Raw genomic sequence first — 57671 nt, 5'->3', positions numbered from 1 at the left:
TTGGTTAAAAATACGGGAGACTTGCCTGTTCCTTTATCTATTAGGAACGCACCTACTAAACTTATGAAAGAAATTGGTTATGGTGAGGCGTATAAATACTCTCATGATTACGAAAATAATTTTGCTAATCAGGAATTTCTTCCTGAAGAAATAAAAAACACAAAATTATACGAACCTGGTAATAATGCCCGTGAAAATGCACAGCGTCAGTTTTTAAAAGCACGTTGGAAAGAAAAGTACGGGTATTAAAACTTAATATTTAAGTTCTTTTTTTCTAATCTATTTCCTTTTTGCTCAGCAATTACCCACCCTGTATCGACTTTATATATTACAGCATCTCTTCCTTTTACTATAAAAATATGTTCTTGCCCAGAAGCGTATAGGGTATATACAACCTTAGGTGTTGTATCTACTAATTGAAATCCTGTGTTTGTAGGTTGCGCGTATAATACATCTTTATTAAATGTTTTAATGTTGTCTTTTTTAATCTCTTTTTCTACTTCTTTTTCAATTGGCTTCTTTACCTCTGTTTTTACTTGCTCAACTACTTTTACTTTCTCCTCAACTGCTTTTAAAGATTTAATTTCTTCTTTTAATCTTTTAATTTCTTCTTCTTTTTTAGTCTCTGCTTCTGCCATTGCTAAAGTCTTTTCATTTGGCTCATATTTATAGTTTAAATCTTTAAACGAATTAAAAGCAGCGCGGATAGCATTATTGTATGCTACTGCATATTTTTTCTCTCTTGAAGTACCTTCTAATGATGTATAAACAACTTCTCCATTACAATTTTTAAGTTCTACTTTTAGTTTTGTTTTAAACATTCCAGAATTACTTAACACATCTGCCTTTAATGCTAAGCAACTATTTTTTACAATTTCCTCAGGCAATTTGTCTTCTTCCATTACAGCTATAAAGCCATTTTTTTGAAATAAGTATTGAGTTAAAGAATTTAGCCTATATTGATCTGCTTCTTTTAAAAACTCAAATTTATTAGGTACAATAACATACTTATATTCATTTAAACTAACTTGAGCAGGTAATAATGAGATTATAAAAAAAGCCAGCAAGGCAAAAATTGTTTTATTTGTTTTCATTTTTTGTAAAAATATAATTGAATCCTACTTGTAAAGATAAGCTTTGTGCTTGTGCTAAGTTCTGAAATTTTAATAAATTATCTGCCATGGCATAAAAATTTACGTTTCCTAAATGTGCTGACAGTCCTAAACCAATATTAGAACTTGAGTAAGAATCTGCTGTGTATGTTGCTTTTAATCGTAATTGCCTAAAGATTTTTTTATAGTAAAAGGCTGTTAATGCTATTTGCGGCTGCTTTGGTCTATTAATCATAAATAGTTGAACTCCTAAAGCATTAGCATAGCCATCTTTGTTAGATTTACAATCGCATATTTCTTTGTTATTTCCTCCAAATGCATATTTTACAGCTGCATTTAACTTTAATGGTCTCCATGTTGTGTAGGCTTGATTATCTTTTTTTAATTCAAATAAATTATCATATTGGTTAGCTATTTCGTCCCAATATTCTTGCGCAGTTTGTTCACCGTTACTTCCCGAAAAAAGCGGGTTAATTCCCTCAAATTCGTAACGCCCTCTTAGACTATAATTTTCTACATCCTTTTTATGCCTAATAAAACCTATATCTTGTATACTTGCATCTAATGTTAGATTATTTTTAAATTTATAGGTAAACCCTATATCTAAACCTAAGCCTAAATTACCACCAAATAGGATTCTCTTTTTTATTGTTGAAATATCATTATTAACTTCAGAATTATTATCATTTATTAAACTAGATAAGCCTGAAGTTCTAGCTTCTAATCCTAAACTAAAAATATGCCTGTAAAAATTTTCTGTTCCTGGTACTGTTACAAATGTTCCTGTATTTCTAGTCGAGTTTATATTAATAATACTGGAATATATTTTGCCTCTAGCTCCTATTGTAAACTTTTTATTTATTTTTTTATTGTACCCTAAATGAAAAACAGAAATCAATTCTCCACTTGCATTTAAATCTCCCAAATTAAATTTTCTGTTAATATTATTATAGTTTCCTTCGTAAGCCAAAACAGCATAGTCCTTAGGAAAATATACAAAAACATCTAACTCTTCGTATAAACCAAAAGATAGGTATTTATTTTTTTCATAACCATTACCAAAAGCAAAGCCTCCAGATAATATTTCTAATTGTTGGTTTATAGCAAAAACATCTTTATTATCCATACTATATACTATATCTTTTAATTTAGAATTAAAGTCTCTACCGTCTTTTACAAAAAGATCATACGGAGATACTCCAGAGAAACCAACATTAGCATGAATATGGGATAATAAAGGTATGCCTACATACCAATCATTATCAACTTCTGCTCCTGGATTAATCAACAAATTCTGCGGAATTTCGTTAAACCCATATAATACCTGCTTGTTTTGTGCTCCACAAACAAAAGTTACAATCATAAATAACAGGCAAGTCTGCTTCATTCTCCTGTATTTATGTTAAAAAAGAAGGTGCCTTTAGACCTAAAGCCTAATGTACCGCTTGAGTTATTGTTTAGTGTAGATCCATCAGAACTAGCAAGCATTGTTAGCGTTAAAAATAACTTATTTGTTGTTTTTATCGCTTCTAAGTTGCCGCCTTCAAAAACTTCTGTACTTTCTGTTATTACGGCTTCATTATTTATAGATGGTGTAACTGTAAATGTTATGGTATGTTGCAATTCATCTAATTCATTTAAAAAATCTACTTTTGCTTCAAAAGTTCTTTTAATACTATTTGTTGCTTCAAATAGAAGAATTGCTTTTTGTAAATTATCTTTTACAAATTCATCGTTAAAAATTTCTATTACAACACTATCTGTAATAGTTAAAACCTCGGCTCCAGAATTGTCTACAAATGTAGTGGCTGGCTCTTCAAAAAATAATAGACTAGATTCTAGGGTTGGGGTAAGTATAATGTTTTCTGCTTGATCAAAATCGACATTTTCAACACATGAGAATGATAGAAAACAAAAAACCACATATATAAACACGTTTTTTAACATTTTTAATCGCTTTTTAATATTAAAACGACTTAAAAAATATATTATTACTAAAAAAAGCGTTTTATTTCTATTATATTATTTACTTGTTTTATTCCTGAATCAATTATTGAATTATGATAATTAAAACAAATAGCATCTAAGCCTATATTTAATGCTCCTAATATATCTGCTTCATAATTATCTCCTATCATAATACTATTTTCTTTAGTTGCTCCTGCTAGGTTTAATGCAAAATGAAATATTTTAGGGTTAGGTTTTTTTACTCCTACCATCTCAGAGTTTGTTACGGTATTAAAGTAATGATCTATTTTAGATTTTATTAGTTTATGTTTTTGTACTTCTTCAAAACCATTTGTTATAATGTGCAATCTGTAGTTTGGTTTTAGGTACTCTAACAACTCTATTGTGCCATCAAAAATATGATTATGAGTTGTTAAATATGTTATATAATCTTCTGATAGTTTATCTATCATTACTGCTTCAATATTAACATTTATAGCATTAAATGTTTCTTGTAATCGTTTAAATCTTAAATTTTCTTTGTTTATTTTTTCTTCTCTATAAAGCTTCCAATATTTTAAATTAATAGGCTCATAATATTTTAAAAAGGTTTCTAACTGTACATCTATACCGTTTTTTTTAAAAATTAGTTCGAAAGTTAAGCCAGAATTTTTATCGAAATCCCAAAGGGTATGGTCCAGATCGAAAAAGATATCTGTTATTGTATTATTCATGTGTAGAGTCTATAATTATATTAAATAGGTCTTTATAGCCTTTCCATTTTTCGTTATTACTAAATGTATAATTATGAAAAACAGAAACAAATGTTCCGTTTACTTTTTTCACCTCAGCAATAAGGTTATTAAGCGCCTGTTTTTTATCTAAAAGTGATTGTGTTTTTAATAAAGCATTATCTAATACATGATATGTATTAATTTTTAAAGGTGTTTGTATTTCATAATCTAAATCATAAAAGAAAAACGGCGTACACGTACCTGCTCTAAAGCCTAAATAATCTATATACCCCATAGTATAATCTTCTGGCACTTCTAATTCTACAAGGTTTCTGTATGCTTCAGGAAGATTAAGCTTAGAAAACGATTGTCTAGATGCGTGTATAGCTCTATTAGTTACTGCTTCTAACCTTAATTTTTCTTTTTTAAGGGTTTCTTTATTTTCTAAAGCAAAATAACTGGCTTTCAATCCAATATTACAGTAATCTGCCACTTGTTTTATTAAGGAGACAAATTTTCGTTTTTGAACATTTATATTTTTATCATAGGTTGAAAAGTCTCCTATTAAAAAAAATACAACAAATTTAAATTTGGTTTGTTTTTGTTTATTTATAATGTATTTAAATGTATCGAAAGGATCATTTTTAAACCCAAATAATACAGCATATCTAGTATAGAGTTCTTTAAACCGGAAACCAAAAACATCTTTTAAGGTTCCTCCTATTGTACGCATTACTCCTTTTAATTTATAGTTATAGGCCGTTGGAACATCTATAACAGGAGATATTTTATAATCTCTTTTAGGGTAATCAAAATCCGGGTATTGTAATTTTAAAAGTGCTTTAAATTTATAGGCCCATATATCTACTACTGGTTGGTGTAAAAATTTAGATTTAAACCCTAGGCTATCTTTAGCCATAAAACGTCCGTATTCATCTTTTACATGTGGCAAGTACTCTTCATATCTGCTTAACAGGTAAAAGGAAGCTGCAAAGATGTCGAAAGGCAAAGCACTTTTTTCTCCATTGGCAAAAAAACATTTTGTGTCTTCCCAAGTCGAAACATTTATATCCAAATCATTTAAACCCTGTTCAAATAACAACTCATGAGAACGAATAAAAATCTCATTGCTTAAAGGTTGTCTGGTATAGGACATTTTTAAACTATTATGCGCTATAAAATCTTCTATAGTTGTAGTAAACCTTACAGGAATTCCTAGAATTCTAGTACATATTTGTTTAAATGTATATTTTAATCTAGGCGTTATTTTATGTGAATAAACTAAAAGCATAATTTAGGAAAACTTATACTGTTCCTATCTTTCAAAAATAAGAAATTAGACAATGACTCCTTGTACGTTTATGGATATCTTATAAAAGATTTGAGTCTGCAAAACTAAAATAAGATTTCTCTGTTATAATAAGGTGATCTAGAACTTTTATATCTAAACTTTCTGAAGCGAGTTTTAGCTTTTTTGTTAAAGCGATATCTGCTTTACTAGGACTTAATGTTCCTGAAGGATGATTGTGTGCTAATACAATTCCTATTGCTCCCACTTCTAGTGCCATTTTAAGGGCCAAGCGTACATCTACTAACGTTCCTGTAATGCCTCCTTTACTTAATTGATTCTTCTGAATGACTTTATTAGAGTTATTAACATAAATTATCCAGAATTCTTCATGAGGTAACTCTCCTATTATTGGCTGCATTAACTCAAAAACCGATCTGCTGGACGTTATTTTTTTGCGGTCTAAAGCCTCGCTACCTCTTCTTCTTCGTCCTAACTCTAGGGCTGCTACTATAGAGACAGCTTTTGCTTCTCCTATTCCATTAAAATTCATGAGTTGCTTGGTTGTTAACTTCCCTAGCTCGCTTAAATTATTATTTACACTTGCTAGTATACGCTTACACAAATCTACAGCGCTTTCATGTTTATTACCCGAACCAATTAAAATGGCAACTAACTCGGCATCACTTAACACTTCTTTCCCCTTGTTTAATAGTTTTTCACGCGGTTGGTCTCCTTCCGACCAATTTTTTATTGAAAATGAGGCTAGTTTTTTATGCATTTTATAAATCTACATCTTTTTTTATTATTTATAAATTCACTAAGTAAAAAAATGTTGTAAATTTCAAGGGTAATCTTATAATCTATCAATTATGCAATCAATATTCAATCCAGAGGCTCATAAAGAGTTATTAAGTAGAATAGAAACATTAAACGAAACATCTTCTGCATTATGGGGTAAAATGGATGTTGCCCAAATGGTACATCATTGCCAAGCCCCTTTAAATATTATGATGCAAAAAATAGATTATGGTTTAAAACCTAACTGGCTTATTAAAACCTTTTTTAAGAAATCTTTATATAACGATAAACCTTGGCGTAAAAACTTACCTACTGCACCTGGATTAAAAGTTGTAGACCATAAAGTTTTTAATACCGAAAAAGAGGCACTTGTTACATTAATAAATGAGCTGCATGAGTCTAAAGCTAAAACTAATTGGCAGCCTCACCCCGTTTTTGGTGAATTTACAGCTCAGCAATGGGGGCAAATGCAATACAAACATTTAGATCATCACTTAAAACAATTTGGAGTTTAATTAGCTAAGGATGAGTTACCCGCCTAAACATCATCTAGAGGGCAACATTAATCATATGATTAGTGTTATTAAATCGTACCCTTTAGCAACAATTATTTCTGTAAAAAACAACACGCCTTTAATTACTCATTTACCGCTAATTTATAATGAAAATAAGATACTTGTTGGACACATAGATTATAATAATCCTCAAGCTGAGTTATTGTCCAATAATAACGAGGTTACTGTTATATTTTCTGGACCACAGTGTTACATTTCGCCAAGTATTTATAGTACTAAACAGTTGCCTACATGGAATTATATTAAGGTTCATTTAAAAGGTAAGGTTTCTGCTATTACAGATGTAGATTCTATAAAGCAATCTTTGGTTAAAATGACTGATTTTTTTGAACAACCTAATCCTAAATATAGTTTAGATATTAATAATTCTAGAATGGATAATTTAATACATTACATTAAGGGGTTTAAAATAGAGATTACTGATTGGGAAGGGAAGTTTAAATTATCTCAAGATAAAAAGCCTAGCGATATAAATAGTGCAAGAGCAGAATTAATTCGGGCCAATCAAGACCATATTGCTTCTTTTTTAGATACTGTTTTTAGTCCTCGTTAAAAAGTACATTGGTTATTTTATCTATAAAATCTTCAGGTTTATAAGGCTTAGAAATTATAGCATTAATGCCCACTTGTTTTGCTAATACTTTACTATGGTCTGTAACATCTGCTGTGATAGCAATAATTGGGATATTTTTATGAGGATTTTGGGTAGCTCTTATTTTTTTTGTGGCTTCATACCCATTACATATTGGCATATGAATATCCATTAAAATTAAATCAAATGGTTCTTTATTAAAAGCCTTAAAAGCCTCTATTCCATTTTCTGCTTTTACAATTGTTGCACCCCATTTTTTTAAAAACTGCTCTCCTATTTTTAAATTAATTTTATTATCATCTACTAACAAAACCTTAATACCTTCTAGCAATGTTGCATTAAAACTAAAAGAATTCTGCGTTTTTTCTTTTGCTTTTTGTTTGCTTAGTATAAGCTCTAATAAAACAATAAATGTAGTCCCTTCTCCCACTTCACTTTCTACACTTAAAGTTCCTCCTAACAATGCTACTAAATCTTTAGCTATAGATAAGCCTAACCCTGTTCCTCCAAAGCGTCTTGTTATAGAAGTCTCTGCTTGTTGGAAAGGATTAAAAATGCTTTCTATTTTATCTTTTGGGATACCAATACCTGTATCTGAAATTTCAAATCTAATTCTGCAACTATCTGCTTTTAGCTGTTCTTGTTTAACATGCAACGAAATATGCCCATTTTTGGTAAACTTAACAGCATTATTAAGCAGATTTATTAAAATTTGATAAAGCTTTGTTTCGTCACCATATAGGTTTTGAGGGATGTTTTTATCTACTACAAATTTTAAATCGTTATTTTTAGATTGGGTATCGAAAGTAAATGCATTATGCAAATTATTAAGTAATGCGCCTAGATTAAAATGAAGGTTTTCTACTTGAATTTTATTTGCTTTTATTTTCTCTACATCTAGTACGTTAGTTAATAACGTTAATAGTTTATCGCTTGCATAATCGGTTGTTTTTAAATATTCTAATTGTTTTTCATTTAAATTTTCAGATTTCAATAAATTTAAAGTTCCAATTATTGCATTTAAAGGTGTTCGTATTTCATGGCTTATTACAGATAAAAATTTATCTTTTATTTCATTCGCTTTTTCTGCTTCTTCTTGCGCTTTTTTAATATCTGTAATATTACTAGAGTAAACATTTACATAATTACGCCCTACTACTGGATTAAATCTTAAATTATAGGTTCTGTCTAATATGGTTATTTCTTGTGTTTTTTCAATATTATTTTTTATTACTTTATCTAAAATTTTTAATACTTTTTTACTTCCTATTTTACCATTAACTGTTTCCCATTGTTTTAATACCTTTTCTGAAGCCTTATTATTATTTAAAACATTTCCAAACTCATCTATTCGTATCGTTGGGTGTGAACTTTCATTAAAAAAACGAGCTAAGACTTCATTTTTTTGACTTGCTCTCATTTCTGCAATTTTTATTGCACAGATAGAGGATATACTTTTAAAAATATCTAAATGTTCTTGTGTAAAAAAGTTTTTCTTAGAGTGTTCAGAATCTATAACACCTATTAAATTTCCTTCAAAAATAAGAGGCACAGCAATTTCAGAATTACGAGACATATCGTCTATAATATAACGAGGGTCTTTTGTACAATCTCTAACTATTTCTGCTATGCCAGAACGTGCAACTGCCCCAACAATTCCTTCCCCTAACTTTAAATAAATTGGATTAGCTATAATACCTTCATCTATAATTTTGGGGCCATATGCTGCTTTTTGTATAAGTCTATCGCTGCTTTTATCATAGATATAAATAACACAGTCTTCTAACATTAATGAATCTACGCAGTTTGTAACTATATCCCACAGTATGTCATCTATACTATTTTTTTTATAAGTATGGTTAAATGTATGTTCTACGAGGTGTTTAACTATCGTTAAATGCGTTTCTAAATAATTCATTTTTAGGGACAAAAGTTTTTAAATATATGATTTTTTAAACTTTTTTTAATATAAAAAAACGCTTGCCCTTATAAAAAACTGTATTTCAAATGATTATACATTTCATTAACTAAATCATCATTCTTGACTGTAAGTATCTAGACGTTTTTGTGCTGCGGGTATATTGGAACTTACAAAAGAAATCGTTTCGTAAATTAAGCCTACACCATCTGAATAGTACACTTTATCTAAAGCGGGCAATAAGGTTTCATCTGGGTTACTTTTAGCATAACGTTCGGAGTTTATACATGAAAAAGTTCCTGCCTCGACAGTAAAGTCATTAATTCCTGCTTGTAAGGTTTCATAAGTTGTTCCCCATGTATACTCATTAATTATACGTTCAGAAAAATCATTATTTGCAAACTTAATTTTACCTGTTTCCCATACTAGATATCCTAAAGAATCCCTCAGCAATTCAGTAGATGTTCCATTAGGGTTTAATATTAAATTGTTATTATCGTTTCCAGATGTCTTTGTTGTAAACTTAAAATAGGTTTTATTATTAACAATTTCTACTCCTGTTATTTTAACAGAATCTATAACTCCAGAATAGTCATATTCCTGAGTATTAACATTGTATACATAATTTTTATATACCCAAGAACTTCCTACGGTTAAGGCATAAAAGCCAGCTTCTGCTTGGGAGTTCCCTGTGCTCCCCACAGAATTATCGTCGTCATTAGTACATGAAAAAAATAGCGCAAATACACTAAGAGATAAAATAATACGTTTCATAAAAAAGTTTGTTAAATTGGTTAAAAACGTAATTGTGCTCTATATTTTAAAGATTGTTTGGTTAGTTAACTAAGCAAACGTTAGTTTTTTTACTTTATTATATTAACTAGTCTCCTAATTTTATAAAAGAGTTAAACCGTTATTTTCTGTTTTTTGCCTGCATAATAAAAGCTTAGAGCCAGATACACACACATTTTGCCTATAAAACATACAATGCTAGGCTTTATACCTCATTAAAAACGTATAATTTATAAAAACGCTTGCAAATAAATAGCGTATCAATTATTATTGTATTTAATAACTATCCCTAAATGAGAGCTATACCTTCAAAAACCCTTTTTTATAGTATTGAAAAAGCCATAAAATCTTACCGAAAACTCGCACAAGAAAAACTTTCGGAAGTAATAGATGAAATAACTATAGATCAGGTTAACATATTAGCTTTTATTGAAGAAAATCCTACATTACCGCTTAAAGATATTGCTGCTTTAACTTTTACAGATGATAATGAAGTTTCATTATTACAGTCTATTAATGTAATGGTAGAAAAAGGTTATTTAAAACAACATACGGATGCTGATAGTACAAAAACTACAATTATTGTAACAGATAATGGTAAATCTGTTTTAGAAAGCTTAAGCCCTATTATAATAAAAAACAGGCGTAAAGCGTTAGATGGTATTACTCTAGAAGAGTTAATACAGGTTGAAACTATTTTAAAAAAAATAGCGACTAATTGTAATTAGAGTTATGCTATTGTTATTTTATTAAACGCTTTACAGCCTCGAAATCTAAACCGCCATAATTACCTGAACTCATTAATAATAATGAGGTATTCTCAAAGTTCTGAGAGAATAAAAACGCTTTAAATTCTTCTGGATTGGTATAAATAATTAAATCCTCGCGTTTAAATGCAGTTGCAATTTGCTCTTGTGTTACTTTTTCTAATTTTTTAATTTCTACAGCATGGGGAGAATAAAAAACAACAGCAACATCGGCAGCATCCAAAGCGCCTTTGTATTCTTTTAAAAATTCAGCATTTAAACTACTGTATGTATGTAGCTCTAGGCAAGCCACTAAAGTTCTATTACTATATTGTTCCTTGACCGCGTTTGTTGTTGCTTTTACTTTACTTGGCGAATGTGCAAAGTCTTTATAGGCAACACTTGTAGCATTTTCTGCAATTTTTTCTAAACGCTTACTAGCGCCTTTAAAAGTAGCTATAGCTTCATAAAAATCGTCTTCATCAATTCCCATGTGCTGGCATATCCACTTTGCGCCTGCCAGATTATTAAGGTTATGTTTACCAAACACTTCTATTGGTAAAGCGCCTTCTGGAGTTTCTAATAATGTTTCGCCGCCCTCTACAGTATATTCTGGAGTTTGGTATGCTATTTTACGAATAGGGTTTTCACTAGCTTCCACCACACGTTTTACTTCTGCATCTTCTTCATTATAATTAATACTTCCGCCATTAACAATACTATCTACAAAAATGCTAAACTGCTCTACATAATTCTCGTAGGTAGGAAACACGTTTATATGATCCCAAGCAATTCCGCTTAATAACGCAATATTAGGTTTGTATAAATGAAACTTAGGGCGCCTATCTATTGGTGAGCTTAAGTACTCATCTCCTTCTAAAACAATAAAGTCATTATCTTCTGTAAGTTTTACCATAACATCAAAACCTTCTAATTGTGCACCAACCATATAGTCTACATCTCGATCATGATAATGCATAACATGCAAAATCATGGACGTTATAGTTGTTTTACCATGACTTCCTCCTATAACAACTCTGGTTTTATGCTTAGATTGCTCGTATAAAAACTCTGGATAACTATATATTTTAAGGCCTAATTTCTGTGCTTTTAATAACTCTGGGTTATCTTCTTTTGCATGCATACCCAAAACAACAGCATCTAACGTTGTTGTTATTTTTTCTGGAAACCAACCAAATGTGTCTGGCAATAGTCCTTTAGCTTCTAATCTGGATTTTGAAGGCTCAAAAATAGTATCATCACTTCCTGTTACTTGATATCCTTTATTGTGTAATGCTAAAGCCAAATTGTGCATTGCGCTTCCGCCAATAGCTATAAAATGTACGTTCATGGTTTTGTTTTGAAGATGTTTCAAAGATACTTTTTTAGAGCGAACTCCTCTATATTTTTTTTAGAAAATAATAGTGCTTTTATAGACTTTTTATAGCTTCTTTTTCTTCACGAAATGGCTTTAAATCTTTCTCAGCAATGGCTTTATCAATCCATTTTAAGGCTTCTGTTTTGTCCTTTTTATGTTTATAAATTTGTGCTAGTCTGTAGTATGCCCAAGATTTAGGCACACCATCTTTTGCGCTGTAATGTTTTAAATAAATCTTTAAGCAATGTTCGCCTTTATTTAAATGCAAATTATATTCTGCACAAACTTTACCAATTTGGTAATGCATCGCATTTCGTTGATGCTTTTTATGTGCAGCTTCAATAGTTTTTATAGCCTTTTCAGGTTCTTTTTCGGCTTCATATAACTTTGTTAACTTATCGTAGCACGTTATAGAACCTCCAACATTAATGGCCATTTTATAATATTTTTCGGCTAATTCAGGCTCATCATCATACTCATAAATATAGCCTTTGGCTAAGTAGCCATCTACTTTAGAAAGTGCTTCTAACTCGTTAGCGTATTTAAACGATTTCTTTTTACTACCGCCAATAATACCCGGTAACTGCATGTATAATTCTACTAAAGCCCAACGTGTATCTATATGTTTAGGGTCTAATTCTGCCGCTTTAATAAAAGACGACTTAACATCGCCAATAATACCTAAAGCTCTAATTTTACTTATAGATAATGCTTTCATGCCTAAAGCACCGCCATATTTATAATGGTAATTTGCTGTATTAGGTTTAGCTTTTACTAACTTTTTATATTCGTTTGCAGCTGCTTCCCATTTTTTTTGGTGTCCGTAAGCATCACCTAATAACTCTATAGCCTCTAAGTTTTTTGGATTATTGTATACAAAAGGCGCTAAAAGTGTTTCTGCTTTTATAAAGTTTTTTTGAGAAATATAGGACTCTGCCTCATCAATTGTTTGACTAAAACACAGTAATGGAAATAAGAATATACAAAGCAGTAAACGCATAGAGTAAAATAGTTAAAACAAAAATAATATTCTCTTGGTATTGTTTTTGATTTATTTAAAAAAGTTTTTGCTAACTTTAAAAATACTTTTGTTTACTCATTGAAACGTAGCTTTTACATATTTAGTGTTTTTTAAAGTAGCTTTTAAACATACATTGCATTACAATTGGACGAAACCGAATTAAATTCCTTTCGTATTATAATAAGTAAAAAACGTTTACAGGTAAAACCATATATAAATGAAACAATATATAACATTATTAATGATTATTCTTTTTGCTAATACTTCTCTTTCTCAAAATAACAACTACGATAAGTTATGGAAGGCTGTAGAAAAACTTGAGTTAGAAGGGTTACCAAAATCTGCTTTAGAAAAAGTAGATGCTATTGCTATAAAAGCAAAAGCAGATAATAACCATTCGCAACGCATAAAAACATTACTCTATAAAAGTAAGTTTATTTTAATTTTAGAAGAAAATGCTCAACTTAAAGTTATAACAGACCTTAAAGCAGAAATTAATACAAGTGAAATACCAGTTAAAAATGTTTTAGAAAATATATTAGCCAATTTATATTGGCAATATTATCAGCAAAATCGCTATAAGTTTTATAACCGAACCAAAACTGAAACTAAAGTAGATACCGTAGATTTTAGAACCTGGGATTTACAGACTTTATTTAATGAAATTCATTTACATTTTACAAACTCTTTACAAAACGGTTTAATACTACAGCAAACCAAATTAGAGGTATTCGATGAATTACTTATAACGCAAGAAGGCTCTAAAACTTACAGACCTACTTTGTTCGATTTTTTAAGCCATAATGCTTTATCCTTCTACAGCACTTCAGAACATCAAATAACTAAGCCAGCTTATAAATTTGAAATAGATAATCCGCATTTTTTAGTAGAAGCAGAACGTTTTTCTAAACTAAACATAAACTCTAAAGACACGACTTCTCAAGAGCTTAATGCACTTAAAATATATCAAGAGTTAATGGCCTTTCATATAAAAGATAAAACGCCTTATGCACTTGCAGATGTTAATATTAAACGTTTAAAGTATGTATTACAACATGCAATATTTAACAATAAAGATAAGTTGTTTTTAGAAGCACTACATACAGAAAAAGCTAAACACAGCTCGCATGAAGTATCTGCTTTGTACAATTTTGAAATTGCCAATAAGTATTACCAACAAGGGCAAACCTTTAACCCAAAAACAGCACCAGAAAACAGATTTAAACTAAAAGAGGCATTAGCGCTATGCAATACAGCTATTAATACTTTTCCTAAGAGTAAAGGAGCAGAAAAATGTACTGTTTTAAAATCACGTATTTTAAATCCTAGCTTAGAAATTACTACAGAAGGTTTTTTACCAATACAAACCAATGCGCGTTTACTATTAAAGTATAGTAACTTAGACCACCTTTTATTTCAAGCTTATAAAATATCTGAAAAACAATACGAAACTTTTAAAACAATTTATCGTGAAGACGAAAAACAAAAATTTATAAAAAAATTAAATGCTACCACAAACTGGAATGCGAATTTAATAAACGAAGGAGACTACCAAAAACACACTATAGAAGTTAGTGTTCCTAAATTAGATAATGGTCGTTATTTAATTACAGCAAAAACATTAGAACTAGAAACAAACTTTTTATCTACTGCCATTATACAAGTTACTAATATTGCTACAGTAGAGTATCAAGATGATAACTATAAATACTTTCAATTTATACATAGAAATACTGGAGCGCCTTTAGTTAATACGGCAATAGAATTAACGTATCATAATTATGGTAAAAAGGAAATAACAGAGCATGTTACAACTGATGCTTTAGGACATATTAAAATAAAATATTCTAAAAAAAGAAGAACCAATTTAAAGCTAAAAGCGGTACATAAAAACGATGTAGGTTATTTTGGAAATTATAATATTTATAGAGGTTATAGATATAATAACGACACCAACAAACCATACAATAGTGGTTTTATTTTTACAGACAGAAGTATTTACAGACCCGGGCAAACCATATATTTTAAAGGTATTATTATGAAAACTGAAGATGAAAAATCTACAGTTTTAGCTAACGAAAAGGTAGCAATAACCCTAAGTAATGTTAATGGTGAAAAGATAAAAACACTGGACTTAGTAACGAACGAATTTGGTTCGGTTTCTGAAACGTTTATTTTACCAAACGATGGTTTAACAGGTAATTTTAGTATTAGATTAAATGGTGATAACATTAGTGCCTACCATTCTATTAGTGTTGAAGAGTATAAACGCCCAAAGTTTGAAACTAAGTTTAACCCCATTACCGAAACTATAAAAATAAACGATAGTGTAACAGTAAAAGGAGAAGCCTTAGCTTTTGCAGGAAGTAATATTACAGACGCCAAAGTAGTCTATCGTGTAAAACGTAATGTACAATACCCGCGTTGGTACTATTGGTATAACAGGCATGCGTACAGTAGCGAGGCACAAGAAATTACAAAAGGAGAAACAATAACGGATGCTAAAGGACACTACCAAATTACATTTAAAGCTATTCCGGATGAAAGTGTAGATAAAAGTAGTTTACCAATTTTTAATTATGAAGTTACTGCCGATGTTACAGATGTTAATGGAGAAACTAGAAGCACTACAACTATAGTAAAAGTTGGTTACCATGCATTAACAGCAACAGTAACGGTAGACCCAAAACTAGACAAAACAAACAAAAAGCAAACCCTTAGTATAGACACTAAAAACTTAAATGGAGAATTTGTTGCAGCAAAAGGCGCTATTAAAATATATAAACTATTAGCACCAGATTATGTATTAAGACCTAGACCATGGACTGCGCCAGATTATTACAATTATACTAAAACAGAATTTAAAACACTGTTTCCTCATGATGCTTATAATGATGAAGACAATAGTAATAACTGGAAAAAAGGCAAACTAGTTTTAGACGATACATTTAATACCAGAAAATCTAAAACAATAGCTTTAGGTAATATGAAACGTTGGGAATCTGGCGAATATATTATTGAATTAGAAACTAAAGACAAATTTGGACAATTGGTTAAAGACCAGACTAAAACCATTTTATACAGTAATCAAGATAAAGCACTCGCAGACAAACAACTATTTAGTATTACTACAGATAAAAAAGAATATAAAGCTGGAGATAATGCAATTATAACTGTAGCATCTGCTGCAGAAAATATTACCGTAACACTTACTGTAGAAAAAGATAGAAAACTTATTAATACACACACTATAACTTTAAACAACAATAAAAAAACAATAACAGTTCCCGTAACTAAAGACGATTTAGGAGGTTTTGCTGTTGCATATAGCTTTTCTGCTTTTAATAGTTTTCAAAATGGAGTCGCCCTAATAAATGTCCCTTACCCAAAAACAGATTTAACTATTGAAACTAAAACGTTTAGAGATAAGTTACAACCTGGTACAGACGAAACTTCGTCTTTTAAAATAAAAGGCCCTAAAGGCGAACAAGTTTCGGCAGAATTACTAGCAAGCATGTACGATGCGTCTTTAGATGAATTTAAAGCACATAATTATAATTTTAACCCAATTGTTCGTAATACGTATCGTCCGCTTTTTGTTAAAAATTCTAGGTTAAGTTATAATACCCAAAACTTTAGAACCATTCGTAAAACTTATGCACAAAACTACCCATCTACGCAACAATACGATAGCTGGCATTGGTTTGGATTTAATTTTGGAAACTTTCACTACCAAAGACAACGTTATTTAAGATCTATACAAACAAAAACACCTTCATCGTATACCAGCACACATAAATCTGGAATTAAAAAAGGGTATATAGAAGGCGTTGTTTTAGATAATGATAAAGTGCCTATACCATCAGCAAACATCGTATTAAAAGGAACATCTACTGGTACGCTTACAGATTTTGATGGTAAGTTTAAATTAGAAGTAAAAAATGGAAAAACATTACAGTTTTCGTTTATTGGCTATAAAACACTAAATGTCCCAGTCACAAAAGATAATTATTATACCGTCACGCTAATAGAAGATAATGCTATATTAGAAGAAGTTATTGTTATGGCTGATGAAAGTGTACAGAGAAGTATGCAAGTTAAAAGTGCTGCAGCACCTTTAAGAGCTAGAGTTTCAGGTATGCAAATTGAAATGGAAGCAGCAGAAGAAAGTGCAACTGTATTAAATGATGATGAATTTAATGATTTTAATTACTATAGAGGAAATAAATATTCTAAAAAAACATTTAACGATCATAAAAGAGACAATCAAGAATCTTTTAACGAAGTAAGCATCAGAAAAAACCTTCAAGAAACAGCATTTTTCTTTCCACAATTACAAACGGACAAAGACGGTAATGTAAGTTTTAACTTTACAACACCTGAAGCATTAACCAAATGGAAACTGCAATTATTAGCGCATACTAAAACCTTAGAAAGTGCTACTAAAACCTTAGAAACGGTAACCCAAAAAGAATTAATGGTATTACCAAATGCCCCCCGTTTTTTACGAGAAGGCGATAATATTAAAATAAGCACTAAAATTGCCAATCTTACTAAAAAGCAATTATCCGGACAGGCCATTTTACAACTGTTTGATGCGCTTTCAGGTAAAGCTATAGATACCAATTTTAATAATGCAAACAACAGAAAAGAGTTTACTGTAGGTGCTAAAGGGAATACTCAAGTAACATGGAGCTTAAATGTACCAACAAGTATACAAGCTGTGCAATATAAAATAATTGCTAAATCTGGAGATTATAGCGATGGAGAGCAAAATGCATTACCAGTATTAACGAATAGAATGTTGGTTACAGAAACCTTACCAATGTGGATAAAAAGTAACGAGACTAAAACATTTACATTAGATAAATTAAAAACAAATACCTCAACAACACTTAAAAACCATAAATTAACTTTAGAAATAACTAGTAACCCGGCATGGTACGCTGTACAAGCACTACCATACTTAATGGAATACCCATACGAATGTAATGAGCAAACATTTTCCCGCTATTATGCTAATGCATTAGCAAGCCATATTGCAAATTCTAATCCGCGCATTCAAGACGTATTTAACCAATGGAAAAATACAGACGCTCTATTAAGTAACTTAGAAAAAAACCAAGAATTAAAATCATTATTAATACAAGAAACACCTTGGTTACGAGATGCACAAAGCGAAACAGAACAGAAAAAGCGCATTGCCTTATTATTCGATTTAAACAAAATGAATAGCGAATTAGCAAGAGCCAAACGTAAACTGGAAGCTAACCAAATGGGGTCTGGAGCATGGTCTTGGTTTGCTAATAATAGAGAGAATCGTTTTATAACACAACATATTATTACAGGATTTGGCCATTTAAAACAACTTAATGTAAAAGCTAGTAAAGAGGACACCGCTAGCATGATAGAAAAAGCATTACGTTACTTAGATGCCGAGTTTGTACAAGAATATAAAGACATTAGAAAATACAATAAAAATGTAGATTTAAGTTTAGACCACTTAAGTTATACTCAATTACATTATTTGTACATGCGTAGCTTTTTTAATGATATAAAAACGTCTAATGAGGTAGATAAAATTATTACTTATTATCATTCGCAAATAAAAAAATACTGGTTATCTCGTTCTTTATACTCTAAAGGAATGATGGCTTTAATTATGCACCGAGCAGATGAAACAACGACTGCAAATAAAATATTAAAATCGTTAAAAGAAAACAGTATTACCTCAGAGGAGTTAGGGATGTATTGGAAAACAAACACCAGTTCTTGGTATTGGTATCAAGCACCAATAGAAACACAAGCCTTGCTAATTGAAGCCTTTTCTGAAATTGAAAATGATACAGAAACTATAGACAATTTAAAGGTTTGGTTATTAAAAAATAAGCAAACCAACCAATGGAAAACCACAAAAGCAACTACCGATGCTGTTTATGCGCTATTATTACAAGGTAGCGATTGGCTAAGTGTTACAGAGATGGTAGAAGTTATTATTGGAGGGCAACCTATAGCACCGAGCAAATTAGAAAATGTAAAAGTAGAAGCTGGAACTGGCTACTATAAAACGGCATGGAATGGTTTGGAAATTAAACCAGAACAAGCAGAAGTTACATTAACAAAAAAAGGAAAAGGGATTGCATGGGGAAGTGTGTACTGGCAATACTTTGAGGATTTAGATAAAATCACCTCAGCAGAAACACCTCTTAAATTAAAGAAAAAACTCTTTAAGAAAACAAATGGTGATACAGGTGAAATCATCACAGAAATTAACAAAGACACGCCTTTAAAAGTAGGAGACTTAGTAAGGGTTCGTATAGAGTTAAGAAGCGACCGTGCTATGGAGTTTGTACACATGAAAGATATGCGTGCTGCTGGTATGGAACCTATAAATGTATTATCTAGTTATAAATACCAAGATGGCTTGGGCTATTATGAGAGCACAAAAGATGCGTCTACAAACTTCTTTTTCGATTACCTCCCAAAAGGCGTTTATGTATTTGAATACGATTTACGTGTAAACAATGCAGGTAATATGAGTAATGGTATCACTACTATACAAAGTATGTACGCACCAGAATTTACAAGCCATAGTGAAGGGGTTAGAGTAACTATAGAATAGCCTAATAACTGTTGGCTAACTACAATAAAATAAATAACAATGCCTTCCTGTAATTAAAAAGGATATTATTAATAAAAAATCGGTTTTGTGTCTTTACACAAACCGATTTTTTAAATTTAAAAACGTCATCTTAATTTAATCCTCTGCTTCAGGTTTTATAATTTGCGACTGGTATTTTTTTAAAAATTGTTTTTGTCTTGCTATCATTTGTTCCCTCACTTTATCTATATCCATAAAATCCTTTCCAAAGCTACTGTCAAAAAAATCATCATTAAAAAAATGCTTACTAAAAAGCGAATCTTGAGAAAAAACAGCCTCGAATCCTTCATTTTCAAACTTTGAGAAATTAGTATAGAATCTAGATTTAAAAGATTGCATTAAGCTATCTTTATCTAAAGAAGATAAATTATCGAGCTCGGAATTAGATGACCAAGAATAAATACTATCGTATCGTATTAAATTACCATTTTCATCAAACTCTTTATCTACTTTCCATGTCCCTTTTGGCTCTTTTACTATATTTTTTTCGTCAGTATTTATCTCTACTTCTTCTGTATTGTTTTTTTGCCCACTACAACTAATACAAACAAAAGCTAATACAGCTATTAAAATATACTGTTTCATTGTTTTAAAATTTAAGTTAGACATCTTTGAATACTTAATAACATAGGTATTATTAAGAAGAGGCTGAAAAAACAGCCTCTTCTTAAAATTTGCTCTAAATTTTAAGGGTACGATTACGAAATTTTAATTGTTCTAGATGGTTTTTGTTTAGCTTCTTCTTTTTTAGGTAAAAGAATGTTTAAAATACCATCTTTATAGCTTGCATTAATCTTTTCATCATTGACCGTTTCTGGTAAATTAAAAGTTCTTTTAAACGAAGAGTAACCAAACTCTCTACGCGTATAATTTTCTTCTTTATGCTCTTTTTCTTCTTTTGTCTCTGTAGAAATAGATAATACTTGATTATCAAGATCGATATGAAAATCTGACTTTTTTAAACCTGGAACAGCCATTTCTACCATAAAAGCATCGGCAGTTTCTTTAATATTTACCTTAGGTAAAGTTATTCCTGTATTAAAATTTGAGGTAAATACAGATGGTAAATCTCTATTAAAAAGATCATCAAACCAATTAGACAATATTGGAAAGTTTGCATTTGAATTAGTGTTTGACAAACTTCCGTTTTTAGGAACATTTACTAAATTGCTCATAATTACAAAATTTTTAAATTAAACATTATTTCAAAATTGAAATCTTTCTAGACTTCGGTATTAATTATGCAAATAAAATACCAAAATAGTTAAAGGTTATTTTTATGCAATCTCTTCCCTTTACTAAATGTAATTTTGTCAGAATTATGAATAATTGTCATATTATTACCCACACAGATCGAAAAACCAAAACACTATTAATACACTGAAAAATAACATTATACACAAAAAAAATTCATACATTTAATAACTAACCAAAATTAAATAAATATGAATTCAAAAGTTTTTATGGTTCTAAGAATATTACTTGGAGTCTTTGTTTTAGTATTCGGTATTAATAAGTTTTACAGCTTTATCCCTATGGATGCTCCTACCGGAGATGCTGGCGCCTATTTTGGAGCCTTAATGAAATCCAAAACATTAATGCTTGTAGCTATAGTAGAAATTGTTGCTGGTTTAGCCCTTATTTTTAATAAGTTTGGTGCTTTATTAGCTTTAATTTTAATGAGTGTATCTGTAAATGCCTTATTATTCCACCTTACTTTAGATCCTGCAAATAGTGCTGGTGCTGTTATTTTATTAGTATTAAATATAGTTGTACTTTATGGATATAGGGATAAGTATAAAGGATTGCTTAATTAAGCTTTATATTATAAAAAAGAGGCTATAAATTAGCCTCTTTTTACTTTCACTAACAACTTCTATTGCTAAAAAAATAACTTAAATAAGTATATTTATTAAAAGCGTTACTTAACCTTTAGGTGGGTATTGTGTCATTATTTTATCTACTATAGCTTTTAATTTAGCTTCTCGTTGTTGCGGTTTTGCTTTTGGGTTATATGCACTTTCGCTTTTAGCTTGCCAAAATAACCCTGTTTTAGAATCGTCTACAAATTCTATAATAATTTCTCTGTTTACTTTAGCTTGCCCAACAGGGATACCTATAGATACACCACCACCTACACCTCTACTTCCTCCACCTAGACCTACTCCAACTGTGCTATTTTGATTATTTTCAAACTCATGACTTGCTATATCAATTAGAAAATCTGGTGTTTCAGATTTAGAAAACCCCATACTATTTAATTTTGTTTCCAAAATAGACAGCAATCGTTTTTCATCTAACCCAGTTAGCCCAGTTTTCATATCATCGTAAAAATTATATGTTCTATATGCCGAAAAATCTGTACGCTTTTCATAATCGTAATTAACATAAATAGGTGCGCAAGACACTATACATAAAACTAAAATAAAGGCCTTTATATATTTCATAGTATTTTCTTTTTATATAAAAATAACGAAAATTATACCATTTAATGTAGTCTGGAAACCGTTCATCATAATTTTAACTTTTTTAACCTTTTAGTAGGCTACTTTTGTATAACAATCAAAAAGCAAGCAGTTATGATCCGTTTTATTTTCAAAATTATTATTCCTTCTCTTATTTTTATAGTTTCGGCTATTGCTCAAAATACACCAAGACCTCAAGATCCTAAACTACCATTGAGTTATAAATCTGAAACTGTTTATTTTACAAATTCAAAAGCTAATAATATAAAATTGGCAGGAACTTTAACGCTACCCAATAATAAGAAAAAGCCAACTGTAGCTATTTTAATTTCTGGATCTGGCGCACAAGACAGAGATGCTAATTTAAAAGTTTTTAACCACAGACCTTTTTTAGTTCTTTCAGATTATTTAACAAGGCATGGCATTGCTGTGTTACGTTATGATGACAGAGGAACTGCTGAAAGTGAAGGCAATCATGGCACGGCCACTTCTGCCGATTTTGCAACAGATGTTGAAGCTGCTATTGCTTATTTAAAAACTAGAGACGATATAGATCCTTCAAAAATAGGATTAATTGGTCATAGCGAAGGCGGCCTTATTGCTCCAATGGTTGCATCTAACACTAAAGATGTTGCTTTTGCTGTATTAATTGCAGGAACTGGTGTTAATGGTGCTACCGTTTTAGAAACGCAATCTAGAAAAGCAGCCGAATTACAAGGTATACCTAAAGCTCAATTAGATGAAAACGAAAAGCTTACATCTATTATATATGAAGCCATCTTAACATATAAAGACAATGCTAAAATTACAGACGTTATAACCAAAGGGCTTAACGATTATAAAGCTAATAACCCTGAATCGATGTTAGCGCCTATGATAACACCACAAATGATTAACCAACAATTAAGCATATTAAACTCTAAATGGTTAATGTATTTCATTAGAAGCGAACCTCACGATTTTTTATCTAAAACAACTTGCCCAGTTTTAGCTATAAATGGCAGTAAAGATATTCAAGTGCTACCTAAACTTAATTTAGAAGGCATTAGAAAAGGGCTAGAAGCTGCTGGTAATAAAGATTATACTATAAAAGAAATAGCGGGTTTAAATCACTTAATGCAAACGGCGAATACTGGTAGCATACAAGAATACGGAACTATTGAAGAAACACATGCACCCGCTTCTTTAAAGTTAATAACAGATTGGATTAATAAACGCTTTTAAACTTATAATTATGAACTGGACAGATAATACCTTTTTATTTATAACAATTATTACGGGTTTGCCATTTGTTATTGCGGCCTTAATAACCATGAAATTTCCTCCAAAAAAAATAAATTATATTTATGGTTATAGAACAAAAGCGTCAATGAAAAGCCAAGAACGTTGGGATTTTGCTCAAAAATACTCCTCTAAACAACTTTTGTTTTGTGGTTTATTTTTAATAGCAATAGGGCTTTTATCTATACTAATACCTGTAGAAAAATCTACAGGCATTTATAGCGCTATTATTCTTACTACATTATGTTTAATTATATTACTTTACAATACAGAAACTCAACTAAAAAAAAGATTTAAATAACCAATCAAAAATTCTAATACAGCCTTATCCTTTAAAACTATGATACTTTATAAACATACCCAATATGGTAAATTACTTATTGTTATTTTAAGTATTGTATTACTTTCTACAATTACTGCCTTTGTTTTTCAAGCAGGAACAAACCCTATACCTTGGCCAGTTCTTTGCTTTATTTCTCTTATATTTTTGTTTGCCTTACTATCATTTTATAAACTAACCATTATAATTACCAAAAACACTATTACAGCCAAGCTTGGAATAGGTATTATAAAAAAAGAATTGAATATTAAGGATATAAATTATGCTTCGATAGAAAAAATTAAAGTACCAGCTTTATACGGTATAGGTATTAGGTTAACACCACATGGCTGGTTATATAATGTAAAAATTGGACATGCTATTAAAATAAAATCTAAGACTAAAACCTTTTTTGTAGGTACTGAAGATTTCGAGAAAATCTATAATATTCTAAACAGTTTAAAAACAGAAAAACTGTAACTTTAAAATTTATATGAAAATCTCTAATACCATTCTATTTTGGGTTTTACAACTTTTAGGTTGGGGCACTCCTATAGCTATTAATGCATCTGCAAAATATAGTAGCCCTAAATTAAATAACATTTATGTTACAGCAGAAACTTTGCTACTTATTATATCTGGGATTATAACATCTTCCTTATTAAGGAGCTACCTAAAACATAACATAACCTTTAATACGTTTAATACAAAAGAGTGGAAACATATTGTAATAGGTTACATAGGCGCATCGTTACTTTTCTCGAGTTCAATGTTTTTAGCTATTCCTCTTGGAAACTTGTTAAATAAAACTAATATTACGGTATCTTCTCTATTAGTTCTTAGCTCTATAATTAATGCTTTTATATTTATGTTTTTCTGGTTAGTACTTTATCTTTCAATAAAGTTAACCCGACAATATAGAAGTAATCAAATTAAAAACTTACAATTAGAAACCGCTTTAAAAGATTCTGAATTAAATACGCTGAAAGGCCAAATCAACCCGCATTTTATGTTTAACAGTTTAAATAACATTCGTGGGTTAATGCTAGAAGATGTAGAAAAATCTAGAGATATGATAACGCGTTTGTCTGAAATGCTACGTTACTCTCTAACCAAAAACAAAGTAGATACTATAGCACTAAAAGAAGAATTAGAAATGGTAGATAATTATATTGAATTATCTAAAATTCAATTTGAGGACCGTTTGCAGTATAGCGCTAAGGTAGGCGATACATTATTACATGTAGAAATCCCACCTATGATTATACAAATGCTTATTGAAAATGCTATTAAACATGGTATTTCTAGTTTAAGACAAGGCGGAAGCATTAATTTATCAATTTCTGAAAGACAAAAACAACTTATAATAGTTGTTAGTAATTCTGGCACACTAACAGAAAATAACACTTCTACACATGTAGGTATACAAAATATAAAAAAGAGACTCGCTTTACTTTATAAAGCAAATGCCTCTTTTAATTTAAAAGCAGAAAACAATACCGTTATAGCAACCATAAAACTACCACTGTAATGCAAAAAATTAACGCTGTAATTGTTGAAGACTCTCGTCTAGCAAGGCAAGAATTAAAGGAATTGGTAAAGAACCATCCAGAAATTGAAATTATTGGAGAAGCCGAAAATGTAGATGATGCCTATAAACTAATATCCAAAACTAATCCTGCACTATTATTTCTAGACATTAACATGCCCGAAAAAGATGGATTTCAGTTATTAGAATTACTAGATGAGATACCAATAGTTATATTTACTACGGCTTATGACGACTATGCTATTAAGTCTTTTGAGTATAATGCATTCGACTATTTATTAAAACCAATAAATAAAGAACGTTTTGCTAAAACTATAACAAAATTACTACCAACTTTAGATGAAAAAAACAGTACAGATAAAAGTAAAAAATTAACTATCGATTCTCAAATTTTCATAAAAGAAGGAGAACATTGCTGGATGGTTTTTTTAAAAGACATTGTCCTTTTTGAAATTGTAGGAAATTATACAAGAGTCTATTTTAAAGACAAAAAACCACTTATATATAAGTCACTTAATCAAATAGAAACTAAATTACCAGAGTACGATTTTTTTAGAGTAAACAGACAGCAGATAATTAATTTAAAAGCCATTAAAAATGTTACCCCATGGTTTAATGGTAAATTAAAAATGACTTTAATAAATGCTATAGATGTTGAAGTTTCTAGACGTCAATCTCAAAAATTTAAACAGGACTTAGAGTTTTAACCAAATTCCTGCTCAGGCAGGACTCCAATTATTTAAAGCTTGAGTCTCTCTAGAGTAAGTAAACTCTATCAAAAAATCGTTAATCGTAACTCATCATTCAAGAAGATTCCTGCCTTCGCAGGAATGCCTTAATCATTTAACAACTTCCATAGCGCATCTTTAAGCTCTGTAATACCTTGTTGTGCTACAGACGATATAAAGAAATACGGAATTGGCAATTCGTTATCCATCTCTACTTTTAGCTCTGCTTTTAATTCGTCGTCCAACATGTCGCATTTAGATATAGCTATAATACGCTCCTTATCTAACATTTCTGGGTTGTAGCGACGTAATTCATCTAATAAAATATCGTATTGTTCTTTAATGTCCTTTGCGTCTGCAGGAATCATAAACAATAAAATAGAGTTACGTTCTATATGTCTTAAAAAATAATGTCCAAGACCTTTACCTTCTGCCGCACCTTCAATAATACCAGGAATATCGGCCATGACGAAGGTTTGGTAATCACGGTATTTTACAATCCCTAAATTAGGTTTTAAAGTGGTAAACTCATAATCTGCAATTTTAGGTTTTGCTGAGCTTACTACAGATAATAATGTAGACTTCCCCGCATTTGGGAATCCTACTAAACCAACATCGGCAAGAACCTTAAGCTCTAAAGTAATATCTTTTTCTTCTAAAGGAATACCAGGTTGTGCGTAACGTGGTGTTTGGTTTGTAGAGCTTTTAAAGTGCCAATTTCCTCGCCCTCCTTTTCCTCCTTCTGCAATAATAACTTCTTCGTCATTGTTTGTTATCTCGAAAAGTACATTATTTGTTTCTGTATCTCTAACAACCGTTCCTAAAGGCACTTCTATGTATACATCTTCTCCATCTGCACCTGTACTACGCCCACTACTTCCATGAGCACCATGACCAGCACGAATGTGACGTTTAAATTTTAAGTGTAATAATGTCCAAAGGTTAGAGTTTCCTCTAATAATAACGTGTCCTCCACGACCACCATCTCCTCCATCTGGTCCACCTTTTGCAATATACTTTTCGCGATGTAAGTGCGTAGAACCTTTACCTCCGTTTCCAGAAGTAACGTGCATTTTTACATAATCAACAAAATTCCCTTCAGTCATAATCAATTTAAAATGTAAGTGGTAACAAAAACCTCATTATCCCTTACGGTTATTTTTACTAGTTTTTTAGCCTAGATTTTCTTCCTATTATAAAGTATAATAACGGGCCTAAAAAGGGCAACAATAATGTTACTAAAACCCAAATTAACTTATCATTATTTTTAAAATTATGCTTCACAATATCAATAATTGTTATTATTGGCAATAAAACTAAAAACAATATAACGATAAGTATAAGTATAATTTGAAATGGGCCTATTACCCCTAAAGGAACTTCTAATACTTCCATAATAGTTATATTACAAATTATCTATGGCGTTGCATAAACGCTCTGTAATGGCTTCAATAGTACCAATACCATCTACACCGTAATATTTATTTTGTTCTGCGTAAAACTCTTTTAGTATTGCAGTTTTTTTATAATATTCTGTTATTCTATCTCTAATTACAGCTTCATTTGCATCATCAGCTCTTCCGCTAGATTTTCCTCTCTCTAGCAAACGCTCTACTAATACTTCATCTTCCACCTCTAATGCAATCATAGCATCAATTTGAGAGTCTTTACTTTGCATTAATTGGTCTAAAGCCTCAGCTTGTGCATTAGTACGTGGAAATCCATCAAAAATAAAGCCTTTAGCATCTGCATTTTTTTCTACCTCTGCTTCAAGCATATCTATTGTTACTTGATCTGGCACTAACTGTCCTTTATCTATATAAGATTTTGCTAATGTTCCTAAAGCTGTTTCGTTCTTTATATTGTATCTAAAAACATCTCCTGTAGAAATGTGTACTAGATTATATTTTTCTTTTAAAAAATTAGCTTGGGTTCCTTTACCTGCTCCCGGAGGACCAAATAATACAATATTAGTCATGTGTTGTGTTGTTTTTAATTGGTATACTTCTGGTAAATCTCTTCCTAAGCCATCGTAATCTAGACCGTAGCCTACAATAAACTTATTAGGAATCTCTTTACCAACATAATGTAATTTAAAATCTTTTTTGTAAGCCTCTGGTTTATAAAATAAAGTGGCAATTAATAGCTGTTTTACACCTTCATTTTTAAATATTCTATGCACTTCGTGCAAGGTATTACCTGTATCAATAATATCTTCTAAAATAACAACCGTTCGTCCTGTTAAATTTTGCGTTAATCCAATAAGTCTTTGGATATCTTCAGACGATTTAACGCCTTCGTAAGAAGCCAGTTTAATAAAGGTAACCTCACAAGGTTTTGGGTATTTTTTCACAAAATCGCTCACCAACATAAATGACCCATTTAAAATCCCAATAAAAACAGGAATTTCATCTCCTAAATCGTTTGCTACATCGTTTGCCATTTGCGTAACCGCATCTTCAATTTCTTTGGCAGAAATAAAAGGCTTAAAATATTTGTCGTGAAGCTTAATCATTACTTTGGTTTTATGAAAGAGGCAAAGATACGGATTTGTTAAAAGATATACGATTTTTACCTTAGCATTTTATTACTAATTTGGGTTTTAAAATGTATTTTTGTACCACTAATTTCAACACATAAAATGAACTACTTCTCATCCCATTTTAAATTAGGTATCCTTGGAGGCGGCCAATTAGGAAAAATGCTCCTAAACGAAACACGAAAATTTGATATTAAAACCCATGTTTTAGACCCTAGCGACGAAGCGCCATGTAAAATTGCTTGTAACGTGTTTACTAAAGGTGATTTAATGGATTACGATACCGTTTTTAACTTCGGAAAACAGGTAGACATTTTAACCTTTGAGATTGAAAATGTTAACGTAGATGCTTTAGAGGCTTTAGAAAAAGAAGGGATTAAAGTGTATCCTTCATCTAGTAATTTAAGAATTATCCAGAATAAAGCCGCTCAAAAATTATTTTACGTTGATAATAATTTACCAACTTCCTCATTTTCTCGTTTTGCTTATGCTTCAGAGATTGAAGATGCAGTTATAAACGGAGGTTTAACTCTGCCTTTTGTATGGAAAAGTGCTCAATTTGGTTATGATGGTAATGGTGTAAAAATTATACGAACGCTAGACGATTTAAAAGGGCTTCCAAAAGGAGAATGTATTGCAGAACAGCTAGTAGATTTTAAAAATGAACTAGCGGTTATAGTTTCTAGAACGCCAGATGGAGAAGTAAAAACCTATCCAGTAGTAGAAATGGAATTTCATCCAGAAGCCAACCAAGTAGAATATGTTATTTGCCCAGGAAGAGTATCGGAAATTGTTGCTAAAAAAGCACAAGAGGTAGCCTTAAATGTTTCTAAAGCCTTTAACCATGTTGGTTTATTAGCTGTAGAATTATTTCAAACACAAGAGGATAACATTTTAATAAACGAAGTAGCACCAAGACCCCACAATTCTGGACACCAAACCATAGAAGCTAGTTATACTTCTCAATTCGAGCAACATTTACGTGCCATTTTAAATTTACCATTAGGAAGAACAGATAGTAAAGTTGGAGGTGTTATGGTAAATTTGGTTGGAGCAGAAGGTTACACAGGTAATGTTATCTATAAAAACATAGACACTATTATGCAAATGGATGGTGTTACACCACACATTTACGGAAAAAAGGTAACACGCCCTTTTCGTAAAATGGGGCATGTAACTATAGTTCATGAAGATTTAAATACAGCAAGGCAAATTGCCGAAAATGTTAAAAAGACAATAAAAGTTATTTCGGAATAAGGACTTTTTCATACTTTCGAACTCCACCTTTATTAGCAATTATAAAAACATAAACACACAACAAATGAGTAAAGTAGGCGTAATCATGGGGAGCATTAGTGATCTTCCTGTAATGCAAGATGCTATAGATATTTTAAAAGGATTTGATATTGAGGTCGAAGTAGATATAGTATCTGCGCATCGTACTCCAGAAAAATTATTCGATTACAGTAAAAATGCCCATACAAGAGGCATCTCTGTTATTGTTGCTGGTGCAGGAGGAGCCGCACATTTACCAGGTATGGTGGCATCGTTATCGCCTTTACCTGTTATTGGTGTTCCTGTAAAAAGTAGTAACTCTATAGATGGTTGGGACTCTGTACTATCCATTTTACAAATGCCAGGAGGTGTTCCTGTTGCTACAGTTGCTCTTAATGGTGCTAAAAACGCAGGAATATTAGCTGCACAAATTATAGGAACTAGCGATACTTGTGTATTAGACAAGATAATAGCCTATAAAGAAGGCTTAAAACTTAAAGTGGAAAACGCTGCTAAAGATTTAAAATAGTGATAAATCAAAAAAGCCCTGTCTCCAGGGCTTTTAGTCGCTATTAATCTTCTATATATGAGCTAAATGCCCACAACAAAAAAACTTACAGCAAATGTCAGTAAAATCATACTAAATGAGATGTAAGAGATCAAAAAAAATTAAAAATTCGACTAAAAGTGCTTTATAACCGATAAAAAGCAAAAAATAGCTTATAAAAAAAAGCCCCAACAGGTGTTGAGGCTTTTCATCGCTATTAATCAATAATTTTTAAGTGAGTAACCAGCTCACAAGAAAAAATCGAGTCAAAATTAATGAAATTAATTATCTGTTGCTAATTAATTTACATTTTTTATAAAAAAAAATTAAAATTTAACATTCATTATGAAAAATTTGGTTAATCTTTTTCAATCTAAATATAATACCGCTCCGTTTTCAGAAATAAAAAATGAAGACTTTAAACCCGCTATCATTCAATTAATTAAAGATACTAAAGCAGAAATAAACGCCATTACAGAAAACCCAGAGGCTCCAACTTTTGAGAACACTATTGAGGCACTTGATTTTTGTGGAAAACAATATAATCGTGTAACAAGTCTCTTTTTTAATCTTAATTCTGCCGAAACTAATGACGAAATTCAAAGAATAGCTCAAGAAATCTCTCCTTTAATATCTGAGTTTTCTAACGATATTAAGTTAAACGAAACGCTCTTTAAACGTGTAAAAACTGTTTATGATAGTAAAGCATCTTTAAAACTTACTACCGAACAGGCGACTCTATTAGATAAAAATTATAAAAACTTTTCAAGAAACGGTGCTAACTTAAATGATGAAGATAAGTTAAAACTAAGAGACATAGATAAAAAGCTATCTAAACTCACCCTTAAATTTGGAGAAAATGTTTTAGCCGAAACCAATGATTATGAGTTGCATCTTACAGACGAATCTGATTTATCTGGTTTACCAGAAGGCGCAAAAGAAGCCGCAAAAATTTTAGCAGAAAGCAAAAATAAAAAGGGCTGGTTAATTACTTTAGACCATCCAAGCTATATGCCTTTTATGACTTATGCTGACAATAGAGACTTAAGAAAAAAACTATCTATGGCCTCTGGTAGCAGAGCTTTTAAAAATAATGACTTTAATAATACATCTATTATTTTAGATATAATAAAGTTACGTTACCAGCGCGCCCAACTATTAGGTTATAAAACACATGCGCATTTTGTTTTACAAGAACGAATGGCAGAAACACCAGAAAAGGTAACACACTTTTTAAATGATTTATTAGAAAAAGCAAAACCAGCTGCAGAAAGAGAGTTTAAAAACTTAGAGCAATTTGCTAAAGAGCTAGATGGTATTGAAGCTTTACAAAAATGGGATTCTGCATATTACTCTGAAAAACTAAAACAGAAGTTATTTAATTTAGACGATGAGCAACTTAAACCTTATTTTAAATTAGAAAATGTTATAGACGGTGCTTTTACTGTTGCTAACAAATTATTTGGATTATCTTTTGAAACCATTAACGATATAGATAAGTATCATGATGATGTTTTAACTTATAAAGTTACTAACGAAGATGGTAAGTTAGTTTCTATCCTATACGCAGATTTTTTTCCTAGAGAAGGCAAACGTAATGGTGCATGGATGACGACCTATAAACACCAATATATAGAAAATGGAATTAACGAAAGACCTCATATTTCTATTGTTTGCAATTTTACTAAACCAACAAAAAGTAAACCTTCGTTATTATCGTTTGGAGAAGTTACTACCCTATTCCATGAATTTGGTCATGCACTTCACGGTATGCTAGCAAATACTACTTACCCAAGCTTATCGGGAACAAATGTATTTTGGGATTTTGTAGAGCTACCAAGTCAAGTTTTAGAAAATTGGTGTTTTGAAAAAGAAGCTTTAGAGTTATTTGCTAAACACTATAAAACCGACGAAGTGATTCCTATGGAATTAGTAAATAAAATTAAAGAGTCTGCATCTTTTCATGAAGGGATGCAAACATTAAGGCAAGTAAGTTTTGGGCTATTAGATATGGCATGGCATGGCATAAACCCTTCAGAAATTAAAGATGTTAAAATGCATGAAAAAGAAGCATTTAAAAACACTAGTTTATTCCCAGACACTCCAACAAGTTGTATGAGTACACTTTTCTCTCATATATTTCAAGGCGGTTACTCGTCTGGATATTATAGCTATAAATGGGCAGAAGTTTTAGATGCAGATGCTTTTGATTATTTTAAGCAAGAAGGTATTTTTAATAAAACTATTGCCACAAAATTTAAAGACCATATATTATCGCAAGGCGGTACAGAAAACCCAATGGTTTTATATAAACGTTTTAGAGGCCAAGAACCAAAACCTGAAGCCTTATTAAAACGTGCTGGGCTTATTAAATAAGTTTTTATAAAGCACAGTATTAACTACACAATAATTTTATTCTATATATGTTTAAGCATATATGATAAAAACTAAAATAGTATTCTTCCATATTGTTTGTTTTACAGTATTAACTGTATTTACACAAGTTGGAGGAATACTATGGTTTTTAGCTGTAATTATTTCTTATAAGTTAAAACAAAAAAAACGTTACACCTTCCCTATTGTATATTTAATGTGTAACCTTTTAATAATACCACCAATAGCGTCTGTATTTGGAAGAGAAAAACTCCCTATGTTTAATGAAGATATAAAACCTGTAAATATTATCTATCCTTTATTATTTAGGAATTATGTAGCTAAAAATCTACACACAGTTTTAAAAGAATCTGCAAAAACACTTTCAAAAAAACAAATACAAATTACTTATTTAGATGCAAATTTTCCATTTTTAAATGGATTCCCTTTATTACCACACAGAAGCCATAGTGATGGTAAAAAAATAGATATTGCTTTTATGTATACAGACAACACTGGGTTACTTACAAGCAAAAAACCATCCTCTTCTGGTTATGGTGCTTATGTAAAAGCGACTAATTATACTACAGAAAACTGCATAAAAAAAGGGTATTGGCAATATCATTTACCTAAATATCTAACGTTTGGTATAGATAGATCGCTTCAGTTTAATAAAAATGCAACTAGAGCAATTATTAAAGAATTTCTAACGCACTCAGCTACAGAAAAGATTTTTATAGAACCCTATTTAAAACAAGAATTGCACCTAAACAATGGCAAAATAAGGTTTCATGGCTGTAAAGCTGTACGCCATGATGACCATATACATTTACAAATAAAATAAACTTTCAATAATTATTGAAAGTTTAAAATATTTAATTACCTTTGCTGTATGGAATATCAAGAAGCAAAAGAAAAATTTATAAGTACCTGGGGAAGTCTGGGTAGTCTTTGGGGCATCAATAAAGCAATGGCTCAAATACAAGCATTGCTTTTTATTTCAACAAAACCACTTTCTATGGAAGATATTATGGAGGATCTTAAAATATCTCGTGGTAATACCAGCATGAATTTAAGGCAATTAATGGATTGGGGTATTGTTTCAAAAACATTAGTAGCTGGGGAACGCAAAGAGTTTTTTACTACCGAAAAAGATGTGCAAGAACTAGCAAGAATTATTGCTAAAGAACGTAGCAGAAGAGAAATAAAACCTGTATTAAAAGTGTTAAAAGAAATATCTAGTATTAAAAACGATAATACTGCAAAAACACAAGAACTTATAAAACAAACAAAAGCATTACATGATTTGTCTGAAACAGCAGATACAATGGTAAACAAAATTGTAAACCAAGAGCAAAATTGGATTACAAAATCTTTACTTAAACTCTTGAAATAAAAAAATTTAAATTAAACTTTCAATATTTTCTGAAAGTTTTATAAAAACAAAAATTATGAAACTAACATTCAAATTACTAAAAGTCATAAATATCATTGGGCTATTATTTCTTCTATTAGGCCCTTACGGTATTGCTGTAACTGGACTCCTACAATTTATTTCCGCGGTCTTATTTATTATTCTGTTTCCTAAAAACAAATTAATATATATCTACTTTGCCTTAGTAACAATCTTCTTTATAGCCTGGAATGCATGTGCATATAGTATAAATGGATTATTCGTTTTGCCTTTATTTCTAATACTTTTTTTGACTTATACTATTTACAATCAAAAACTAACATCATGAAAACATTAAATAATAACATTATACTTTATGATGAAGACTGTCCACTTTGTCAAGTGTATACTTCGGGATTTTTAAAAACGAGAATGTTAGATAAAAATGGCAGAAAACCTTTCAATAAAATAGCTAAAGAAGAGGCGTCATTTATAGACCTTAAAAAAGCTACAAACGAAATTGCTTTAATAGACACTAAAACTAATACGGTTACTTATGGTATAAATAGTTTATTAAAAATATTAGGCCATTCGTTCCCTTGGATAGAAAAAACAGGTCACTTAAAGCCTATACACTATGGTTTAAAAAAACTATACTCTTTTATTTCTTACAATCGTAAAGTAATAATTCCAAGTGCATTAAAACCCGAACATAAATTACAATGCGTTCCTAGTTTTAACATTAAATACAGAATATTATACATACTATTTGCAATATTGGTTACCATAGCAGTTTTATTTAGTTTCTCTAAAACCCTATCATTTTTGCCTCAGGCTTCTGTTACAAGAGAAACATTATTAGCTTCTGGACAAATTCTGTTTCAATTACTATTTCTTATAAATTATAACAAAAAAGACAGGTTAAATTATATTGGTCATTTAACAACCGTTTCTTTAATGGGTTCACTAATGCTACTACCTATATTAATAATAAATAGCTATATAAATATTTCAGAAACAGTACTTATACTATGGTTTGGCGCTACGGTAATTACTATGTTTTACGAACATTACAGAAGAATAAACCTATTAAAACTACCCAAATACCTAACGTACACATGGGTACTTTACAGACTAATATTACTCCCATTATTAATTAATTCTTAAACCAATGAAAACAATAGTTATAGCAGGAGGAACAGGTTTTTTAGGCAACATACTAGAAACACATCTCTCTAAACAAGGATACCAAATAAAAATATTAACACGTAATCCTATACGCGAAAATGATATTTACTGGAATGCAAAAGATTTAGGCGATTTAACAGATCATTTAAACGGTATAGAAGCACTAATTAACCTTACAGGAAAATCTGTAGATTGTCGCTACAACGCTGCTAATAAAAAGAAAATATACAATTCTAGAATAGACTCTACCAATTTATTAGGCTTAGCTATTAATTTATGCGATGTGCCACCAAGAGTTTGGATAAACTCCTCTACCGCTACCATTTACAAACATTCATTACAAAAACAAATGACGGAAGCTAATGGAGATATCGGTGATGACTTTTCTATGAATATTGCTAAATCTTGGGAAGCTGCATTTTATGATATTACTAACCCAAAAACTAGAAAAATAGCAATACGTACCTCTATAGTTATGGGGAAAAAAGGTGGTGGATTAATTCCTTTAAAACGATTAACACAATTTGGTTTAGGTGGTAAACAAGCCTCAGGAAACCAAAAAGTAAGTTGGATCCATGAATTGGATTTTGCTAGAGCGGTGTCTTTTTTATTAGAAAACAATGAACTGAAAGGTAATTTTAATCTTTCAGTTAAAAAGCCCACAGATAATAAAACACTCATGAAAACCATAAGGAAGACATTAAAGGTGCCTTTTGGAATCTCTCACCCAGTTTGGTTAATACGGTTTGGAGCTTGGTTAATTGGTACAGAAGCAGAATTAGTTTTAAAAAGTAGAAATGTTATCCCAGAACGTTTATTAAAAGAAGGCTTTCTGTTTTTATATGAAGACATTGATTTAGCATTACAAGATTTATTAAAAAATTAAAAATTAGTATCATGCCCACTAAAAAAACAAACAACAGAAAAAATGTATTATACGGCATTGTGATTGTATTAGTTATCGCAAATTTTGCTTTTAGACTCTTAAACGAAATGCGAATAGAACAAACAGCTATACTATTTGTTGGAATTCCTGCATTAATTACGATACTACTTATTAAGTACAATACCACACCTAAATCTGCTGCAGGAGTCGTTTTTAGTACAGTAACATTATTTCTATTACTCTCTTCAATTTTATTGGGAGAAGGCATGGTTTGCATTATTATTATGGCGCCTATTTTTTATATGGTAGCAGGAATTATTGTACTAATAATTAACCTTTTAAAGAAGCGTGATAAAAATAAACTAAACGCCTATGTTTTAATTCCTGTTTTGTTTATTCTAGCGCAAGGTTATGAAATAAATTCAGCACCAGAACTGTTACAAGTTAAAACAGTAATAGACGTAAAAGGACACCAAAACTTAAACCGTTTTAATAAAACTCCAGACTTTTTAAAAAACTACCCTAATTTTTTTAAAATAGGCTTTCCAGAACCAATTGCTATAAAGGGAGAAGGCATAAATGTTGGCGATTACAGAAAAATACATTTTAGATCTAAAACCAAAGGCATAGGAATACTACATATTAAAATACAAGAAAAAACAAAAAACAGCATAACGTTTAAAGTGGTTAACGATAATACACACATACACCATTGGTTAAGTTGGAAATATATTAAAGTAGCCATTAAACATAATAAAAACAACACCTCTACCATTACATGGAATACTTTCTTTACCTGCGACCTAGGCCCTTCTTGGTATTTTAAACCTACAGAAAAATATGGAGTACAAGTAATGAACACGCATTTAATTAATAGTTACTTTTTAAACTAAATACAAATGGAACACGCTACAATAATTAGAAGTAGTCTGGTTGCATTATGCTTCCTTTTTTTATTAGTAGTATTTGTCTTTAAAACGCAGAAAACTAAACTTAATTGGGCTATATTTTATGCTACCTTGTGGGTTATATTTTCATTAGCTATTGTAAACTATTTTTTGGTAGAAAAAAATTTATGGCGCTTTCCTTCTAATGTTTCATTAACTATAAACATGCCTTTAGATTTTTTCTTTATCTGGGTTGTTCTTTGGGGAATTATACCTGTCTATTTTTTCAAAGGAAAACACACATTAATACTCAGCTTATCCCTATTTTGGTTAGACCTACTACTTATGCCCCAATTAGAGGCTTTAGGTGTTTTACAATTAAATAAACACTGGATTATTGGAGAAATTGCATTAATATTATTTGTTTGGTTACCCTCGTATCTTTGGGCTAAATTCTATTATAACCAAACACATTTAAAGTTTAGAAGCCTATTTCAAGTAATAATAATGACACTATTTTTATTTATTACTATTCCTTTTACTATTAAAACCCACAATAATCAATTATTTAATATAAAACCTGCCTCTCTTTATTTACTCCAATTTATTTTTATAATAGCATTGCCATCATTAATAGCCGTTATAGATTTAACAACTAAAGGAAAAGGGACACCTTTTCCTTACGACAAAACTTCACATCTAGTACAAAATGGAGTTTATGCCTACTGTAAAAACCCAATACAGTGGTCGTTTACATTATTATTTATACCTATAAGCTATTATTATAATTCACCATTACTATTATTAGGCATTGCTATTTCTATAGCATATACTATAGGGGTTTCTAATTATCAAGAATATAATGATATGAAAAAACGATTTGGAGCAGATTGGATTAATTATAAAAAAACAGTACCAAGTTGGCATTTTTTATGGAAACCAAAAGCAATACCTAAAGGCACCATTTATTTCAAAAAAAATTGTAACCAATGCGAACAAATAAAAAAATGGTTTACAAACAGGAGCACGCAACATTTAGATATAAAATTTTCTAATACTTACTTAAATTCTACACTGCTACAAGTTACTTATATAGATTATTTAGGAACAGAATACAAAAGCGTTAAAGCAATAGCGCATGCTTTAGAACATATTAATTTGGCCTATGCAACACTAGGTTGGTTTATAAGACTCCCATTAATTAATGCTGTTTTGCAGTACATTATAGATACAATGTACTTTGATGAGAAAGAAGACCAATGCATTTTTAACGAAACAAACCACAATTAAATCTATTTTAGCTATTTTTGAAAAAAAATTACTAGAAATGCCAAATCACAAAATAGATCCAAACCAATGGATTACTTTGTATTCTGATTATCTATTTAACTACACGGTATCTCGTGTAAGTGATAGAGAAATGGCCCAAGATTTAGTTTCTGAAACCTTCTTGGCTGGTTTAAAATCAATGAAAAATTTTAAAGGAGAAGCTAGCGAACGTACATGGCTAATTTCTATATTAAAAAGAAAAATTATTGATTACTATCGCAAAATAAACTCTAATAAAGGAAAAGCTGAAGTTAGAATGAACTACAATAGCGACTCTGAAACTGAAGGAGATTGGCTAGAAGAGCGCGTTGCTGACCCTTTTGATAGAACTGCGGAAGACAATATCGAGAATACAGAATTATCGGCAGCAATACAAAACTGCCTTGGTAAATTACCAGAAAAACAGGCCAATGTTTTCGAAATGAAAACAATTTTAAATTATGAAACCGAAGCAATTTGTAATGAATTAAATATTACTGCGTCTAACCTATGGGTAATTATCCATAGAGCAAGAACAGCTATGGCAAGTTGTCTAGAAAAAAATTGGTTTTAATTATGAGTAAGAACAAAATATTAATCCCTTGTGATGAAGCAAATCATGTTTGTGATAAAACACAATATAAGGAAGCAACATTATGGGAAAAAATAAAACTAAACATTCACTTAATTTATTGTAGTGCATGTAGAAAATATACAAAAAACAATTCGGCTTTAACGAAATTGTTAAAAAGAGAGAAACCACAAACTTTAAATGCTAATGCTAAAGAAAGTTTAAGGTCTACTTTCGAAAAAGAATTGGCTAATTATAAAGATTAGCAACCAAAGAATAGGAATACTTTCTACCCAAAAGGAGCTGTAATATTTGCTCCTTTTTTTGTTTGTAAAAATTAAAAACAATCCAGTAATACATGTAATTACTAGGCGAATCCAAACTACCTGATGCGTTAAATTATCTTTAAAAAAATCTAATAAAAAAAATAGTATTAAAAGTAAAACCCCAAAAAACTTGGTGCGTTTTATCCCTATCTTTTGTGGAATTGTAGAAAGTTTTAAACTATCATAACGCAAATCTCGTATTTCAAAAGGCAACATTAAAACAATAACATATATATAGTGTTGCAGTAACATAATCCATACATCTGCACTTAACGCCACACTATTATTTATAAGAGGTAATAAAACAGTAACCCCAGACCAAACTAAAGCAATAATATAAACTTTTAAGCCACTAATACTTCTTAAGTTTTGCTGGCTATCCATGTATAAGCGTTTTGGCAAAAAAGGAATAGCATATAAAAATGTAATTACAGCAAAACTTGCTATGTAAAGTAAAATTTTAGGGTCTAACTGCAAGGCATAATAACATAACAATATAAAACAAACTAAAGAGAATACCTGTATTACTTTTAACCAGATTGTTAAACTCCTGTGATGAAACTTAGCAACACCAAAATACTTTACAAAATTATACCCAGTAATAGTTGCATAAAAATTAAAATACAATATATTTTCATCGTAAATAATGTTGAATGTTTTTAATGTAATCCATGATAATGCATATACAGCTAAAGCCACATGTATACTACTATTAAGATAAAAATTAAAAAGCTGTTTTATTATTTGCATTAAACAAAAATACGCAAACTGTTAATAACCACTTTAATTGGTTAAAAACTTTCAATTTTTACACAAATAATACTTTAAGTTTTCATTATTTTAGCGGCAAATAAACAACAACAACATAATAATGAATACAAACGCTTTTGCACTGCGCCATATTGGACCTAGAGAGAACGATAAAAACCAAATGCTTAAAGCTATTGGAGTAGACTCTATAGACCAACTTATCTACGAAACAGTGCCAGACGACATTCGTCTAAAACAAGACTTAAATTTAGATGAAGCAATGAGTGAGTATGAATACTCTTCTCATATTAACGAATTGTCTAAATTAAATAGTGTTTATAAAACATATATAGGTTTAGGATACCACCCTACAATTTTACCAGCAGTTATACAGCGTAATATTCTGGAAAACCCAGGTTGGTATACAGCTTATACACCTTATCAAGCAGAAATAGCACAAGGGCGTTTAGAGGCTTTGCTTAATTTCCAAACATTAGTTACTGACCTTACTGGAATGGAGTTAGCAAACGCTTCACTTTTAGATGAAAGTACAGCTGCTGCAGAAGCCATGAGTTTATTGTTTTCTATCCGCGAACGTGCACAAAAAAAAGCAGGAGTAAACAAGTTCTTTGTATCTAACACTATATTACCACAAACACTTTCTTTATTACAAACGCGTTCAACCCCAATTGGTGTAGAACTTGTAGTTGGAGATGAAGCTAACTTCGATTTTTCTTCAGAGTATTTTGGAGCCATTCTACAATACCCAGGAAAAAATGGACAGATTAGTGATATAAAGACCTTTATTACTAAAGCAAAAGACGCTGGAATAAAAACGGCAGTAGCCGCAGATATTTTAAGCTTAGTTAAATTGGAAGCTCCAGGTAAATTTGGAGCAGATGTTGTTGTTGGTACTACACAACGTTTTGGAATTCCATTAGGATATGGAGGACCACATGCTGCATATTTTGCAACAAAAGAAGCCTACAAACGAGATATTCCTGGTCGTATTATTGGAGTTACTAAAGACATGAACGGTAACAGAGCCTTACGTATGGCTTTACAAACTCGTGAACAACATATAAAACGCGATCGTGCCACCTCAAATATATGCACAGCACAAGTATTATTAGCTGTTATGGCTGGAATGTATGCAGTATATCATGGCCCAAAAGGGTTGACATTTATAGCCAATAAAGTGCATAATACCGCTTCTACTTTAGCTGATACATTATCAAAATTAGGTGTAGAACAAACTAATACATCTTTTTTCGATACCATACAATTAAAAGCTAATGCCGCAGAAGTAAAAAATATAGCCGAAAAACATCAGGTTAATTTCTATTACCCAGATGCAAATACTGTAACTATTGCTATTAATGAAACAACATCACTTTCAGACATCAATGAAATTGTATCCATTTTTGCTGAAACTTTAGGAAAAGAAACCATAAATATTGAAAGTATTATAGAAGCAAATAACATTCAAGATACTATTCAACGAGAAACAGAATTTTTAACCCTAGACATCTTTAATTCTCATCATTCTGAAACAGAATTAATGCGCTATATAAAATCCTTAGAACGTAAAGATTTATCATTAAATCACTCTATGATTTCTTTAGGATCTTGTACAATGAAATTAAATGCTGCTGCAGAAATGCTGCCATTAAGTTCCCCAAATTGGGGAGCCATTCATCCTTTTGTTCCTGTAGAGCAAGCAAAAGGCTATTTAACAGTATTAAAAACACTAGAAAATCAATTAACAGAAATAACTGGTTTTGCGGGCACCTCTTTACAACCAAACTCTGGAGCACAAGGAGAGTATGCTGGTTTAATGGTTATAAAGGCCTATCATGAATCTCGTGGAGATCATCATAGAAACATTTGCTTAATTCCATCTTCTGCACACGGAACAAATCCTGCAAGTGCAGTAATGGCTGGAATGAAAGTAGTCGTTACTAAAGCAACAGAAGAAGGAAATATAGATGTTAACGACTTACGTGAAAAAGCAGAATTACATAAAGATAATTTAGCAGCATTAATGGTAACCTACCCATCTACACATGGTGTTTATGAGTCTGCCATTAAAGAAATCACACAACTTGTTCACGATAACGGAGGGCAAGTTTATATGGATGGTGCAAATATGAATGCACAAGTAGGGTTAACTAACCCTGGAAATATTGGCGCAGATGTTTGCCACCTAAACTTACATAAAACGTTTGCAATTCCTCACGGTGGCGGTGGTCCAGGTGTTGGACCAATTTGTGTAGCAAAACAATTAGTACCTTTTTTACCAGGTAATCCAATAATAAAAACAGGAGGAGAACAAGCTATTACTGCAATTTCTTCTGCACCATACGGTTCGGCATTAGCCTGTTTAATTTCGTATGGTTACATAAAAATGTTAGGTGCTAAAGGTTTAAAACAATCTACAGAACTAGCAATTTTAAATGCAAACTATATAAAAGAAAGATTACAAGGTTCTTTTGAAACTTTATACTCTGGCGAACGTGGTCGTGCAGCACACGAAATGATTATAGATTGTCGTCCATTTAAAGCTCATGGAATAGAAGTTGTAGATATTGCAAAACGTTTAATGGATTATGGTTTTCATGCCCCAACAGTATCTTTCCCTGTAGCAGGAACGATGATGATAGAGCCAACCGAAAGTGAAAGCAAACAAGAAATGGATCGTTTTTGTGATGCCATGATTTCTATTAGGCAAGAAATTGATACCGTTACAAAAGAAGAAACAAACAACGTTTTAAAAAATGCACCACACACAATGGCTATGCTTACAAACGATGAGTGGCATTTTCCTTACAGCCGTGAAACTGCTGCCTATCCATTAGACTATGTAAGAGACAATAAGTTTTGGCCTTCAGTACGTCGTGTAGATGATGCTTATGGAGACAGAAATTTAATTTGTACTTGTGAGCCTATTGAAGCATACATGGAAGCTTAATTTAACGGTTGAACATCGTAAATTAGAATAAAATAAAATTTGCCTTTAATTATTTGGATATATATTCGCTACATTAGCAAAAGTCTCCAAATAATTAAAGGCTATTTTTTTTATGAATATTAAGTTTACTGGCACGGGAAGCTATATCCCAGCTACAATAGAGAGGAATGAAGATTTTCATCAACACGAATTTCTAAATGTGGACGGCTCAAGAATAGAACACCCTAACGAAGTTATTGTTGAAAAATTTAAAGCCATTACAGGCATTGTTGAACGTCGTTATGCTAAAGCACATCTAAACTCTTCAGATTTAGCTTTTTTTGCAGCCGAAAAAGCGATAGAAAATGCCAATGTAGACCCAGAAACATTAGACTACATTATAGTAGCGCACAACTTTGGAGATGTTAGTTCTAACTCAAACCAAGGTGATGTATTACCCTGTTTGGCCTCTAAAGTAAAACATAGTTTGCGTATTAAAAACCCTAAATGTGTTGCCTACGATATTTTATTTGGGTGCCCAGGTTGGATAGAAGGCGTTATACAAGCGCAAGCCTTTATAAAAGCTGGCATGGCAAAAAAATGCCTAATTGTTGGTTCGGAAACATTATCTAGAGTCGTAGACAAACATGACAGAGATTCCATGATATACTCAGATGGAGCTGGAGCAACTGTTATTGAAGCAACAGATGAAGATGGCGGGATATTAGCGCATGAAACAGCTAGTTACACTTATGATGAAGCCTATTATTTATTTTACGGAAGCTCAAACAATCAGGATTTAAAGCAAAATACAAAGTACCTTAAAATGCATGGTCGCAAAATCTATGAGTTTGCATTAAATAATGTGCCAGCTGCAATGAAAGCTTGTTTAGACAAAAGTGGTGTTTCTATTAAAGATGTAAAAAAAATATTAATCCATCAAGCTAACGAAAAAATGGATGAAGCCATTATTAAGCGCTTCTACAGGTTACACAAAACACCTGTTCCTAAAGGTATTATGCCTATGAGCATTCATAAATTAGGTAATAGTTCTGTAGCTACGGTCCCTACTCTTTTCGATTTAATAAGAAACAACAAAATAGAAGATCAAGAATTAAAAAAAGGAGATATTATCATGTTTGCTAGCGTAGGATCTGGAATGCATATTAATGCTATTGTTTATAGATATTAATTAGTGTTTTAATTATATTCGTTATTTGGTTTAATAGCAACAAAAACTCCACATTTGTGGAAAACGATTATGTACGAAAAGCAGTTTCCTCATAAAAGATATAAACATACCTATCATTTTTTAGAAAAACATATTTCAAAATCTGAGATTATTTTAGACTTAGGCGTAACCAACCCGTTTACAGAAATTATGATAAAAAATGGGTACAAAGTAGAGAATACATCTGGAGAAGATTTAGATATAGATACCTCTACAATAGAAAAATCGAATGCTGGAGTCGTTACCGCCTTCGAAATATTCGAACACTTATTATCTCCTTTTACTGTACTTAAATCTATAAAAGCAGACAAAATAGTAGCTAGTATTCCTATGCGTTTATGGTTTGCTCCTGCATATAGAAGTAAAACCGATAAGTGGGACAGGCATTATCATGAATTTGAAGATTGGCAATTCGATTGGCTTTTAGAAAAAGCAGGCTGGAAAATTATAGATCGTAAAAAATGGACCAACCCAACTAAAAAAATTGGACTAAGACCCATTTTAAGATGGTTTACTCCCAGATACTATATTATTTATGCTGAACGCATTAAATAAATATTACACCTTATTTTACTGTTTATTTTAATCTTTAAAGTTTAACTTTGGTTTTTAAACCTAGTCTTTTTTGAATATATATATCGTCATTCCTGCACACAACGAAGAAGACTGCATTACATTAATGCTTAATGCTTTAGTGCAACAAACTTTACTTCCAAAAAAAGTTGTAATTGTTAATGACAACTCTACAGATAATACACAAGAAATAATAACATCTTTTACTAAAAAGCACGATTGGATTACCTGCATTTCTATTAGCTCTTCCCGCGAGCATATTCCTGGTAGCAAAGTTATAAATGCATTTAACCAAGGTTTAAAAGTATTAGATAATGAATATGATATAATCTGTAAATTCGATGCTGATATTATTTTACCCAATAATTATTTAGAAAGTATTGTTTCTATTTTTAATTTAGATAAAACCATTGGCATTGCAGGAGGTTTAGCCTACATAAAAAAAGGAGAGACTTGGGTTTATGAAACTATAGCTTCTAAAAACCATGTAAGAGGGCCTTTTAAAGCATACAGAAAGGCTTGTTTTAATGCTATTGGAGGATTAAAAGAAAGCATTGGCTGGGACACTGTAGATGTTTTACTAGCTAAATATAATGGTTGGACTATAAAAACTGACAAAACTCTTAAAGTAAAACACCTAAAACCTACAGGAAAAACATATACTAAAAACAGTCGCTATTTACAAGGTGAAGCTTTATACAAAATGCGCTTTAGTTTTGTGTTAGCTTGTTTATTTTCTATACGAAATACTATTAGCAAACGAAGTTTATCTTATTTTTTTAATACTATAACTGGTTTTTTTAAAGCAAAAGCTAAGCATATAGATTATATAGTCACTGAAACGGAAGGAGATTTTATACGTAAACAACTTTGGAAAAGTTTACGAAGGAAATTTATTTAAAAGACTGTAACTTTGAATTTATAATTTTTCAATTTTGAATATATACATTGTCATTCCTGCACATAACGAAGCCGATTGTATTGGTTTAACATTAGAGTCCCTAGTAAATCAGACTTTAAAACCTAAGAAGCTTGTTATTGTTAATGATAATTCTACAGATAATACACAAGCAATAGTTGAATCTTTTACTTCTAAACATCAATGGATATCTCTAGTAAATTCTAAGTCTTCAAGTAAACATTTACCTGGTTCTAAAATTATAAATGCCTTTTATAAAGGTTTTAATTCATTAGATGAAGATTATGATATAATCTGTAAATTCGATGCAGATTTAATCTTTCCAGAACAGTATTTAGAGTGTATTGTTAACCACTTTAAAGCTAATTCTAAATTGGGAATGGCTGCTGGATTCTGCTACGTTAACAAGAATAATAACTGGATTTTAGAAAACTTAACAAGAAAGGATCATATTAGAGGTGCTTTAAAAGCTTACAGAAAAAATTGCTTTAACGACATAGGTCAATTAAAACCTGCTATGGGTTGGGATACTGTAGATGAGCTATTGGCTAAGTTTTATAATTGGGAGTTACTTACAGACGAGACTTTACACGTAAAACATTTAAAACCAACTGGAGTAAGCTATAACAAATCGGCAAAGTACTTACAGGGAGAAGCTATGTATAAAATGCGTTATGGTTTTATTTTAAATCTTTTAACGGCATTAAAAATGGGGATTAAAAAGAAAAGCTTTAGGTATTTTAATAATTACATTATTGGCTATTGTAAAGCAGTTTTTAATAAACCTAAACGTTTAGTTACCAAAAAACAAGGCAAATTTATCCGTAAATTACGCTGGCAAGGCATATTAAATAGGAATTAATTAAAAACTCCAATCTTTATAACTACTGGAAGCTTCCAGTTTTTTTTCTTTAGCGTCTTCTAATTCTGGAAAAAAATCGATTCCTGTTAATTGTTCTACTTTATCTACAGAAACTACAAATTCATATAATGGTTTATTAGAATCTTTATGTGGTATCAGAAAAGCTAGCATTTTTGTTTTACCTGAATTATTATCTATAATAACTTTATAAAACTCATTAGGTACTGCAACCTGCTCCTCTCCTATTGTTTTCATATTTCCTTTTAGCACACCTCCAGATACTACAAAAACACCATTATATTTACTAGCCCAATATCTTGTTTTTTGTTCTAACCTATTCCATACGCCTGCATTAAAAGCATGTGTTTGCGGACTTATATTACTTGTCAAAAAGGTCTCATCATGAGCTGTTTGGCTATACTTTCTATCTCCTGCTGGGCATAAATGGCCTCTATCGTATCCCGACTTTTTATAATTACGCCAATGTGCTGCCTTGGTTTTTACAGCTTTATCTACCTCAAAATAGGGGCGCTTAAAATGCGTATTAGATAAATGTGATTTTTTTAATTCGTATGCCACCCATTCTGCTTGTTCATGCGGTTCGCTGTAACTTAACGAATAGCCCCCATGATGTACAATTTGTCCTGTTGTACTTGTTGGTAAAAAATACTCATTTGTATTTTCCTTTTGCGATGCTCCTTTTGTTATTATCTGCTGCTGTTCTTCTTTCTCTGCATATAAATTATAGGAATATACTGCGATCAATAAAATAGCAGATAGGATTGAGTAAATCGTTTTTTTGGACATTATTATAATTTAAAACATCTAAAATAACTATTACTAATTGTATTAAGTACTAAAAGTAATACTTCGTATAAAAAAGATACCGGAATTTTATAAAATCCAGACAATAAGTATTGTTTTGAGTAGTTTATTTCTTGTATTTTATATTACCAAACATGACTTTATTTTGCAATATTTAAGTTTTTTATAACACTTATAATTAATTAATTGTTAAATAAATTCTTTTTTATTTCTGAAAAACTTAACCCGTTTATCTTTACTATAAACCACCTGAAACCACTAAATGACTATAAAAAATAAATTACCTCTACTTCTATTAACATTATCGCTAGTTTCCTTATTCTCAACCCAATCATTCTCTCAAGATTATAATTTTGATTTTGAAAATATTGAGAATAATAAAGCAAAAGATTGGTGGTGTAAAGAAAAAGAAGGCTATAGAGTAACTATAGATAAAAGCATTAAATATAGTGGAGAGCATTCCATTTTAATTGAAAGTACAAATGCTAAATCTCGAGAAGATTTTCAACCAATAACATATAGTATTCCAGTAAATTTTATAGGAAAAAAAATAAAGTTTTCTGCTTATATCAAAACAGAGAATGTAACTGAAGGATGGGCAGGTTTATGGTTAAGGATAGATCCGCATTTGGCATTTAATAATATGCAGAGAGAAGGTATAATCAAAACCACAGATTGGCAATGTTATGAATTAGAATTAAATATTCATGAAAGAGCAGAAAAAATTGTTTTTGGAGCCTTATTATCAGGAATGGGGAAAGTTTGGGTAGACAAAATAAAAATTACTATTGATGGGAAGTTATTACAACATGTAAATAAAACATCCGAAAATAACAAAAAAACTAAAAAAAAAGACTGGCTTCATTATTATTCTTTATCAATATATCACATTCAAAAAAAAGAATATGACAGCTCTTTATATTATTTAAATAAAGCTATTAAATTAGCTAAAGACAAGGATCTCTTATTTCTCTATGATTTTAAAACACAAATTAACTTTAATAAAAATGATTTTTCTGTTGAAAAAATATTAGAGGATTTCAATATAGCTATAAACACATCTATTGAATTAGATGATTTAGACTCAAAATTAATTTTTTTAAATTACCTCTCTAGTTTTTATTCTTCTTCAGGAAAGAAAAAAGAATTTATTAAAATTCAAAAAGAAATAGTTTATAATCTAGAGATAATAAAAAAAACTAATCAAGATTATTACAATAATTTAATAAAAACTAAATCATTATCTCTATGCGAATCGTATAACTATATAACAAAAGCTTATATTTTTTTGAATGATAGTAAGAACGCTGAAAAATATAATATAAATACATATAAAAATCTACAAGAAAAAAAAGGCAAGTCTTATTTTTTTTGGCTTAGAGAATATTACATCAATGAAGGAGAAATAAGTTTTATCAATAAAAATTATGATTCTTCTAAATTATTTTTTAATAAAGCATACGAAAGAGACATAGATTATGACTCTAGAAACTTTCAAAAAAATTATTATTTAGGTAAAATTGCCTATATGGAAGAGAGCTATAATGACGCAATAAACTTTTTAGAAGAATATAAATATGATGAAAACAAAATATGGCAAGAAGATTACTATTGGTATCTTGCTAAGGCATACAAAAAAATTAATAAATTAAATAAAGCTAATTTATATCTTGAAAAGCATATAGAATATTTATCTAACTCAAAAGAAAGAAAAGATACATTAGTACTAAATCTAAGACAAGCAGAGATAAAAAGATCTAAATTAGAATTCGAAAACCTAAAAACTCAGAAAGAAGAAAACGAAAGTTACTTTTTATATGGCCTTATTTCTCTATCTGTACTAGTTGCTTTGGGCTTCCTATACATTGTAAGAAATAAACGAAATAATAAACAAAAATTTAAAGCTCTAATAGAGCAATTAAATAAAAAAGAAAAGAATCCTAATACTGATAGTATAACACCAGCGAAACAGAAGCTAGATATAACAGAAGAAACTATAGAGAAAATTTTAAATGGTTTAATAAAACTAGAAAAAAACCAATATTATTTAAATACAGACTGTAATACTACTAATGTTGCTAAAAAAATAAAAACAAATACAACATACCTTTCTAAGGTAATACGTTACCATTACCAAAGTAATTTTAATACTTATATAAATAACTTAAGAATAAACTACGCTGTTTATAGATTAAAAAATGACACTAAATTTAGAGCTTATTCTATTCAATCTATATCTGAAGAAATAGGTTATAAAAGTCCAGATTCCTTCACTAAATATTTTAAAAAACGTACTGGATTATTGCCTTCTTATTATATAAAACGGTTAAATTCTCAAAACACACAAAACAGCACAAAAACCTATAAATCAATTAATTAAAACACAAAAAGACACCCTATTTTTGGGAAAATAGGGTATTCACTGTTGTTTTAAGCCTTTTTTTTTGTGTGCTTTATAGTATAAACTCCGTGATACTATGAAGAAAATAACAACACTAATTTTATGCCTCATAGGCTTATTTTTAAATGCTAATACTTTAGGCTCAATTAATACTACATGTACAGATATAATTGCAGATTTACGCTATCTTAATGTATCCATTACTCCGGGATCCAACCAAATTACAATACATAATACACCAGAATCTACAGATGCATTTACAAATGCAGATATTGGTAAACTAATAGCAATACGAAAAGGCTTTCATAATGCCTCAGACCCTCAAGTTGGTACAGTACTGCCATTTACAACCCCAGGACGTATAGTAACTATTACTGCCGAAATTACTAATGTTTCTACAGATGGAACACAAGCCACAATAAACATTACGCCAAACCAAAATATTACGACAAAAGCTTATGTTTACACCAATAACTATAGCGCATTACAACATGCAATGAATACTAATACCGATGGAGTAATTACACTAGATCAAGATGGCATTATAGGTGTAAATCCTTTTTACGATTGTAATAATTTAGAACCAACAAATAAAGCTTTAGTTTTTCCTCACGACAGAGCAATAACCATTAGAAATACAAACAATGCAAGAATAAAGCTATGCGCAGAAAATATTAACTGGGATATTAGCTTTGCTTTATTTGCTACTTCTCTACCTAACAATAATCAAACTAGTTCTGCCTCAAATCATAATATAACAGTGGACGTATCTTGTATTCCTCCAGACGAGGCCACAACACGATGGGGAGGACAATGTTCATTTTTCTCAACAAGGTTATTAAGCCCTAGTCATGGAGCTGGAAGTTCTGTTAGGGATATTAAATTACTTAATACAACACCATTAGTCGAGGACCTTAATATGATGAATATAGACGCTTTTTGGAATAGTTATTTTAATGGCGTGCTAGGAGGCTTAGAAGACAACGCTAATTTTCAAAGAATATTTATAGAAAACACAGACCCAAACGCCACCATAAGAACACGAAATGGAGGCATTTCTCAATTTGGAGGTGGCTCTCAAATATTTATTAAAAAGTTAAGAGTCGATTATAGTGGGCATTATTTAGGAGAACGTGGAAGAGATTTCACCACAGAGGGAATTTATACAGAAAATGACGGTGGACGTTGGCAGTTTAACAATTTTGAAATTGTAAATGGTAAACTAAAACCAATGAACACTATAGATTTTTCATGGTACGACTATGTAGCCCCTTCTAGAACAATGGGTGTTAGTATTGATGGCGGCCCTTTTTATCAATTTCATTTAAACGATCCTGCTTTTGCTACTATTTTAAATGGTTATGAATTAGACGTTTCCAATACAACCTTAGCTAATGGTTCAAATCACACTATTACTATTCAATTTCATAATGACTTTAACTCCTTAGTGCTACCAACGCACACTAACCAAAACCCTAGCTGGGTAAAAACTTATGGGCATCCAAACTATGTTCATCAAGATGTTGCCTTTGATATTGAAGATGTTACAAGTGAATTTGGGCACTGGAGATATTATGCTTTCAGTGATCAATATGCAGGATCCATAGTTCCAGATAGAAAACCTCTTTTTTCAACAATTAGGACGTCTACAATACTTGGGACTGGGTTACAATTTGAAAACTATAGTCAAGCTGGAGACAATAGAATAATTGCAGATGCAACTAGAGGTGTTTTAAAAATATTTGGTAGTACTATAAAAGCCAGAAGAATTTTTGGGAATTTAGAATTAACAAATACTGAAATTACGGGAGAGTTCTTATACTTAAATAGTTTAACTAGCGGAAGTGGAAATAATTTTAAATTCAGGACTGTGGACGTTTATAACTCTGATTTTATTAGTGATAATGATTCCTATAATGCAACCTTAATACGGTTTCTAAAAGAAGGAGTTGTTGTTCAATTTAAAAGAACAGATTTCGGAACAACACTAATGTTAGATCGACATATTTTCCCCATTGTTCCTAATGGTACTTTACACTATTTAGATAATGTCGATACTAACGATAAACTTCCTTGGGCTTTTCATTATCCTAATCCTCTATATCAAACGTACTTTACAGAAAACACCAATTTAATATTTGAAAACTGTACTTTTAATTCATCTGCAAATGTCAATTTATTTCTAGGACCTGGTTTTCAAGGATCTACTGTGGAATTTAATAACTTTAAATTTAGTAACACATTGGGCTTTGCAAGATTAATAAGACCTTATTTTGATTCCAATCATCCAAATAATGGAATGGCTACTGTAAATAGTGGAGCTCCAAGAGGTGTGTTTAAAGATCGTATTAGACTCTTTCACACCTATTCAATACCTTATTTTTTAGATCATTCCGATTTAAATGCAGTTGGTTGTGATGTATTACAATCTAATCAATTTACTATAACAAATAAAAATGTAGCAATTATTAATCCAACATTTATAGAAAACTTATACGACATAACTAATGAACCTACTCGTTTTGGCGGCATAGATTGGGGAAATGGCGCTTATGTTAATGGTAATATTACACTTACTGTTCAAGATGACTATGTAAGGCTAAATCCATTTTATTCTACTAATGGGTTAAACAATAAAAGGAGTAATACAACTTTATCTAATCTAGTATTAAAAACATCTGGAAAAAGACATAACGGAGAAGTTATTGAATTTAAAATAGATCCATTACAAAATAGACTTATAGAAATAGGTTCTACTTTATCTGGAAACCCTATAGATAAATATTATGTAAACTCAGATCCAACTGGTACTCCTGGACTAGATGGCGAAATTGTATATTTAGAAGGAGACGATACAACTTACTGGACACATACCGTAACTCATAATAATATAACTGGACAAGGATATGATGTTACAAAAGAAACTGTTAATGATCATACTGAAATAAACACTAATGTATACTTTTCTATAAAACAAGAATCTAGATTAGATGAACAATGGGAAGACTTTGAATTCACATTAACAGGCACAGATAATTTAACTAAATATTATTTTAAAAATTCTTCTACAGATTTTTTTACTAATGGACCTAATATCGAGAATAATAAAATAAACGGCAATTATATTAAGCACTTCTGGACTTTTCAAGCTTATGACGATAATGGAACTAAAATAATAGAAAACGGGAATCCTGTTCTCTGTTATATAGAAAATAGAACTGGAAAAATTGTCTTTAAAAATAACTTACTCTTAGATATAAAACCAACCGAAGGATTAACAGTTACCAAAGGTTGGGAAGTAACGTCTCACGAATGGGTAGGGTTTGGTACTAAAATAGCTCCTAAAGTAATGTTGCAAGGTGCTGCATTAAATCCAAATACAGGAGAAGAACACTTAATGAGAGACAATTTAAGAGCAAACTCGTACATACCAACAACTAGCCCATATAGCGATATGCTTTCTTGTAATGCTAGTGTTTTTAATACAACCGGAGCTAATGCTATTGTAGATTGGATATATGTGGAACTTCGTAGTGCAACTGATAACACCGTTATTGTAGACGGTACCTCAGCTTTATTACAACGAGATGGAGATATCGTTGCTGTAGATGGAACATCATCGCTATCATTCAACCAACCTCATGGTGATTACTACATTGCTATAAAACACCGTAATCATCTTGGAGTTACAACAGCCAATACAGTTTCATTATCTGGAAATTTAGTACCTATCGATTTTACTGATGCAACAAATCAAATTACTTACGGTAATAATGCACAAACAACTTTTGGTATGCCTGCTAATAAAATTGCCATGTGGGCTGGCAATGCTAATGGTGATACTGTTGTACAATACTCGGGAACTACGCCAGATTCACCTAGTATTTTATCACTCGTACTTAATGCCCCTGGAAACTTTTTAAATTTCCCAACATATACCGTTACTGGTTACCACAACGAAGATATTAATATGGATGGTAATACTCAATATAGTGGCACAACTCCAGACACCCCTTTTATTTTACAAAATGTATTAGCGCACCCAAGCAATTTCCTCAATTTTAGCACGCATCAAATTATCGAGCAGTTGCCATAAAGATTATACAAATAAATATCTACAACTAGTCAGTTAGTTTACAATACAACAAATAAACCAACTACATGAGATAACAAATCATAAAATTTAAACGCATGAAAACATATAAATCAACAATAGCATTTACAATCTTTTTCTTCTTAATTAAATTTCAACTAAATGCGCAAAGTAGCTACTCTTACACCCTAAGAAGTAATGAATCGAATAGCTACACGGTAAGTGCTATTCCTAATTCAAATACAGGAACATTTAAAACAGCAGTACAAAGTTATGGGTTCACAATTATTTTACCAAAAGGGGTTAAAGCAAGTATTACTTCTTCACTCGGTAATACAGCTTCTGCTTCTTTTTTTAGCGGAGAACAGATTAAAAAACCCCAGTTTAATGGTTACTTAATTAGCGGAACATTAGCAAACGCTATTGAACTACCTGCGCCTTCAAGTAATAAAGCTACAGATATAGTTACCTTACAAATACTTGGAGAACACACTAAAGAAAGTATATATTTATTAGAAAATAATTCTAAAACAGCAATAGAAGTTATTGCATTACAAAGCTATCTTACAGCAGATACCATAAATGATAATACGTGGACATTTACCAATGTTATAGATTCAAAAACGTCTAAAGCACTTGAAAAATCATCCAATAATTTTAATACTAAAGAGAACACAAAACTCTTAGAATTATCAGTATACCCAAATCCTGTTAACGATGTCATTACTATTTATAGTCCTAAAGAAAAGCTAAATAAAATAGAGCTTTACAATAGTAATGGAGTACTTGTTTTAACCAAAAAAGATAATCTAGAAACCATAAATGCAAACAAATTAGCTAGTGGCCTATACTTTATAAAGTTAGAATCTAAAAACAGCCAAAAGACGATTAAAATCATAAAAAAATAACGGTTCTCAGTATATGTTTTGTGTTTTAAGGCTATGATGATTTATCAATCGTTAAGTAAATATACATAATAGTGCCTAAATCGTAGAGTATTTAACATGTAACAACCTAAAATTTAATCTATAGTTAAGAAATAGAACTTACGCTAAAAATCATAAAAATGAAAAATAATAACAAATTACTCTTTCTATTTATAGTATTCATTACAAGTGTATTAAACGCCCAAGTTAAATGTAAATCGTTTAAGCCAAACAAAACAACTATTAAATGTACAGAAGCATCTCATTTTGATGCTTTCGGAACACATAAAAAAAACATATTAGCAATAGACCGATTAGGAAATTACTATTGTGATGCAATTAAAACAGGTAAACAAGCTAAGCAAAAACCAAGCTTTAATAAAATTACCTCTCAAGGTCATTTTAAGACAGCTTACTTTGGAGAAGTCCCTTTAGAATTTAAAATAATTATAGATCAAGTTTTTGAAGATTTAGAACAATTTTTAGTGTTTCAATCTTCCTGCGATGGAACTATACCATTAATAGAAATAAAAATAATGTTAGATGACCTATCTGAAGGAGGCACTACACCTTTAAACGAACAACCTATTGCTACAGGTACTTCTTTTTACTCAACAGATACTAAAAAGGGAAAAATACTTCGAGGAGATTTATGGCATAGGATTAATACAGGTAAGAAAACAACCAATCAACCCAGTGATGCACAGATAACAATTAACCAAAACTACATGAATCAATTATTTGTGGATGGGTTTGTTGCAGACGTAAATAATGATGGTATTATGGATTATAATGGCATAAACATCACCGATGATGTTTATGATTTATATGGTATAATACTTCATGAAGCAATTCATGCTATGGGGTTTATTTCTTTTTTAGACCAAAATGGTAATGGTATAGATCATTTTATTAGCGTGTTCGATACGCTTCTAGAACATAATAACACTCCTTTTGTAGATACTTCTGTACCTTACGAATGGAGTATTACTTCTGGAATAAATACTAATACCGATTTTTTATCACCTTGTCCTGCTAATACTATTACTACATTAACAGATTCTTTTTCATTGCACAGTGCAGATAGTGACGGAAACTTTATAATGCCTTCTCACATTAATGACATTGGTAACTGTTTTAATGGTACTAATTATATAATGTCTCCTACCTATAATTTTAGAGAGTATAAACGATTAAGACATGATGAGGCTTCAATTCTATATCAATTAGGTTATAACTCTACAGGTATATATGGTACAGAAAACTTAGTAGAGACGCCAACCATTATTAACCCAAATAGAGACATAAACTACCCAGTAAGCACTCTAAATGTTGCATATACTAATGATGATCCCTGTGAAACCTACGAAACTTTTAATATTTGCGAAGCGCCCTTTTCTATAAACAGTATTGCTAACGATATTAATTTTAATACCCACAGTATTGTTAATGTAGAGGTTATTAACTTAATAAATTCGTCAGACTATATTAATGATGACCTACAAATAACAACACAACTTGTAAATAATACAATAAACATAACACCAACAAATGAACTTATTGTTGGGAGAGAATATAAAATTCGCTATCAACTACAAGAAAATACTACTGGTGCTATAAGTAATACAAGTATAGTATCATTAAAAATATTACCATGCGATGATTATCTCACAAACTTTAACTGTAATGAATCTAACAATTCCTGTAATTTAATATGTAATTCAGAATTTATTGCTAGCAACCATAACATGATTAATGATTTCCCTTTAATGGGCTATGGCATTGGTTATAATGATGTACCTGGTTGGTATCCGCTTACAGATAGATTAAGGTATTTCTTTAATGTCTACCAACCAGAAACTTTACCATTTATGACAAATCCAACTTCTACTATAATAACTAATAACCCTATTATATACTTAGAGAGACGAAGAGCCGCTATGACTAAATTAAAAACACCATTAGAAGCTAACAAACGCTATCTTGTTAGTCATTACAGTAAAGGAAACGCTCAAAACACATCACTCCCTGAAACTCATTATCAATACCGTATCGGATTTATAGAAAGTATTGAAAATGGTACTAATTATCCTGATACTTCTCCTTATTACAACGCAGAAAGCGTAACTAATCTTATAGCCAATAGATTTAATGTTTCCCAACAGGTATATTCTTTTGTTTCAGATAAAAACTATGAAGCATTATTCGTTTCAGGTAGACATTCTAATACCAGAGTATATTTTGATAATGTAGAAGTTATTGAAGATCGTATAGAAGAGATTCCAACTCAAGTAGAAGTTGTTTGCGAAACAGAAACTACTATTGGAGAAAACCTATGTACATTAAGAGGCATGGAGTTTTCATGGTGGTCAGCAGGAGCAGATTCAACCTTTGGAACAAGCGACGACATACAACTTACCCAAAACACAACCGATTTAATAACTACAGATAATACTACACCAACTGGAAATGGTTCTGAGTTAAATATAACTAATGTCTCTGATACAAACATCTACCAGCTTAGACGAAAAATGAAAGCAACTGAAGGATTACATTATACAGAAACTAATGGTTTAATAGCCTCTGTAACTATTCCTGAGGCAGAAACATTAGACTTTATAGATAATATAGAAATAACAGTATCCTGTATTACCGAATGTAATGTAGATGTTTATAATGACTTTGATACAGCAGATGTTACTTTTGGAGACAATAACCAATGTACAGCATTTCCATTTACGCACTTTTACGGTCCAGGCAATGGGCCTTTTCCATGGAAAGCTACCATTTATTATGCTGCTTACCATGTATTACTAACAGAAGATTTTTATAATGATTACAATTGTGATGTTTTATTAAATCAAGGTACTGGCACAAATATCTGGATGAGACCACATCGTATAAAAACACCGCCTTCTGGTCATGAAAGTGTTATGGCGTA

Annotated in this window: 49 protein-coding genes (1 of these 49 running past the window's edge); 31 read left to right on the top strand and 18 right to left on the bottom strand. The window is 30.8% G+C overall.

Features of this window, described 5'->3' with window-relative positions; translation table 11 throughout:
- Positions 1 to 249 carry the final stretch of a replication-associated recombination protein A gene (locus ACVC2P_RS04860; RefSeq protein WP_452597360.1) on the top strand. It extends 1029 nt beyond the left edge of the window, so 249 of the gene's 1278 nt are visible here — the last part of the coding sequence; the start codon falls outside the window, past its left edge; its stop codon occupies positions 247 to 249.
- On the opposite strand, the gene ACVC2P_RS04855 is transcribed toward ACVC2P_RS04860, so the two are convergent.
- The 6 genes from ACVC2P_RS04855 to radC all read right to left on the bottom strand — a co-directional run bounded on the left by ACVC2P_RS04855 (position 246) and on the right by radC (position 5862).
- Complete coding sequence (locus ACVC2P_RS04855; protein ID WP_452597359.1) at positions 246 to 1094, bottom strand: hypothetical protein; 849 nt, start codon at positions 1092 to 1094, stop codon at positions 246 to 248. The two genes, ACVC2P_RS04860 and ACVC2P_RS04855, sit on opposite strands and share 4 nt — an antisense overlap.
- A complete protein-coding gene (locus tag ACVC2P_RS04850) occupies positions 1081 to 2499 on the bottom strand; it encodes a DUF5723 family protein (protein ID WP_452597358.1) in 1419 nt (472 codons plus the stop codon). Before ACVC2P_RS04850 ends, ACVC2P_RS04855 begins: the two co-directional genes overlap by 14 nt.
- On the bottom strand, positions 2496 to 3059 hold the full coding sequence (locus tag ACVC2P_RS04845; protein ID WP_452597357.1) for a hypothetical protein: 564 nt from the start codon (positions 3057 to 3059) through the stop codon (positions 2496 to 2498). Before ACVC2P_RS04845 ends, ACVC2P_RS04850 begins: the two co-directional genes overlap by 4 nt.
- Before the next feature lie 47 nt (positions 3060 to 3106).
- Complete coding sequence (locus ACVC2P_RS04840) at positions 3107 to 3793, bottom strand: YjjG family noncanonical pyrimidine nucleotidase (protein ID WP_452597356.1); 687 nt, start codon at positions 3791 to 3793, stop codon at positions 3107 to 3109.
- Positions 3786 to 5084, bottom strand: a complete 1299-nt coding sequence (locus ACVC2P_RS04835) for a polysaccharide deacetylase family protein (protein ID WP_452597355.1) — start codon at positions 5082 to 5084, stop codon at positions 3786 to 3788. The genes ACVC2P_RS04840 and ACVC2P_RS04835 overlap by 8 nt, the downstream gene beginning before the upstream one ends.
- Before the next feature lie 79 nt (positions 5085 to 5163).
- Entirely contained in the window at positions 5164 to 5862 is a 699-nt protein-coding gene (radC, locus tag ACVC2P_RS04830) for a RadC family protein (protein ID WP_452597354.1), read from the bottom strand.
- A gap of 91 nt (positions 5863 to 5953) precedes the next feature.
- Here radC and ACVC2P_RS04825 point away from each other — a divergent pair, with 91 nt between their 5' ends.
- Together ACVC2P_RS04825 and ACVC2P_RS04820 are read left to right on the top strand one after the other, a co-directional pair.
- On the top strand, positions 5954 to 6397 hold the full coding sequence (locus ACVC2P_RS04825; protein WP_452597353.1) for a DUF1569 domain-containing protein: 444 nt from the start codon (positions 5954 to 5956) through the stop codon (positions 6395 to 6397).
- Positions 6398 to 6407: 10 nt separating this feature from the next.
- Positions 6408 to 7010, top strand: coding sequence for an FMN-binding negative transcriptional regulator (locus ACVC2P_RS04820; protein WP_452597352.1), 603 nt, complete (start codon positions 6408 to 6410; stop codon positions 7008 to 7010).
- Here the strand turns inward: ACVC2P_RS04820 and ACVC2P_RS04815 are convergent.
- Entirely contained in the window at positions 6997 to 8967 is a 1971-nt protein-coding gene (locus ACVC2P_RS04815; RefSeq protein ID WP_452597351.1) for an ATP-binding protein, read from the bottom strand. The two genes, ACVC2P_RS04820 and ACVC2P_RS04815, sit on opposite strands and share 14 nt — an antisense overlap.
- 117 nt (positions 8968 to 9084) lie before the next feature.
- Entirely contained in the window at positions 9085 to 9741 is a 657-nt protein-coding gene (locus ACVC2P_RS04810; RefSeq protein WP_452597350.1) for a hypothetical protein, read from the bottom strand.
- Between the two features lie 311 nt (positions 9742 to 10052).
- Here ACVC2P_RS04810 and ACVC2P_RS04805 point away from each other — a divergent pair, with 311 nt between their 5' ends.
- On the top strand, positions 10053 to 10487 hold the full coding sequence (locus ACVC2P_RS04805; protein WP_452597349.1) for a MarR family winged helix-turn-helix transcriptional regulator: 435 nt from the start codon (positions 10053 to 10055) through the stop codon (positions 10485 to 10487).
- Positions 10488 to 10500: 13 nt separating this feature from the next.
- Here the strand turns inward: ACVC2P_RS04805 and ACVC2P_RS04800 are convergent, their stop codons facing one another.
- Positions 10501 to 11856 carry a UDP-N-acetylmuramate--L-alanine ligase gene (locus tag ACVC2P_RS04800; RefSeq protein ID WP_452597348.1) on the bottom strand — a complete coding sequence of 452 codons (1356 nt, stop codon included), beginning with the start codon at positions 11854 to 11856 and terminating at the stop codon, positions 10501 to 10503.
- 79 nt (positions 11857 to 11935) lie between these two features.
- Positions 11936 to 12883 (bottom strand): tetratricopeptide repeat protein, encoded by a 948-nt coding sequence (locus ACVC2P_RS04795; protein ID WP_452597347.1) that lies wholly within the window; start codon positions 12881 to 12883, stop codon positions 11936 to 11938.
- Between the two features lie 238 nt (positions 12884 to 13121).
- Here ACVC2P_RS04795 and ACVC2P_RS04790 point away from each other — a divergent pair, with 238 nt between their 5' ends.
- Positions 13122 to 19526, top strand: a complete 6405-nt coding sequence (locus tag ACVC2P_RS04790; RefSeq protein ID WP_452597346.1) for an alpha-2-macroglobulin family protein — start codon at positions 13122 to 13124, stop codon at positions 19524 to 19526.
- 135 nt (positions 19527 to 19661) lie between these two features.
- On the opposite strand, the gene ACVC2P_RS04785 is transcribed toward ACVC2P_RS04790, so the two are convergent.
- Both ACVC2P_RS04785 and ACVC2P_RS04780 read right to left on the bottom strand, forming a co-directional pair.
- Positions 19662 to 20150, bottom strand: coding sequence for a hypothetical protein (locus tag ACVC2P_RS04785; RefSeq protein WP_452597345.1), 489 nt, complete (start codon positions 20148 to 20150; stop codon positions 19662 to 19664).
- 113 nt (positions 20151 to 20263) lie between these two features.
- On the bottom strand, positions 20264 to 20740 hold the full coding sequence (locus tag ACVC2P_RS04780) for an Hsp20/alpha crystallin family protein (protein ID WP_452597344.1): 477 nt from the start codon (positions 20738 to 20740) through the stop codon (positions 20264 to 20266).
- A gap of 270 nt (positions 20741 to 21010) precedes the next feature.
- Here ACVC2P_RS04780 and ACVC2P_RS04775 point away from each other — a divergent pair, with 270 nt between their 5' ends.
- Positions 21011 to 21382, top strand: a complete 372-nt coding sequence (locus ACVC2P_RS04775; protein WP_452597343.1) for a DoxX family membrane protein — start codon at positions 21011 to 21013, stop codon at positions 21380 to 21382.
- Positions 21383 to 21490: 108 nt separating this feature from the next.
- Here the strand turns inward: ACVC2P_RS04775 and ACVC2P_RS04770 are convergent, their stop codons facing one another.
- Positions 21491 to 22012: a DUF4136 domain-containing protein gene (locus ACVC2P_RS04770; RefSeq protein ID WP_452597342.1), complete on the bottom strand. Its 522-nt coding sequence runs from the start codon at positions 22010 to 22012 to the stop codon at positions 21491 to 21493.
- A 132-nt stretch (positions 22013 to 22144) separates the two neighbouring features.
- Here ACVC2P_RS04770 and ACVC2P_RS04765 point away from each other — a divergent pair, with 132 nt between their 5' ends.
- The 5 genes from ACVC2P_RS04765 to ACVC2P_RS04745 are packed head-to-tail and all read left to right on the top strand — an operon-like array spanning position 22145 to position 25886.
- Entirely contained in the window at positions 22145 to 23254 is a 1110-nt protein-coding gene (locus tag ACVC2P_RS04765) for an alpha/beta hydrolase family protein (RefSeq protein WP_452597341.1), read from the top strand.
- 10 nt (positions 23255 to 23264) lie between these two features.
- Positions 23265 to 23612: an SdpI family protein gene (locus ACVC2P_RS04760; protein ID WP_452597340.1), complete on the top strand. Its 348-nt coding sequence runs from the start codon at positions 23265 to 23267 to the stop codon at positions 23610 to 23612.
- A 39-nt stretch (positions 23613 to 23651) separates the two neighbouring features.
- Positions 23652 to 24110: a hypothetical protein gene (locus ACVC2P_RS04755; protein WP_452597339.1), complete on the top strand. Its 459-nt coding sequence runs from the start codon at positions 23652 to 23654 to the stop codon at positions 24108 to 24110.
- Positions 24111 to 24123: 13 nt separating this feature from the next.
- The gene (locus ACVC2P_RS04750; protein WP_452597338.1) at positions 24124 to 25161 is read left to right on the top strand and encodes a sensor histidine kinase; all 1038 of its coding nucleotides are present in this window, start codon (positions 24124 to 24126) and stop codon (positions 25159 to 25161) included.
- The gene (locus ACVC2P_RS04745) at positions 25161 to 25886 is read left to right on the top strand and encodes a LytR/AlgR family response regulator transcription factor (RefSeq protein ID WP_452597337.1); all 726 of its coding nucleotides are present in this window, start codon (positions 25161 to 25163) and stop codon (positions 25884 to 25886) included. Before ACVC2P_RS04750 ends, ACVC2P_RS04745 begins: the two co-directional genes overlap by 1 nt.
- A 128-nt stretch (positions 25887 to 26014) precedes the next feature.
- Here ACVC2P_RS04745 and obgE read toward each other — a convergent pair whose 3' ends face one another.
- Genes obgE through ACVC2P_RS04730 form a run of 3 tightly spaced genes read right to left on the bottom strand, consistent with a single transcriptional unit; the run spans position 26015 to position 28422 of the window.
- The gene (obgE, locus tag ACVC2P_RS04740) at positions 26015 to 27013 is read right to left on the bottom strand and encodes a GTPase ObgE (RefSeq protein ID WP_452597336.1); all 999 of its coding nucleotides are present in this window, start codon (positions 27011 to 27013) and stop codon (positions 26015 to 26017) included.
- Positions 27014 to 27071: 58 nt separating this feature from the next.
- On the bottom strand, positions 27072 to 27302 hold the full coding sequence (locus ACVC2P_RS04735) for a PLDc N-terminal domain-containing protein (RefSeq protein ID WP_452597335.1): 231 nt from the start codon (positions 27300 to 27302) through the stop codon (positions 27072 to 27074).
- A 10-nt stretch (positions 27303 to 27312) separates the two neighbouring features.
- Positions 27313 to 28422: an adenylate kinase gene (locus ACVC2P_RS04730; protein WP_452597334.1), complete on the bottom strand. Its 1110-nt coding sequence runs from the start codon at positions 28420 to 28422 to the stop codon at positions 27313 to 27315.
- Positions 28423 to 28548: 126 nt separating this feature from the next.
- Here ACVC2P_RS04730 and ACVC2P_RS04725 point away from each other — a divergent pair, with 126 nt between their 5' ends.
- The 11 genes from ACVC2P_RS04725 (at position 28549) to ACVC2P_RS04675 (ending at position 39140) form a co-directional block, all read left to right on the top strand.
- Positions 28549 to 29703 carry a 5-(carboxyamino)imidazole ribonucleotide synthase gene (locus ACVC2P_RS04725; protein WP_452597333.1) on the top strand — a complete coding sequence of 385 codons (1155 nt, stop codon included), beginning with the start codon at positions 28549 to 28551 and terminating at the stop codon, positions 29701 to 29703.
- 64 nt (positions 29704 to 29767) lie between these two features.
- Entirely contained in the window at positions 29768 to 30250 is a 483-nt protein-coding gene (purE, locus tag ACVC2P_RS04720) for a 5-(carboxyamino)imidazole ribonucleotide mutase (RefSeq protein ID WP_452597332.1), read from the top strand.
- Between the two features lie 363 nt (positions 30251 to 30613).
- Positions 30614 to 32644: a M3 family metallopeptidase gene (locus tag ACVC2P_RS04715; RefSeq protein ID WP_452597331.1), complete on the top strand. Its 2031-nt coding sequence runs from the start codon at positions 30614 to 30616 to the stop codon at positions 32642 to 32644.
- A 61-nt stretch (positions 32645 to 32705) separates the two neighbouring features.
- Entirely contained in the window at positions 32706 to 33485 is a 780-nt protein-coding gene (locus ACVC2P_RS04710) for a hypothetical protein (protein ID WP_452597330.1), read from the top strand.
- 48 nt (positions 33486 to 33533) lie between these two features.
- The gene (locus tag ACVC2P_RS04705) at positions 33534 to 34037 is read left to right on the top strand and encodes a GbsR/MarR family transcriptional regulator (RefSeq protein WP_452597329.1); all 504 of its coding nucleotides are present in this window, start codon (positions 33534 to 33536) and stop codon (positions 34035 to 34037) included.
- A gap of 342 nt (positions 34038 to 34379) precedes the next feature.
- Positions 34380 to 35201, top strand: coding sequence for a hypothetical protein (locus ACVC2P_RS04700; protein ID WP_452597328.1), 822 nt, complete (start codon positions 34380 to 34382; stop codon positions 35199 to 35201).
- Between the two features lie 4 nt (positions 35202 to 35205).
- Positions 35206 to 36108 carry a TIGR01777 family oxidoreductase gene (locus tag ACVC2P_RS04695; RefSeq protein WP_452597327.1) on the top strand — a complete coding sequence of 301 codons (903 nt, stop codon included), beginning with the start codon at positions 35206 to 35208 and terminating at the stop codon, positions 36106 to 36108.
- A gap of 11 nt (positions 36109 to 36119) precedes the next feature.
- Positions 36120 to 37001: a hypothetical protein gene (locus ACVC2P_RS04690; protein WP_452597326.1), complete on the top strand. Its 882-nt coding sequence runs from the start codon at positions 36120 to 36122 to the stop codon at positions 36999 to 37001.
- Between the two features lie 6 nt (positions 37002 to 37007).
- On the top strand, positions 37008 to 38285 hold the full coding sequence (locus ACVC2P_RS04685; protein WP_452597325.1) for a methyltransferase family protein: 1278 nt from the start codon (positions 37008 to 37010) through the stop codon (positions 38283 to 38285).
- 37 nt (positions 38286 to 38322) lie between these two features.
- Positions 38323 to 38877, top strand: coding sequence for a sigma-70 family RNA polymerase sigma factor (locus ACVC2P_RS04680; RefSeq protein WP_452597324.1), 555 nt, complete (start codon positions 38323 to 38325; stop codon positions 38875 to 38877).
- Between the two features lie 2 nt (positions 38878 to 38879).
- Positions 38880 to 39140, top strand: coding sequence for a hypothetical protein (locus tag ACVC2P_RS04675; RefSeq protein WP_452597323.1), 261 nt, complete (start codon positions 38880 to 38882; stop codon positions 39138 to 39140).
- On the opposite strand, the gene ACVC2P_RS04670 is transcribed toward ACVC2P_RS04675, so the two are convergent.
- Positions 39096 to 39950, bottom strand: coding sequence for a hypothetical protein (locus ACVC2P_RS04670; RefSeq protein WP_452597322.1), 855 nt, complete (start codon positions 39948 to 39950; stop codon positions 39096 to 39098). The genes ACVC2P_RS04675 and ACVC2P_RS04670 overlap by 45 nt on opposite strands.
- Before the next feature lie 121 nt (positions 39951 to 40071).
- Between ACVC2P_RS04670 and gcvP the strand changes: the two genes are divergently transcribed.
- The 5 genes from gcvP to ACVC2P_RS04645 all read left to right on the top strand — a co-directional run bounded on the left by gcvP (position 40072) and on the right by ACVC2P_RS04645 (position 46485).
- Positions 40072 to 42921, top strand: coding sequence for an aminomethyl-transferring glycine dehydrogenase (gene gcvP, locus ACVC2P_RS04665; protein ID WP_452597321.1), 2850 nt, complete (start codon positions 40072 to 40074; stop codon positions 42919 to 42921).
- A gap of 112 nt (positions 42922 to 43033) precedes the next feature.
- Positions 43034 to 44092: a 3-oxoacyl-ACP synthase III family protein gene (locus ACVC2P_RS04660; RefSeq protein WP_452597320.1), complete on the top strand. Its 1059-nt coding sequence runs from the start codon at positions 43034 to 43036 to the stop codon at positions 44090 to 44092.
- A 69-nt stretch (positions 44093 to 44161) separates the two neighbouring features.
- Positions 44162 to 44686 carry a methyltransferase gene (locus tag ACVC2P_RS04655; RefSeq protein ID WP_452597319.1) on the top strand — a complete coding sequence of 175 codons (525 nt, stop codon included), beginning with the start codon at positions 44162 to 44164 and terminating at the stop codon, positions 44684 to 44686.
- A gap of 70 nt (positions 44687 to 44756) precedes the next feature.
- Entirely contained in the window at positions 44757 to 45605 is an 849-nt protein-coding gene (locus tag ACVC2P_RS04650; RefSeq protein WP_452597318.1) for a glycosyltransferase, read from the top strand.
- Positions 45606 to 45639: 34 nt separating this feature from the next.
- Positions 45640 to 46485, top strand: coding sequence for a glycosyltransferase family 2 protein (locus ACVC2P_RS04645; protein ID WP_452597317.1), 846 nt, complete (start codon positions 45640 to 45642; stop codon positions 46483 to 46485).
- On the opposite strand, the gene ACVC2P_RS04640 is transcribed toward ACVC2P_RS04645, so the two are convergent.
- Positions 46486 to 47292 (bottom strand): DNA/RNA non-specific endonuclease, encoded by an 807-nt coding sequence (locus tag ACVC2P_RS04640; RefSeq protein ID WP_452597316.1) that lies wholly within the window; start codon positions 47290 to 47292, stop codon positions 46486 to 46488. It abuts the gene before it with no gap.
- Positions 47293 to 47572: 280 nt separating this feature from the next.
- Here ACVC2P_RS04640 and ACVC2P_RS04635 point away from each other — a divergent pair, with 280 nt between their 5' ends.
- The 4 genes from ACVC2P_RS04635 to ACVC2P_RS04620 all read left to right on the top strand — a co-directional run.
- Positions 47573 to 49690, top strand: a complete 2118-nt coding sequence (locus ACVC2P_RS04635; protein ID WP_452597315.1) for a helix-turn-helix domain-containing protein — start codon at positions 47573 to 47575, stop codon at positions 49688 to 49690.
- A 97-nt stretch (positions 49691 to 49787) separates the two neighbouring features.
- Positions 49788 to 53807 (top strand): hypothetical protein, encoded by a 4020-nt coding sequence (locus tag ACVC2P_RS04630; RefSeq protein ID WP_452597314.1) that lies wholly within the window; start codon positions 49788 to 49790, stop codon positions 53805 to 53807.
- Positions 53808 to 53902: 95 nt separating this feature from the next.
- Entirely contained in the window at positions 53903 to 54712 is an 810-nt protein-coding gene (locus ACVC2P_RS04625; RefSeq protein WP_452597313.1) for a T9SS type A sorting domain-containing protein, read from the top strand.
- Positions 54713 to 54870: 158 nt separating this feature from the next.
- A partial coding sequence (locus ACVC2P_RS04620; protein ID WP_452597312.1) for a hypothetical protein occupies positions 54871 to 57671 on the top strand: 2801 nt, incomplete at its 3' end.

The sequence above is a fragment of the Pontimicrobium sp. MEBiC01747 genome (assembly GCF_053601635.1).
The sequence above is the reverse complement of the archived record's forward strand: the minus strand, read 5'-3'. Positions and strand labels throughout refer to the sequence as shown.

Coding starts and splice junctions, on each gene's coding strand:
- ACVC2P_RS04850 (WP_452597358.1), bottom strand. CDS start 2,499: ATGAAGCAGACTTGCCTGTTATTTATGATTGTAACTTTTGTTTGTGGA.
- ACVC2P_RS04820 (WP_452597352.1), top strand. CDS start 6,408: ATGAGTTACCCGCCTAAACATCATCTAGAGGGCAACATTAATCATATG.
- ACVC2P_RS04700 (WP_452597328.1), top strand. CDS start 34,380: ATGAAAACATTAAATAATAACATTATACTTTATGATGAAGACTGTCCA.
- ACVC2P_RS04825 (WP_452597353.1), top strand. CDS start 5,954: ATGCAATCAATATTCAATCCAGAGGCTCATAAAGAGTTATTAAGTAGA.
- radC (WP_452597354.1), bottom strand. CDS start 5,862: ATGCATAAAAAACTAGCCTCATTTTCAATAAAAAATTGGTCGGAAGGA.
- ACVC2P_RS04675 (WP_452597323.1), top strand. CDS start 38,880: ATGAGTAAGAACAAAATATTAATCCCTTGTGATGAAGCAAATCATGTT.
- ACVC2P_RS04800 (WP_452597348.1), bottom strand. CDS start 11,856: ATGAACGTACATTTTATAGCTATTGGCGGAAGCGCAATGCACAATTTG.
- ACVC2P_RS04710 (WP_452597330.1), top strand. CDS start 32,706: ATGATAAAAACTAAAATAGTATTCTTCCATATTGTTTGTTTTACAGTA.
- purE (WP_452597332.1), top strand. CDS start 29,768: ATGAGTAAAGTAGGCGTAATCATGGGGAGCATTAGTGATCTTCCTGTA.
- ACVC2P_RS04660 (WP_452597320.1), top strand. CDS start 43,034: ATGAATATTAAGTTTACTGGCACGGGAAGCTATATCCCAGCTACAATA.
- ACVC2P_RS04775 (WP_452597343.1), top strand. CDS start 21,011: ATGAATTCAAAAGTTTTTATGGTTCTAAGAATATTACTTGGAGTCTTT.
- ACVC2P_RS04695 (WP_452597327.1), top strand. CDS start 35,206: ATGAAAACAATAGTTATAGCAGGAGGAACAGGTTTTTTAGGCAACATA.
- ACVC2P_RS04625 (WP_452597313.1), top strand. CDS start 53,903: ATGAAAACATATAAATCAACAATAGCATTTACAATCTTTTTCTTCTTA.
- ACVC2P_RS04855 (WP_452597359.1), bottom strand. CDS start 1,094: ATGAAAACAAATAAAACAATTTTTGCCTTGCTGGCTTTTTTTATAATC.
- ACVC2P_RS04760 (WP_452597340.1), top strand. CDS start 23,265: ATGAACTGGACAGATAATACCTTTTTATTTATAACAATTATTACGGGT.
- ACVC2P_RS04685 (WP_452597325.1), top strand. CDS start 37,008: ATGGAACACGCTACAATAATTAGAAGTAGTCTGGTTGCATTATGCTTC.
- gcvP (WP_452597321.1), top strand. CDS start 40,072: ATGAATACAAACGCTTTTGCACTGCGCCATATTGGACCTAGAGAGAAC.
- ACVC2P_RS04780 (WP_452597344.1), bottom strand. CDS start 20,740: ATGAGCAATTTAGTAAATGTTCCTAAAAACGGAAGTTTGTCAAACACT.
- ACVC2P_RS04755 (WP_452597339.1), top strand. CDS start 23,652: ATGATACTTTATAAACATACCCAATATGGTAAATTACTTATTGTTATT.
- ACVC2P_RS04795 (WP_452597347.1), bottom strand. CDS start 12,883: ATGCGTTTACTGCTTTGTATATTCTTATTTCCATTACTGTGTTTTAGT.
- ACVC2P_RS04765 (WP_452597341.1), top strand. CDS start 22,145: ATGATCCGTTTTATTTTCAAAATTATTATTCCTTCTCTTATTTTTATA.
- ACVC2P_RS04840 (WP_452597356.1), bottom strand. CDS start 3,793: ATGAATAATACAATAACAGATATCTTTTTCGATCTGGACCATACCCTT.
- ACVC2P_RS04715 (WP_452597331.1), top strand. CDS start 30,614: ATGAAAAATTTGGTTAATCTTTTTCAATCTAAATATAATACCGCTCCG.
- ACVC2P_RS04810 (WP_452597350.1), bottom strand. CDS start 9,741: ATGAAACGTATTATTTTATCTCTTAGTGTATTTGCGCTATTTTTTTCA.
- ACVC2P_RS04815 (WP_452597351.1), bottom strand. CDS start 8,967: ATGAATTATTTAGAAACGCATTTAACGATAGTTAAACACCTCGTAGAA.
- ACVC2P_RS04750 (WP_452597338.1), top strand. CDS start 24,124: ATGAAAATCTCTAATACCATTCTATTTTGGGTTTTACAACTTTTAGGT.
- ACVC2P_RS04655 (WP_452597319.1), top strand. CDS start 44,162: ATGTACGAAAAGCAGTTTCCTCATAAAAGATATAAACATACCTATCAT.
- ACVC2P_RS04670 (WP_452597322.1), bottom strand. CDS start 39,950: ATGCAAATAATAAAACAGCTTTTTAATTTTTATCTTAATAGTAGTATA.
- ACVC2P_RS04745 (WP_452597337.1), top strand. CDS start 25,161: ATGCAAAAAATTAACGCTGTAATTGTTGAAGACTCTCGTCTAGCAAGG.
- ACVC2P_RS04835 (WP_452597355.1), bottom strand. CDS start 5,084: ATGCTTTTAGTTTATTCACATAAAATAACGCCTAGATTAAAATATACA.
- ACVC2P_RS04805 (WP_452597349.1), top strand. CDS start 10,053: ATGAGAGCTATACCTTCAAAAACCCTTTTTTATAGTATTGAAAAAGCC.
- ACVC2P_RS04680 (WP_452597324.1), top strand. CDS start 38,323: ATGCCAAATCACAAAATAGATCCAAACCAATGGATTACTTTGTATTCT.
- ACVC2P_RS04640 (WP_452597316.1), bottom strand. CDS start 47,292: ATGTCCAAAAAAACGATTTACTCAATCCTATCTGCTATTTTATTGATC.
- ACVC2P_RS04770 (WP_452597342.1), bottom strand. CDS start 22,012: ATGAAATATATAAAGGCCTTTATTTTAGTTTTATGTATAGTGTCTTGC.
- ACVC2P_RS04690 (WP_452597326.1), top strand. CDS start 36,120: ATGCCCACTAAAAAAACAAACAACAGAAAAAATGTATTATACGGCATT.
- obgE (WP_452597336.1), bottom strand. CDS start 27,013: ATGACTGAAGGGAATTTTGTTGATTATGTAAAAATGCACGTTACTTCT.
- ACVC2P_RS04845 (WP_452597357.1), bottom strand. CDS start 3,059: ATGTTAAAAAACGTGTTTATATATGTGGTTTTTTGTTTTCTATCATTC.
- ACVC2P_RS04725 (WP_452597333.1), top strand. CDS start 28,549: ATGAACTACTTCTCATCCCATTTTAAATTAGGTATCCTTGGAGGCGGC.
- ACVC2P_RS04635 (WP_452597315.1), top strand. CDS start 47,573: ATGACTATAAAAAATAAATTACCTCTACTTCTATTAACATTATCGCTA.
- ACVC2P_RS04705 (WP_452597329.1), top strand. CDS start 33,534: ATGGAATATCAAGAAGCAAAAGAAAAATTTATAAGTACCTGGGGAAGT.
- ACVC2P_RS04630 (WP_452597314.1), top strand. CDS start 49,788: ATGAAGAAAATAACAACACTAATTTTATGCCTCATAGGCTTATTTTTA.
- ACVC2P_RS04785 (WP_452597345.1), bottom strand. CDS start 20,150: ATGAAACAGTATATTTTAATAGCTGTATTAGCTTTTGTTTGTATTAGT.
- ACVC2P_RS04790 (WP_452597346.1), top strand. CDS start 13,122: ATGAAACAATATATAACATTATTAATGATTATTCTTTTTGCTAATACT.
- ACVC2P_RS04730 (WP_452597334.1), bottom strand. CDS start 28,422: ATGATTAAGCTTCACGACAAATATTTTAAGCCTTTTATTTCTGCCAAA.
- ACVC2P_RS04735 (WP_452597335.1), bottom strand. CDS start 27,302: ATGGAAGTATTAGAAGTTCCTTTAGGGGTAATAGGCCCATTTCAAATT.